Annotated in this window: 55 protein-coding genes (2 of these 55 cut by a window edge); 19 read left to right on the top strand and 36 right to left on the bottom strand. The window is 53.6% G+C overall.

Annotation, left to right across the window (positions count from 1 at the left end):
• From OGV52_RS21940 to OGV52_RS21920, 5 genes are all read right to left on the bottom strand, one after another.
• Positions 1-1,122, bottom strand: partial view of an MFS transporter gene (locus OGV52_RS21940; RefSeq protein ID WP_047359210.1) — the 5' portion only. It extends 168 nt beyond the left edge of the window; the window shows 1,122 of its 1,290 coding nt (coding positions 1-1,122); it begins with the start codon at positions 1,120-1,122; its stop codon lies off the left edge, out of view.
• A gap of 56 nt (positions 1,123-1,178) precedes the next feature.
• Positions 1,179-2,384: an L-rhamnonate dehydratase gene (gene rhmD, locus OGV52_RS21935; RefSeq protein WP_016153809.1), complete on the bottom strand. Its 1,206-nt coding sequence runs from the start codon at positions 2,382-2,384 to the stop codon at positions 1,179-1,181.
• A gap of 13 nt (positions 2,385-2,397) precedes the next feature.
• Complete coding sequence (locus tag OGV52_RS21930) at positions 2,398-3,180, bottom strand: IclR family transcriptional regulator (protein WP_287109147.1); 783 nt, start codon at positions 3,178-3,180, stop codon at positions 2,398-2,400.
• Between the two features lie 218 nt (positions 3,181-3,398).
• On the bottom strand, positions 3,399-4,601 hold the full coding sequence (locus tag OGV52_RS21925) for a nicotinamide mononucleotide deamidase-related protein YfaY (protein WP_080858929.1): 1,203 nt from the start codon (positions 4,599-4,601) through the stop codon (positions 3,399-3,401).
• Positions 4,602-4,680: 79 nt separating this feature from the next.
• Entirely contained in the window at positions 4,681-5,223 is a 543-nt protein-coding gene (locus tag OGV52_RS21920; RefSeq protein WP_016153812.1) for a YfaZ family outer membrane protein, read from the bottom strand.
• Between the two features lie 318 nt (positions 5,224-5,541).
• Here OGV52_RS21920 and nudI point away from each other — a divergent pair, with 318 nt between their 5' ends.
• From nudI to arnF, 8 genes are all read left to right on the top strand, one after another.
• On the top strand, positions 5,542-5,967 hold the full coding sequence (nudI, locus tag OGV52_RS21915; RefSeq protein WP_016153813.1) for a nucleoside triphosphatase NudI: 426 nt from the start codon (positions 5,542-5,544) through the stop codon (positions 5,965-5,967).
• A gap of 290 nt (positions 5,968-6,257) precedes the next feature.
• Entirely contained in the window at positions 6,258-7,397 is a 1,140-nt protein-coding gene (gene arnB / locus OGV52_RS21910) for a UDP-4-amino-4-deoxy-L-arabinose aminotransferase (RefSeq protein ID WP_153690740.1), read from the top strand.
• A 2-nt stretch (positions 7,398-7,399) separates the two neighbouring features.
• Entirely contained in the window at positions 7,400-8,383 is a 984-nt protein-coding gene (gene arnC / locus OGV52_RS21905) for an undecaprenyl-phosphate 4-deoxy-4-formamido-L-arabinose transferase (protein ID WP_141895440.1), read from the top strand.
• Entirely contained in the window at positions 8,380-10,362 is a 1,983-nt protein-coding gene (gene arnA / locus OGV52_RS21900; RefSeq protein WP_287109144.1) for a bifunctional UDP-4-amino-4-deoxy-L-arabinose formyltransferase/UDP-glucuronic acid oxidase ArnA, read from the top strand. The genes arnC and arnA overlap by 4 nt, the downstream gene beginning before the upstream one ends.
• Positions 10,359-11,261 (top strand): 4-deoxy-4-formamido-L-arabinose-phosphoundecaprenol deformylase, encoded by a 903-nt coding sequence (gene arnD, locus OGV52_RS21895; RefSeq protein WP_019077280.1) that lies wholly within the window; start codon positions 10,359-10,361, stop codon positions 11,259-11,261. The genes arnA and arnD overlap by 4 nt, the downstream gene beginning before the upstream one ends.
• The gene (gene arnT / locus OGV52_RS21890) at positions 11,258-12,916 is read left to right on the top strand and encodes a lipid IV(A) 4-amino-4-deoxy-L-arabinosyltransferase (RefSeq protein ID WP_200046881.1); all 1,659 of its coding nucleotides are present in this window, start codon (positions 11,258-11,260) and stop codon (positions 12,914-12,916) included. The genes arnD and arnT overlap by 4 nt, the downstream gene beginning before the upstream one ends.
• Positions 12,913-13,248: a 4-amino-4-deoxy-L-arabinose-phosphoundecaprenol flippase subunit ArnE gene (arnE, locus tag OGV52_RS21885; protein ID WP_016153819.1), complete on the top strand. Its 336-nt coding sequence runs from the start codon at positions 12,913-12,915 to the stop codon at positions 13,246-13,248. The genes arnT and arnE overlap by 4 nt, the downstream gene beginning before the upstream one ends.
• Positions 13,248-13,634, top strand: coding sequence for a 4-amino-4-deoxy-L-arabinose-phosphoundecaprenol flippase subunit ArnF (gene arnF / locus OGV52_RS21880; RefSeq protein WP_016153820.1), 387 nt, complete (start codon positions 13,248-13,250; stop codon positions 13,632-13,634). Before arnE ends, arnF begins: the two co-directional genes overlap by 1 nt.
• Before the next feature lie 2 nt (positions 13,635-13,636).
• On the opposite strand, the gene pmrD is transcribed toward arnF, so the two are convergent.
• From pmrD to OGV52_RS21835, 9 genes are all read right to left on the bottom strand, one after another.
• Positions 13,637-13,900: a signal transduction protein PmrD gene (pmrD, locus tag OGV52_RS21875; protein WP_047416297.1), complete on the bottom strand. Its 264-nt coding sequence runs from the start codon at positions 13,898-13,900 to the stop codon at positions 13,637-13,639.
• A gap of 95 nt (positions 13,901-13,995) precedes the next feature.
• Positions 13,996-15,420, bottom strand: coding sequence for an o-succinylbenzoate--CoA ligase (gene menE, locus OGV52_RS21870; RefSeq protein ID WP_181221398.1), 1,425 nt, complete (start codon positions 15,418-15,420; stop codon positions 13,996-13,998).
• Positions 15,417-16,379: an o-succinylbenzoate synthase gene (gene menC, locus OGV52_RS21865; RefSeq protein ID WP_046275931.1), complete on the bottom strand. Its 963-nt coding sequence runs from the start codon at positions 16,377-16,379 to the stop codon at positions 15,417-15,419. The genes menE and menC overlap by 4 nt, the downstream gene beginning before the upstream one ends.
• Positions 16,379-17,236: a 1,4-dihydroxy-2-naphthoyl-CoA synthase gene (menB, locus tag OGV52_RS21860; RefSeq protein ID WP_003027671.1), complete on the bottom strand. Its 858-nt coding sequence runs from the start codon at positions 17,234-17,236 to the stop codon at positions 16,379-16,381. The genes menC and menB overlap by 1 nt, the downstream gene beginning before the upstream one ends.
• 14 nt (positions 17,237-17,250) lie before the next feature.
• Positions 17,251-18,009: a 2-succinyl-6-hydroxy-2,4-cyclohexadiene-1-carboxylate synthase gene (gene menH / locus OGV52_RS21855; protein ID WP_287109141.1), complete on the bottom strand. Its 759-nt coding sequence runs from the start codon at positions 18,007-18,009 to the stop codon at positions 17,251-17,253.
• Positions 18,006-19,676, bottom strand: coding sequence for a 2-succinyl-5-enolpyruvyl-6-hydroxy-3-cyclohexene-1-carboxylic-acid synthase (menD, locus tag OGV52_RS21850; protein WP_287109139.1), 1,671 nt, complete (start codon positions 19,674-19,676; stop codon positions 18,006-18,008). Before menD ends, menH begins: the two co-directional genes overlap by 4 nt.
• Before the next feature lie 84 nt (positions 19,677-19,760).
• Entirely contained in the window at positions 19,761-21,059 is a 1,299-nt protein-coding gene (menF, locus tag OGV52_RS21845) for an isochorismate synthase MenF (protein WP_141875455.1), read from the bottom strand.
• 104 nt (positions 21,060-21,163) lie between these two features.
• Positions 21,164-21,469 (bottom strand): stress response protein ElaB, encoded by a 306-nt coding sequence (gene elaB / locus OGV52_RS21840; RefSeq protein WP_003027683.1) that lies wholly within the window; start codon positions 21,467-21,469, stop codon positions 21,164-21,166.
• Between the two features lie 63 nt (positions 21,470-21,532).
• Positions 21,533-21,994, bottom strand: coding sequence for a GNAT family N-acetyltransferase (locus OGV52_RS21835; RefSeq protein WP_016153827.1), 462 nt, complete (start codon positions 21,992-21,994; stop codon positions 21,533-21,535).
• 67 nt (positions 21,995-22,061) lie between these two features.
• Here OGV52_RS21835 and rbn point away from each other — a divergent pair, with 67 nt between their 5' ends.
• Positions 22,062-22,979 (top strand): ribonuclease BN, encoded by a 918-nt coding sequence (gene rbn, locus OGV52_RS21830; protein ID WP_016157040.1) that lies wholly within the window; start codon positions 22,062-22,064, stop codon positions 22,977-22,979.
• 64 nt (positions 22,980-23,043) lie between these two features.
• Entirely contained in the window at positions 23,044-24,048 is a 1,005-nt protein-coding gene (locus OGV52_RS21825; RefSeq protein WP_016157041.1) for a chemotaxis protein, read from the top strand.
• 92 nt (positions 24,049-24,140) lie between these two features.
• On the opposite strand, the gene nuoN is transcribed toward OGV52_RS21825, so the two are convergent.
• The 14 genes from nuoN to lrhA form a co-directional block, all read right to left on the bottom strand.
• Entirely contained in the window at positions 24,141-25,598 is a 1,458-nt protein-coding gene (gene nuoN / locus OGV52_RS21820; protein ID WP_016153830.1) for an NADH-quinone oxidoreductase subunit NuoN, read from the bottom strand.
• Positions 25,599-25,604: 6 nt separating this feature from the next.
• Positions 25,605-27,134: an NADH-quinone oxidoreductase subunit M gene (gene nuoM / locus OGV52_RS21815; protein ID WP_016153831.1), complete on the bottom strand. Its 1,530-nt coding sequence runs from the start codon at positions 27,132-27,134 to the stop codon at positions 25,605-25,607.
• 76 nt (positions 27,135-27,210) lie between these two features.
• Positions 27,211-29,052: an NADH-quinone oxidoreductase subunit L gene (gene nuoL / locus OGV52_RS21810; protein ID WP_016153832.1), complete on the bottom strand. Its 1,842-nt coding sequence runs from the start codon at positions 29,050-29,052 to the stop codon at positions 27,211-27,213.
• Entirely contained in the window at positions 29,049-29,351 is a 303-nt protein-coding gene (gene nuoK / locus OGV52_RS21805; protein WP_006683663.1) for an NADH-quinone oxidoreductase subunit NuoK, read from the bottom strand. The genes nuoL and nuoK overlap by 4 nt, the downstream gene beginning before the upstream one ends.
• Positions 29,348-29,902 (bottom strand): NADH-quinone oxidoreductase subunit J, encoded by a 555-nt coding sequence (gene nuoJ / locus OGV52_RS21800; RefSeq protein WP_016153833.1) that lies wholly within the window; start codon positions 29,900-29,902, stop codon positions 29,348-29,350. The genes nuoK and nuoJ overlap by 4 nt, the downstream gene beginning before the upstream one ends.
• An 11-nt stretch (positions 29,903-29,913) precedes the next feature.
• Positions 29,914-30,456, bottom strand: coding sequence for an NADH-quinone oxidoreductase subunit NuoI (gene nuoI, locus OGV52_RS21795; protein WP_003028062.1), 543 nt, complete (start codon positions 30,454-30,456; stop codon positions 29,914-29,916).
• A gap of 14 nt (positions 30,457-30,470) precedes the next feature.
• Positions 30,471-31,448: an NADH-quinone oxidoreductase subunit NuoH gene (nuoH, locus tag OGV52_RS21790; RefSeq protein ID WP_016153834.1), complete on the bottom strand. Its 978-nt coding sequence runs from the start codon at positions 31,446-31,448 to the stop codon at positions 30,471-30,473.
• Complete coding sequence (gene nuoG / locus OGV52_RS21785) at positions 31,445-34,171, bottom strand: NADH-quinone oxidoreductase subunit NuoG (RefSeq protein WP_032931989.1); 2,727 nt, start codon at positions 34,169-34,171, stop codon at positions 31,445-31,447. The genes nuoH and nuoG overlap by 4 nt, the downstream gene beginning before the upstream one ends.
• A gap of 80 nt (positions 34,172-34,251) precedes the next feature.
• Positions 34,252-35,589 (bottom strand): NADH-quinone oxidoreductase subunit NuoF, encoded by a 1,338-nt coding sequence (nuoF, locus tag OGV52_RS21780; RefSeq protein WP_016153836.1) that lies wholly within the window; start codon positions 35,587-35,589, stop codon positions 34,252-34,254.
• A complete protein-coding gene (nuoE, locus tag OGV52_RS21775; protein WP_003028069.1) occupies positions 35,586-36,086 on the bottom strand; it encodes an NADH-quinone oxidoreductase subunit NuoE in 501 nt (166 codons plus the stop codon). Before nuoE ends, nuoF begins: the two co-directional genes overlap by 4 nt.
• 2 nt (positions 36,087-36,088) lie before the next feature.
• The gene (nuoC, locus tag OGV52_RS21770) at positions 36,089-37,891 is read right to left on the bottom strand and encodes an NADH-quinone oxidoreductase subunit C/D (RefSeq protein ID WP_016153837.1); all 1,803 of its coding nucleotides are present in this window, start codon (positions 37,889-37,891) and stop codon (positions 36,089-36,091) included.
• 85 nt (positions 37,892-37,976) lie between these two features.
• Positions 37,977-38,639 carry an NADH-quinone oxidoreductase subunit NuoB gene (gene nuoB / locus OGV52_RS21765; RefSeq protein WP_003028075.1) on the bottom strand — a complete coding sequence of 221 codons (663 nt, stop codon included), beginning with the start codon at positions 38,637-38,639 and terminating at the stop codon, positions 37,977-37,979.
• A gap of 15 nt (positions 38,640-38,654) precedes the next feature.
• Complete coding sequence (gene nuoA, locus OGV52_RS21760; protein WP_003028077.1) at positions 38,655-39,098, bottom strand: NADH-quinone oxidoreductase subunit NuoA; 444 nt, start codon at positions 39,096-39,098, stop codon at positions 38,655-38,657.
• Positions 39,099-39,725: 627 nt separating this feature from the next.
• Positions 39,726-40,664: a transcriptional regulator LrhA gene (lrhA, locus tag OGV52_RS21755; protein WP_016153838.1), complete on the bottom strand. Its 939-nt coding sequence runs from the start codon at positions 40,662-40,664 to the stop codon at positions 39,726-39,728.
• 928 nt (positions 40,665-41,592) lie between these two features.
• On the opposite strand from lrhA, the gene alaA reads away from it, so the two are divergent.
• A complete protein-coding gene (alaA, locus tag OGV52_RS21750) occupies positions 41,593-42,810 on the top strand; it encodes an alanine transaminase AlaA (protein WP_005129483.1) in 1,218 nt (405 codons plus the stop codon).
• A gap of 95 nt (positions 42,811-42,905) precedes the next feature.
• Positions 42,906-43,505 (top strand): 5'-deoxynucleotidase, encoded by a 600-nt coding sequence (gene yfbR / locus OGV52_RS21745; protein WP_003028083.1) that lies wholly within the window; start codon positions 42,906-42,908, stop codon positions 43,503-43,505.
• A gap of 52 nt (positions 43,506-43,557) precedes the next feature.
• On the opposite strand, the gene OGV52_RS21740 is transcribed toward yfbR, so the two are convergent.
• The 4 genes from OGV52_RS21740 to yfbV all read right to left on the bottom strand — a co-directional run bounded on the left by OGV52_RS21740 (position 43,558) and on the right by yfbV (position 47,171).
• Entirely contained in the window at positions 43,558-45,390 is a 1,833-nt protein-coding gene (locus tag OGV52_RS21740; protein WP_016153839.1) for an SLC13 family permease, read from the bottom strand.
• A 77-nt stretch (positions 45,391-45,467) separates the two neighbouring features.
• A complete protein-coding gene (locus OGV52_RS21735; RefSeq protein ID WP_085951065.1) occupies positions 45,468-46,145 on the bottom strand; it encodes a sugar phosphatase in 678 nt (225 codons plus the stop codon).
• Positions 46,138-46,632: a YfbU family protein gene (locus OGV52_RS21730; RefSeq protein WP_016153841.1), complete on the bottom strand. Its 495-nt coding sequence runs from the start codon at positions 46,630-46,632 to the stop codon at positions 46,138-46,140. The genes OGV52_RS21735 and OGV52_RS21730 overlap by 8 nt, the downstream gene beginning before the upstream one ends.
• An 83-nt stretch (positions 46,633-46,715) precedes the next feature.
• Positions 46,716-47,171 carry a terminus macrodomain insulation protein YfbV gene (yfbV, locus tag OGV52_RS21725; RefSeq protein WP_016153842.1) on the bottom strand — a complete coding sequence of 152 codons (456 nt, stop codon included), beginning with the start codon at positions 47,169-47,171 and terminating at the stop codon, positions 46,716-46,718.
• Positions 47,172-47,510: 339 nt separating this feature from the next.
• Here yfbV and ackA point away from each other — a divergent pair, with 339 nt between their 5' ends.
• From ackA to yfcC, 3 genes are all read left to right on the top strand, one after another.
• The gene (ackA, locus tag OGV52_RS21720; protein WP_016153843.1) at positions 47,511-48,713 is read left to right on the top strand and encodes an acetate kinase; all 1,203 of its coding nucleotides are present in this window, start codon (positions 47,511-47,513) and stop codon (positions 48,711-48,713) included.
• A 75-nt stretch (positions 48,714-48,788) separates the two neighbouring features.
• Entirely contained in the window at positions 48,789-50,933 is a 2,145-nt protein-coding gene (gene pta / locus OGV52_RS21715) for a phosphate acetyltransferase (protein WP_016153844.1), read from the top strand.
• A 200-nt stretch (positions 50,934-51,133) separates the two neighbouring features.
• Positions 51,134-52,654: a putative basic amino acid antiporter YfcC gene (yfcC, locus tag OGV52_RS21710; protein WP_016157044.1), complete on the top strand. Its 1,521-nt coding sequence runs from the start codon at positions 51,134-51,136 to the stop codon at positions 52,652-52,654.
• A gap of 56 nt (positions 52,655-52,710) precedes the next feature.
• On the opposite strand, the gene yfcD is transcribed toward yfcC, so the two are convergent.
• From yfcD to yfcF, 3 genes are read right to left on the bottom strand one after another with little or no spacing between them, the layout of a single operon-like run.
• Entirely contained in the window at positions 52,711-53,265 is a 555-nt protein-coding gene (yfcD, locus tag OGV52_RS21705; protein WP_006683645.1) for an NUDIX hydrolase YfcD, read from the bottom strand.
• A gap of 56 nt (positions 53,266-53,321) precedes the next feature.
• The gene (gene yfcE, locus OGV52_RS21700; RefSeq protein WP_287109137.1) at positions 53,322-53,873 is read right to left on the bottom strand and encodes a phosphodiesterase; all 552 of its coding nucleotides are present in this window, start codon (positions 53,871-53,873) and stop codon (positions 53,322-53,324) included.
• A gap of 55 nt (positions 53,874-53,928) precedes the next feature.
• A complete protein-coding gene (yfcF, locus tag OGV52_RS21695; protein WP_016153847.1) occupies positions 53,929-54,573 on the bottom strand; it encodes a glutathione transferase in 645 nt (214 codons plus the stop codon).
• Between the two features lie 134 nt (positions 54,574-54,707).
• Here yfcF and yfcG point away from each other — a divergent pair, with 134 nt between their 5' ends.
• From yfcG to OGV52_RS21675, 4 genes are all read left to right on the top strand, one after another.
• A complete protein-coding gene (yfcG, locus tag OGV52_RS21690) occupies positions 54,708-55,343 on the top strand; it encodes a GSH-dependent disulfide bond oxidoreductase (protein WP_141875537.1) in 636 nt (211 codons plus the stop codon).
• A gap of 54 nt (positions 55,344-55,397) precedes the next feature.
• Positions 55,398-55,760 carry a dihydroneopterin triphosphate 2'-epimerase gene (folX, locus tag OGV52_RS21685; protein ID WP_016153849.1) on the top strand — a complete coding sequence of 121 codons (363 nt, stop codon included), beginning with the start codon at positions 55,398-55,400 and terminating at the stop codon, positions 55,758-55,760.
• A 19-nt stretch (positions 55,761-55,779) separates the two neighbouring features.
• Entirely contained in the window at positions 55,780-56,679 is a 900-nt protein-coding gene (locus OGV52_RS21680) for a TIGR01777 family oxidoreductase (protein ID WP_287109136.1), read from the top strand.
• A 64-nt stretch (positions 56,680-56,743) separates the two neighbouring features.
• Entirely contained in the window at positions 56,744-57,274 is a 531-nt protein-coding gene (locus OGV52_RS21675; RefSeq protein ID WP_016153851.1) for a GNAT family N-acetyltransferase, read from the top strand.
• A gap of 18 nt (positions 57,275-57,292) precedes the next feature.
• Here the strand turns inward: OGV52_RS21675 and hisP are convergent, their stop codons facing one another.
• Positions 57,293-57,393: the final stretch of a histidine ABC transporter ATP-binding protein HisP gene (hisP, locus tag OGV52_RS21670; protein ID WP_043017062.1), read on the bottom strand. The gene runs 673 nt beyond the window's last position; 101 of the gene's 774 nt are visible here — the last part of the coding sequence; the start codon falls outside the window, past its right edge; its stop codon occupies positions 57,293-57,295.

Genomic DNA, 57,393 nt, shown 5'->3' with positions numbered 1-57,393 from the left:
GGCACCAAACAGGTTGACGAAGCCGATCCCCGCCGCCAGAGCAGTCCCGGAAAGAAGTTGCGTTGGCATCGTCCAGAACACCGGCTGTACCGCAATGAAACCGACCGCCGCGACGCAGAGCGCCACAATCGCCAGTACCGGTGAAACCAGCCCGGAAAGGCCAATGCCGATTCCTGCCGCCAGCAGCGTCAGCGCGGCAACATTACGCCGGTCGCCGGTGCGATCGGAGTAGCGGGGAATAAGCCAGGTACCAAACAGCGCCGCCACCCACGGTATTGCCGCCACGACCGAAGCCGTAAAGCCCACTTTTGTCCCTAACAACGCAGCAACCTGAGTTGGCAGGAAGAAGATCAGGCCATACACCGCCACCTGGATCGTCAGATAGATAATCGCCAGTTGCCAGACACGGCCATTACGCAGCGCATCCGACAGGCGTGAAGTGACCTTTTTCTCCTCTTCACTCGCCAGTTGGCTAATAAGTAACGCCTTTTCCTCCGCGCTCAGGAAACGCGCCTGCTGCGGGGTATCATCCAGCCAGAAGAAGGTGAAAATGCCCGCACCTACCGCCAGTAAACCTTCGATAACGAACATCCAGAACCACCCTGGATGCCCCATAAAGCCGTGCATCTCCAACAGCGCACCGGAAAGCGGCGATCCCAAGGTTAACGCCAGCGGCGCCCCCATGTAGAACAGCCCCATGATGCTGGCGCGGTTACGCTGAGGGAACCACTGGGACGTCAGGTAGATCATACCGGGGAAGAAGCCCGCCTCTGCCGCCCCCAGCAGAGTACGGATAATCAGAAATTTCGATTCAGTATCCGCCCATGCCATCGCCGCAGAGAGGAATCCCCACAGCAACGTGGTGGTACCAATCCAGGTTCTGGCACCAAATTTACGCATCAACAGGTTGGCAGGAACCCCCAGAAAGGCGTAAACCACAAAGAAAATCCCCGCGCCCAACGCATAAGCTTCGTTGCTCAGACCGGTATCAATCTGATAGGTCTCTTTGGCAAAACCGATGTTCGAGCGGTCAAGAAACGCCAGTACATACAGCGCTAGCATAAAGGGAATCAAACGGGCGCGGTTTTTCTTCACCACACCATCAAGTAACGTGGTACTCATAGCAAGATCCTCAAAGAAATGAGGGCGTTGCCGTGGCATTGGCAACGCACTGGTCATTAGTGGCTATAAGGGCGCTTCAGATTGCAGTCGCGGTTAAGCTCGACGCCAAATCCTGGTTTGTCGAGCACCGACTTATGAATGCGGCCATTGACGGGTACTGGTTCGTCCAGAAGGATCGGATCAAACTGTGGACGCATCGTTGAACAATCCGGGCTGGTCATCAAAAACTCGCTGAACGGGGTATTGGTGAACGTGATCACCGCATGGTGCGAGTAAACCGAGGAACCATGCGGCACTACCAGCTGTCCGCGCGATTTAGCAATAGCGGCAATTTCCACCAGCGTGGTTAACCCACCGCACCAGCCCACATCAGGCTGCATGATATCGATGCCGGTTTCTGAGAGCGTGCGGAAGGATTGCAGCGTCCCGTGGTGTTCACCGCTGGTGACCATCATCCCCGCCGGGGCGTTACGTTTCAGCTCGCGATAGCCTTCATACTGCTGCGGCGGCAGACACTCTTCGATCCACTTCAGATTAGACGGTGCGCAGGCATGGGCAAGTTTGGTGGCATAGTTCACGTCCTGACTCATCCAGCAGTCGAGCATCAACCAGAAATCCGGACCGCATTTCTCACGCATGTCGGCTACCATTGCCGCATCTTTGCGGATCCCCGCATCCCCGTCGTGCGGCCCCCAGTGGGTCGGCATTTTGCCGCCAATAAAGCCCATTTCTTTCGCCAGATCAGGGCGCGCACCGGTCGCGTAGAATTGAATTTCGTCGCGTACCGCGCCACCCAATAGTTTGTAGACCGGTAAACCCACCACCTTGCCAAACAGATCCCACAGCGCCAGATCCACGCACGAGATAGTGTTCATCACCAGACCGCCGGAGCCGGAGTAGTACATCGTTGCGCCCAGCATCTGGTCGTGAATGAGTTTGATATCACTGACGCATTTCCCTTCAATAAAACGATTGAGATGCTTTTCCACAATAAAGCACCCCATCTCCCCTGCCGTGGAAACAGCAAAACCGGTCTGTCCGTTTTCAGCTTCCACTTCAACAATCAGTGTTCCTAATACGTTGATGCCAAAGGACTGGCGCGATTGCTCATATTCACGATATTTGCTCATTGGCGTGGCGATATGATCGTCAATCCAGTGGTTAGCCCCCTGATCGTGATAATCGCCGCCGCCAGCGCCTTTATCCGCCGTAGCACCACCGGTAAACCAGGCACGAACGTGTTTAATTTTAGGTAGGGTCATGGTGTTCTCCTTTTTATGAAGCGAGTGAGTCGAAGGGACTTTTCCATCCCAACAGGCGTGAAATATCCCTGGCGCAGGCAATCGCTTTACCGGCCAGATAATCACGGTTCTCTTCGTTAATTTGCAGACGAGTGCCGACCACTGAAATCGCGGCGGTCAGTTCATTGTTAGCGTTAAAAACAGGCGCTGCGACGCAGCGAACATCGGGATAATCTTCGCCATTATCAAAGCTCCATCCACGCTGTCGAATACGCTCCAGCTCGTCTTTCAACTGCTGTGGCCTGGTGATAGTGGTAGGCGTTGCCTGTTCCCATATCAGCTGTTCAATAATGGCTTTTCGTGCGGCTGCCGGTTGCCAGGCCAGCAGGCATTTGCCGATACCCGAGCGATAGAGCGAAAGACTTTTCCCTTCGTGGGAGCGCACGCTGATAGTGGATGACGATTCCACTTTCAGAATGTAATACGCGCTTTCGTGGTCGATGATCCCGAGATGGCAAAGTAACCCTGTCTCATCCATCAGTTGTGTCAGCCGGGGACGCGCCAGTTCACGTAAATCCATCTTGCTCAGCGCATGCCCGGACAACTCAACCAGCTTGGTCCACAGGCAGTAATTTTCCTGATGATCAATGCTGATAAAGCGCTGACGCTTCAGTTCATTAAGTAACAGGTACGCGGTGCTTTTTGGAATGCCCAGCGTCTCTATGATGGTGGCAGCGCTACATGGGCCGATACGCGCAATGAGATTGAGTATTTCGATCGCCCTGGTGAGCGCGGGAACTTTGCTTGATTCCAACATACTGGACTCCAGTCTGAGATACTGGAATCAGTGTGGTAGGTTAAGGGGGTTAAAATTGTGAAGCGCATCAAATCCTCTCGTTCTTCCAGCTGGCTGGAGAAAAAACGAGCATAATTGTGAACTAACGCACGGATTTTTTTACAGAGAGTACAACAGGTTGGACTGATAACGGGAAGGCCAGAATGCCTTCCCATAACAAGCGCGTGAGAGAGTGCAAGTCAGGAAGGCAGCGTCAGGGATTCAACCACTTCTATCCAACCGTGTTCGCTGGCAATATCCTGCCCGTTGAGCCAACGGCGCAGCATATTGAGCGCCATCATTGCGCACACTTCCTGACGCACCGACAAACTATAACGATTAGCGTTCAGCCGTACGCGTAAGGCATGCGTTCCATCAGGCGTTGCCAGCGCAAAGTTAATATGTTCGTTTTCGAAAGCCGATACCGCCAGCGCCAGCCCGGCATAATGGTTGCCGCGTCGTTCGGTTATCCAGTGTGCCGTTTGCGCCAGCGTTTCTTCCTGGGGCGGAACCACTTCGCTCGCCAACAGCGGAGCATTCGCGCGCGAAAGCTGCAGCGCCACCAGACCACCGGTGAATTGTTCGCTTAGCGTCAGGCTGTATTGCCGTTCCTGCAACGTGCGGGCGATTTGCGCGGGTAAACCTTCCGTACCTTCGAAAATCATATTCTGCCCGGCAACCCGCTTAACTTCTGGCCACAGCGCCAGCATCGCTTCCCGTTGGGAATCCGGCCCGGTCAGCTTTAGTTCGATAATCGGCATTGACGAGCGGTAGCCCATTGTCACTCCCGGAGGCAATTGCAGCGGATCCAGGCTCTGCGCCAGCTCGCTTTCAGAACGACCAAAGGTGGTTAATCGCAGGCATAGCGGGGGTTGAGACAGCGAAAAACGCTCACGCAAACGCGGCAGGATCTCATGCTCAACCATGACTTTAAATTCTGATGGCACTCCTGGGGTAAAGAACATCAGGCAGCGGTTAAGCTTCAGGGCAAACCCACACGCGGTTCCTACGGGATTATTGATGAATTCCGCGCTGGCAGGTAGCTCAGCCTGTTTGCGGTTACTCGGTGCCATCACGCGTCCACGATCGCGGAAATAACGCGTCATCTCGGCGAGCCATGCTTCATGCAGCACCAGCCCTTCACCTTTTGCCGTGGCCGCCGCCAGCGCGCTCAAATCATCGCTGGTTGGTCCCAGACCGCCGTTAACGATCAGTACATCGGCATGTTCGCTACGCTCACGCAAAACGGCGACCAAATCGTCAAGATTGTCACCTACCGTGTTGCGACGGGTTAGCGGTAACCCCTGATTAAAGAAAAAATCGGCCAGCCAGGCGGCATTCGTGTCGACGATTTGTCCGTGCAACACTTCATCCCCGGTGGATAGCATCTCCACGTTTAACATCGTGTTCTCCTGCTTTTATGATGAAAACACTATAACGCATGGAGGGGGGAAGGCGCGACTGAACGCCGCGCCGGAAAAATCAGAAACTCGCGTTAACCCCAACGTACGGGCCGTCAGCAATCGCGTTATCGCGGTTACCGTCTTTGCCTGCCAGGTTCAGGTAGCGATAACCGGCTTCAATGCTCAGCGGACGCATAATGGTCAGACGCGCACCTGCATTCGCTTCTTCATAGCTGTCGATACCGCTGGAAAGAGAATCGGGAGAGTAATAATACTCGCCAAACAGGCGGAGGCTGTCGCCAATCGGCCACTGCAAACCGCCACCGACCGCCGCCGCGTAACCCTCGTCACCATCATTCGGGTTAGTATAAATGCCTTTCCCACCGACCGTTGCCAGCAGCGGACCGAGAGGAATATTCAGACCCAGTCCCAGACCGGCCGCATCGCCGTCGTCATCGTTATGCATCCAGTTACCGCTGACGGCCAAACCGGTGGTCTCAGTACCCATACCGAACCCCAGGTTGGTGTAGTCTTCGCCAGCCTGGCCGCTGATGCTAATCGCGCTCGCCGACGCGGAAACAAACAGCATTCCGGCAAAACCCAACATTAAACTTTTTTTCATTTTCTATCCTTTCCAGCAAGAATCAAAACATAGCCCCAAAACCGGTGAATTGTACTGTTAGATCACGAGGAATCAATGCACTAAAAAAGCGATGCAATAACATATTGTAAGCAAATACTACTCACAAGATTTAGATAAGGTTAAATTCTTGTAGCAATTACGCCACTGAGGGCAGCAGAACGCCATTTTCAACAAACATCCTGTTTTCCCTGGCAAAGCGGCGTTATTCGTCGATGAAGCGTTTTTTCTACCGTCAGCAAAAGGTAAGATGCGTGCAAGATGGAATTTTCTATACCTCCCCCTACAAGGATTCGACTTATGCGCCAAAGAACAATTGTTTGCCCATTAATTCAAAACGATGGCTGTTATTTACTGTGCAAAATGGCTGACGACCGGGGTGTGTTCCCCGGTCAGTGGGCGCTTTCTGGCGGCGGCGTTGAACCGGGTGAACGTATTGAAGAAGCTTTGCGCCGTGAAGTAAGAGAAGAGCTGGGCGAACAACTGGTGTTATCAGATATTACGCCATGGACCTTCAGTGACGATGTTCGCACCAAAACGTACGCCGATGGCAGTCAGGAAGAGATTTATATGATTTATCTCATCTTCGATTGTGTGGCGGCTAATCGTGAAGTGAAGATTAACGAAGAATTCCAGGCATTCGCCTGGGTTAAAGCGGAAGATCTCGGCTCCTACGATTTAAATATCGCCACGCGTAAAACGTTAACCTTGAAAGGGTTACTGTAAATCATCATTTTAATAACGGCATATAATTAGCATTCTTAATAGCGACATTGCGCTCATCCGTCTGCAGATAACAGCAATGTCGCCCAAACTACTCAAGAAACTACATGATCTTTTTTCATTAAGATAAATAAAAAATACGCTATTCCTCTCTCTTTCCCAAACCTTAAACTCTTAAGGATAAATTAACCTTCCGTCATTACCCTTTGAAGCCTGATGAAATAATTAACGACGCCCCTGTTTATCACTAAAAATAAAATGTCGGTGGCGTTAAATGGCTTGAAGGAATAATGATGTCTGACTTTTTGCCTTTCTCTCGCCCGGCAATGGGGGCTGAAGAACTTGCTGCTGTGAAGACGGTTCTGGACTCTGGATGGATAACCACCGGCCCGAAAAATCAACAGCTGGAAGAAGCCTTCTGCCAGCTCACGGGAAATCAACACGCCGTCGCCGTCTGCTCCGCTACGGCAGGAATGCACATCACGCTGATGGCGCTGGACATCGGTGCAGGCGATGAGATCATTACACCGTCAATGACGTGGGTTTCTACCCTCAACATGATTGTCCTGTTGGGTGCGACGCCAGTCATGATCGACGTCGACCGCGATACGCTCATGGTCACACCGGAGCAAATTGAGGCCGCCATCACCCCGCGAACCAAAGCCATTATTCCGGTACATTACGCAGGCGCCCCCGCCGACCTGGACGCGATTTATGCCATTGGCGAACGCTATGGCATTCCGATTATAGAAGATGCGGCCCACGCCGTAGGGACGTTGTATAAAGGTCGTCATGTCGGCGCGCGCGGCACGGCAATATTCTCGTTTCACGCCATCAAAAATATTACCTGCGCCGAAGGCGGGTTGATCGTTACCGACGACAGCCAGCTTGCCCAACGGCTTCGCAGCCTGAAGTTTCACGGTCTGGGCGTTGATGCCTTTGATCGACAAACCTATGGCCGGGCGCCGCAGGCCGAAGTGCTTGCGCCAGGGTACAAGTACAACCTCACGGATATCAACGCCGCCATTGCGTTGGTACAGCTAAATAAACTGGAACACCTGAACTCACGCCGGGCACAAATTGCCCGCGAGTATCAACAGGCGCTGGCCGATACGCCATTTCAACCACTGAGTCTGCCCCAGTGGGCGCACGTTCACGCCTGGCACCTGTTCATCATTCGCGTTGACGAAGCCCGCTGCGGTCTGAGCAGAGATGCCTTAATGGAGGCGTTAAAGGCCAAAAATATCGGCACCGGTCTGCATTTTCGTGCGGCCCATACGCAAAAATATTACCGCGAACGCTTCACTACCCTTTCGCTCCCCAATACAGAATGGAATAGCGCGCGCATTTGCTCACTGCCGTTATTCCCCGATATGACCGCCGATGACACCCAGCGGGTAATTACGGCACTTCACGAGATTGCAGGACAATAACCATGTTTGAAGCAGCACCGATCAAAAAAGTCTCGGTGGTCATTCCCGTTTTTAATGAACAGGAAAGCTTGCCAGAGTTAATCAGACGTACCAGCGCTGCCTGCGAAAAATTGGGCAAAGACTATGAAATTTTGCTAATTGATGACGGCAGCAACGACCATTCCGCACAGCTGATGATGGATGCTTCCCAGGCACCGAACAGCCACATTGTTTCTATTTTATTGAATCGCAATTACGGGCAACACTCGGCGATTATGGCCGGTTTCAGTCATGTCACCGGCGACGTGATCATCACACTGGATGCCGATTTGCAAAACCCGCCGGAGGAGATCCCACGGCTGGTCGCCACCGCAGATGAAGGCTTCGATGTGGTCGGCACGGTACGTCAGAACCGTCAGGACAGCGTATTTCGTAAGACCGCATCGCGAATGATTAACCACCTGATTCAGCGCACCACCGGTAAAGCGATGGGCGACTACGGTTGCATGTTACGCGCTTATCGCCGCCACATCGTCGATGCCATGCTGCATTGCCAGGAGCGCAGTACCTTTATCCCGATTCTGGCCAACATTTTTGCCCGGCGCGCTACGGAAATCCCGGTACACCATGCAGAGCGAGAATTTGGTGACTCCAAATACAGCTTTATGCGTCTGATCAACCTGATGTATGACCTGGTGACCTGTCTGACCACAACGCCACTTCGTATGTTGAGCCTGTTGGGCAGCGTAATCGCCGCCACTGGCTTTACCTTGTCTATCCTGCTTGTGGTTCTGCGTCTGACGCTCGGTCCACAGTGGGCCGCGGAAGGGGTATTCATGCTGTTTGCCGTCCTGTTTACCTTTATCGGCGCACAGTTTATTGGCATGGGTTTACTCGGCGAATATATCGGTCGCATCTATAACGATGTCCGCGCCCGCCCCCGCTATTTTGTTCAACACGTTATCCGCCCACAAACCACGCAGCCAACCGAGGAAAACCGCGCATGAAAGCCATCGTATTTGCCTATCACGATATGGGATGTCAGGGTGTCCAGGCTTTGTTGGATGCCGGTTATGAAATCGCTGCCATTTTTACGCACACTGATAATCCGGGCGAAAAAGCATTTTTTGGATCGGTTTCCCGCCTTGCCGCCAGCGCCGGAATTCCGGTTTACGCCCCGGACGAGGTCAATCATCCCTTGTGGATTGAACGCATTAGCCAACTGGCGCCGGATGTTATCTTCTCGTTCTACTATCGTCATTTACTGAGTGATGAGATCCTCAGTCTTGCGCCTGCCGGGGCTTTTAATCTGCATGGTTCGTTGCTGCCGAAATACCGTGGTCGCGCGCCGCTGAACTGGGTATTGGTCAATGGCGAAACCGAAACCGGCGTCACGCTTCACCGCATGGTCAAACGCGCGGATGCTGGCGCCATTATTGCCCAGCAGCGCGTCGCTATTTCGCCAGATGACGTGGCGTTAACGCTGCACCATAAATTGTGCCAGGCTGCGCGTCACCTGCTGGAACAGGCACTGCCCGCGATTAAAACCGGGGATTATGCAGAACGCCCCCAACAGGAAGCAGATGCTACCTGTTTTGGTCGCCGTACACCGGAAGATAGCTTCCTCGACTGGAACACACCTGCCGCGGAGTTGCATAACCAGGTCCGCGCCGTCAGCGATCCGTGGCCGGGCGCATATAGCTATGTCGGCACACAAAAGTTCACCGTCTGGTCATCGCGCGTTTGCGTAAATGACTCAGCGGCCCAACCGGGTACCGTCATCTCCGTTTCTCCTTTGCTGATCGCCTGCGGCGATGGCGCCCTGGAAATTATTACCGGACAAGCTGGCGATGGTATTGCAATGCAAGGGTCACAACTGGCGCAGGTTTTGGGCCTGGTACCAGGTTCTCGCCTGAACAGCCAGTCAGTTACCACCACTAAACATCGTACACGCGTGCTGATCCTTGGCGTCAATGGCTTCATTGGTAACCATCTGACCGAACGCCTGCTGCAAGAAAATCATTACGAAGTGTATGGGCTCGATATTGGCAGTGACGCCATTGGACGTTTTCTGCAGCATCCGCGATTCCACTTCGTCGAAGGCGACATCAGCATTCACTCCGAATGGATTGAATACCATGTTAAAAAATGCGACGTCGTGCTGCCGCTGGTGGCGATCGCAACGCCAATCGAATATACCCGCAACCCGTTGCGCGTATTTGAGCTCGATTTTGAAGAGAACCTGAAAATCATTCGCTACTGCGTGAAATACCGTAAGCGCATCATTTTCCCGTCAACGTCCGAAGTCTACGGCATGTGTACCGACAAAGTCTTCGATGAGGACAGCTCGAATCTGATCGTCGGTCCGGTGAATAAACCACGCTGGATCTACTCCGTTTCCAAGCAGTTGTTGGACCGCGTAATCTGGGCTTACGGCGAAAAAGAGGGATTGCGTTTCACCCTGTTCAGGCCATTTAACTGGATGGGGCCGCGTCTGGACAGCCTTAACGCCGCGCGTATCGGCAGCTCACGCGCCATTACGCAACTGATCCTCAATCTGGTGGAGGGTTCACCGATTAAGTTGATTGAAGGCGGCAAGCAAAAACGCTGCTTTACCGACATTCGGGATGGTATCGAAGCCCTATACCGCATTATTGAAAACGAAGGCGGACGCTGCGACGGTGAGATTATCAACATCGGTAATCCGCAGAACGAAGCGAGTATTCAGGAACTGGCAGAAATGCTGCTTACCTGCTTTGAAAAACATCCATTGCGTAACCACTTCCCGCCGTTTGCCGGTTTCCGTGACGTCGAAAGCAGCAGCTACTATGGTAAAGGTTATCAAGACGTTGAACATCGTAAGCCCAACATCCGCAATGCGAAACGCTGCCTGAACTGGGAGCCCACCATTGAGATGCAGGAAACGGTAGAAGAGACGCTGGACTTCTTCTTACGCAGTGTGAATATCACGGAACACACATCATGACCCAAGTCGGCTTGCGCATAGATGTCGATACTTTCAGGGGGACGCGCGAAGGCGTACCCCGCCTGCTGGAGACATTGAACCGACATAACGTGCGTGCAAGTTTTTTCTTTAGCGTTGGACCGGACAACATGGGACGCCATCTCTGGCGTCTTGTGAAACCACAATTTCTGTGGAAGATGCTGCGCTCAAACGCCGCATCACTTTACGGATGGGATATATTGCTGGCGGGAACCGCCTGGCCGGGAAAAGAGATCGGCCAGGCCAACGCGGCGATCATTGCGCAAACCGCCCTGCTTCATGAAACCGGTCTGCATGCCTGGGATCACCATGCCTGGCAGGCGCGAAGCGGAAACTGGAATGACAAACAGCTGATTGATGATATTTCACGAGGCATCACGGCCCTTGAAACTCTTATCGGACAACCCGTCACTTGTTCTGCCGTTGCCGGATGGCGTGCCGACGATCGCGTCGTCCACGCCAAAGAAACGTTCCATCTGCGTTATAACAGCGACTGTCGGGGAACGTCGTTATTCCGTCCGGTGCTGACGTCCGGGAAAACAGGTACGCCGCAAATTCCCGTCACGCTACCCACCTGGGATGAAGTGGTTGGTCAGGAAGTCCAGGCGGTGGACTTCAACGCTTACATTCTCTCCCACATCCAGATGAGCAGAGGAACACCGGTGTATACCATTCATGCGGAAGTTGAAGGCATCGCCTTTCAGCAGAATTTTGACGAGCTGCTTACTCGCGCCGCAGACATGGGGATAACATTTTGCCCGCTCGGCGACCTGTTACCGGACGATGTCAGTTCGCTGCCAACAGGGCAGATCGTGCGTGGCAAAATACCCGGCAGAGAGGGATGGGTCGGCCGCCAACAACCAGTGAGTGTGACAAGATGAAACTTACTGTCCGCTACACCCTGGCATTTATCGCTTTTATTGCGCTGTATTTTATTCTCCCCATCAACAGTCGCCTGCTGTGGCAACCTGATGAAACGCGCTATGCCGAAATCAGTCGGGAAATGCTGACCTCTGGCGACGGGATCGTTCCGCACTTTTTAGGGCTGCGGTATTTTGAAAAACCGATTGCCGGATACTGGTTAAACAGCATCGGGCAATGGCTGTTTGGCGCCAATAATTTCGGCGTCAGAGCAGGAGCCATTTTTGCCACTTTGCTGACGGCGCTAATGGTTGCCTGGCTTGCCATGCGGTTGTGGCGGGATAAGCGCACCGCCGTACTCTCTTCGGTTATCTTTTTAACGTTTTTTTCGGTTTACAGCATCGGCACCTACGCGGTACTTGATCCCATCATTGCGCTCTGGCTAATGGCGGGCATGTGCTGCTTTTGGGAAGGGATGCAAGCCACCAGCAGAACGCGCAAAATTACCGCCTTTCTGCTGTTAGGGTTAACCTGCGGCATGGGCGTGATGACCAAGGGTTTCCTGGCACTCGCCGTTCCTGTACTCAGCGTACTGCCGTGGGTTTTCGTACAAAAGCGCTGGAAAGATCTCATTATCTACGGTCTGCTGGCAGTAGTCGGTTGCATCGTGACTGTGCTGCCTTGGGGAATAGCGATTGCCCGGCGTGAGCCGGATTTCTGGCATTACTTCTTCTGGGTTGAACATATTCAACGCTTCGCGCAGGAGGATGCCCAACATAAGGCCCCCGTCTGGTACTACATTCCGGTATTGGTGGCTGGCGCATTACCGTGGCTCGGGCTGCTCCCCGGCGCGCTGCGTACGGGCTGGCGTGAACGGGATGTTCCGCGCAGCGCACTGTACCTGCTGAGCTGGATTATCATGCCAATCCTGTTTTTCAGCATCGCGAAAGGAAAACTGCCGACCTATATTCTTTCCTGCTTCGCGCCGCTGGCAATATTGACGGCGCGTTTCGGCCTGCAGGCCGCGCAAAAAGGCGCAACCGCGCTGCGCGTGAATGGCTGGATCAACGTTCTGTTCGGCGTGACCGGCATTGTCGCCACGTTTATTGTTTCTACACTGGGTCCATTAAAGACGCCGGTCTGGTCGCATATCGAAACCTATAAGGTGTTTTGTGCGTGGGGCATTTTTATCATCTGGACGCTCTTTGGCTGGTACACGCTAAATAACCGCGAGAAGAACTGGACGTTCGCAGCGCTGTGTCCATTAGGCCTGGCACTGTTGTTTGGCTTCTCCATTCCTGACCGGGTGATGGAATCTAAACAGCCACAATTTTTTGTCGAGATGACCAAAGAGTCGCTGGAGTCGAGCCGTTATATTCTCACCGACAGCGTTGGCGTCGCCGCGGGGCTGGCCTGGAGCCTGAAGCGTGACGACATCATAATGTACGGACAAACGGGCGAGTTAAAATATGGCCTTAACTACCCGGATGCCCAGGGTCGTTTTGTCGGTCGGGGGAACTTTGCCGCGTGGTTAGCGCAACATCGTCAGCAAGGAAACATTACGCTCGTGCTTTCAGTCGATAAGGATGAAGATATTAATCGACTTGCTATCCCTCCCGCTGACTATATCGATAATCAGGGGCGTCTGGTCCTGATTCAGTATCGGCCGAAATGATCTGGATAGCCTTAGTTCTCGCCAGCCTGCTCAGCGTCTGCGGTCAGTTATGTCAGAAGCAGGCGTCGCGACCCGTTCCCGTTCGAGCGCGAAAACGCCACATTACGCTATGGATTGGGCTTGCTCTGGCAAGTCTCGGTCTGGCTATGCTGCTATGGCTGGCGGTGCTGCAGAACATTCCGGTCGGCATCGCCTACCCCATGCTGAGTCTTAATTTTGTATGGGTGACTCTGGCTGCCTGGAAAATCTGGCGCGAACCCGTCACCCCGCGCCACTGGCTGGGAGTGGGGTTAATCATCACCGGCATCTTTATTCTTGGGAGCGCGGTGTAATGGGCATCTTTTGGGGATTATGCAGCGTTATTATCACTTCAGCCGCCCAGTTGAGTCTTGGCTTTGCGATGGATAATCTGCCGCCAATGCTGCAGCCGCAGCAATTCATTTCCGCCGTATTCTCTCTTAGCGTCGGCGCATTTGCTTTGTATGCCGGACTGGCAGGGTATTTACTGTCGGTGATTTGCTGGCATAAAGCGCTGCACCAGCTCGCGCTGAGCAAAGCGTATGCCCTGCTCAGCCTGAGCTATGTACTGGTGTGGGTTGCATCAATGATCCTGCCCGGCTGGCAGGGAATATTTTCAGCGAAAGCGCTCGCCGGAGTGCTGTGCATCATGGCAGGGCTACTGACGATTTTTTTACCTTCACACCAGCGCCAACCCTGAGATTATTTATCTTCAGACAGTCGTAACAGGCGTTCCCATTCCTCGCACGTGTACTGCCTGGCATCAATTATTTTGATTAACCGTGAGGTATCGCGATTAATGCAATACAGTGCATCTTTCAGCGGTGAAAGGAGGTCTCCGGGCTTAACCCACTCGGAAGAGTGCGCCTCAGCCAGCATTTTTAGCGAACCGCCGCCATCACAAAGTACGATATAGAGCCTGCCTGCTTTTTTGTGACAGCAAGACTTCTTCACATGCCATTCCATAGCGCACCTTTTGTTAAAAAATTTCACAACAGGTTACACATTAGCAGATAAACAAAATGACAATAGCGACTCAATAGCGAAAGTGAGAAATGTAATTACTGTTTGCTTAATTTTAAGAATGAAGCACTTACCCAATCTGACAGCGCACGACGAGAGATTTTAATCCCTCCGGATTTTAGTTCGGGTGGCAATGTCAGCCAGCATACCGGTTGCTGAAAGCGGGCCAGCTTATCTTTCACCCACTCTGCCAGATTGGTGTCACCCGCATTGGTGTCATACTCAACGACCGCCACCGGGCGATGACCAAACTCTTTGTCTTCTATCGGCACAATGAAGGCTTGCAGAACATGCGGATGCGCAGCAATCACGCGTTCCACCTCTTCCGGCTGTATGCCTTCCCCGCCGCTAAAGAACAGATTGTCCATCCGACCGACAATGGTTAACTTGCCGTCCTTCAACACCCCGCGATCGCGGGTGGCAAACCAGCCTTCCGCGTTTACTAAAGGAATCAGCTGCCCGTTACGCCAGTAACCTTGCGCCATGCTGGCGGCACGCAGCCAGACTTCACCATCAACGATTCTGACTTCTCTGCCTGCCAGGGGCGACCCCACATCCGCCAGGCCATCCGCTTCTTTCGCACAGACCGTAGAAGCAAACTCCGTTAAACCGTAACCGCACCAGCAGCGAATCCTTTGCTCGCGCGCCTGTTCCGTCAATTCAACAGGAATTGCCGCGCCACCCAGGAGCACTGCTTTGAGCGTTACCGCCGTTTTGTTGACCAGCAGGCGCCACAGCTGCGTGGGCACCAGCGAAGCATGAGTGCATCCAGCCAGCATTTGTTCCAATGGTTGCTTGTCGCGCACGGTCATTCGTGCCCCGGCAAACAACCAACGCCACAAAATACCCTGGCCGGAAACATGAAACAGCGGCAGCGAGAGCAGCCAATCATCTTCAGCGTCAAACGGCATTAATGACAGCACGCCCTGCGCGCTTGCCAGATGAGCCTGACAGGTATGCACCGCCGCCTTTGGCAATCCGGTAGAACCTGAGGTTAACGTCATCGTGCTCAACCGCTGGGGTAACCACGCGGCGGCATGCTTGCCTGGCACGGCCTGCATCTGCAACGGATGGAGTCCCGCGAGAACATTAGCTGCCTCAAGATCCAGCGCAAAACGCAGCGTTAAGTCCGGGACCAGCGCGTCAAGCAGCGATTGAGGCAGCTGCGGGTTCACAGGTAAAACCCGCGCCCCACATTGCAGCAATGCCAGCCAGGCCAGCAAAGCACGCGGATGATTCCAGGCGCGAAGCAGGACGCCATCGCCCTCTTCCACGCCCTGAGCGGCAAAACCGTTGGCCAGATGGTCAACGCGCGTGCAAAGCTCGCTCCAGCTTAATACTTCATCGTTGAGGCGTAGAGCAGGCACCTCTGCACGAACCTGTCGCCAGTGACGCCACGGCCAGTCATCGGGTTGTACCAGGCCCGATATGCTTACGCTATCGGGCATTTCCCGCTGGGTCATAGCAGGCGTTCCAGCGCATCAACATCGATACACGGCAATGCGCTACCCGGCCAGGTGCGTACCTGCTGGCACTGCATCAGGCTCAGGGTATCCAGCCCCGGAATGGTCTGCGGCGTCAGCCAGGCGGCAATTCGCGCCAGTTGGGTTAAGCCCAGGCTCGACTCGATCGACGAACTAATAACAGCGGTGAGACCAAGTGCATGCGCCGCTGCCACCTGTTCGCGCACTTTATCGAGACTGCCCGTCAGCGTAGGTTTGATAACCACTGCCTTGACGCCCTCTTCGGCTTCGAAGAGGAAATCCGCTTCACGCAGGCTTTCATCCCAGGCAATGGCAATGCCGGTTTCACGCGCAAAAGCACGAGAGTCATCGCGGGTTTTGCATGGCTCTTCGAGAAAAGCGATGCGCCCGCGGTACTCTGGATTAACGTACTTCGCGAACTGCTGGGCTTTCAACGGCGTCCAGGCTCGGTTGGCGTCAAGTCGCAAATGCAGCTCCGGGATAGCCTCAAGCAGCAGGTTGGCGACCATACCGTCACGAACCGCTTCATACAGTCCGACCTTGATCTTCGCTACTTTTTCACCCGGCATGTCCGCCAGTTGCAGTACCAGATCATCAGGATCGCCCGTACACAGCGGCGCTGCACGGTAGTCTGCGTCTTCTGGCAATACGCCAGCCAGTTCGGCCAGCGCACAGCTTGCGCCAAAGGCGACCGAAGGCAGCTGCGGTAAGGAAGAATCCCCCTGTAGCCAGCCGTTGACCCAGGCCAGCAGCTCGGTTTGCGCCTCTTCCCAGCTCTCCTGACTGAAGCCCGGCAGCGGGGAGATCTCTCCCCACCCTTCGCGCTCGCCGTCACAAAGGCGAACGTACAGCCCGTCACGCGTTTTTAACCGCCTGTCGCGCAGAATCACCCCCGCGTCCATGGGGATCTGCCAGCGGTATACCTGCGCGCTACGCATTACGGATTCCGTTTAAATTTGCTGAAATCCGGCTGACGTTTCTGGTTAAAGGCGTTACGGCCTTCCTGACCTTCTTCCGTCATGTAGAACAGCATAGTGGCGTTACCCGCCAGCTCTTGCAGACCAGCCTGACCATCGCAGTCGGCGTTCAGTGCAGCTTTCAGGCAGCGCAACGCCATCGGGCTGTTTTGCAGCATTTCACGACACCAGCGTACGGTCTCTTTTTCCAGATCGGCCAGCGGAACCACGGTGTTTACCAGGCCCATATCCAGCGCTTGCTTCGCATCGTACTGACGGCACAGGAACCAGATTTCACGCGCTTTTTTCTGACCGACAATACGCGCCATGTAAGAGGCACCCCAGCCGCCATCGAAGGAACCGACTTTCGGACCGGTCTGGCCGAAGATGGCGTTTTCAGCCGCAATGGTCAGGTCACACATCATGTGCAGCACATGGCCGCCGCCGATGGAAAAGCCTGCAACCATCGCCACTACCGGCTTCGGACAGGTACGAATCTGGCGCTGGAAGTCCAGTACGTTCAGGTGATGCACACCGGAATCATCCTGGTATCCGCCGTAGTCACCGCGCACTTTCTGATCGCCACCTGCGCAGAACGCTTTGTCGCCAGCACCGGTCAGAATAATCACGCCAATGTTGTCATCGTAGCGAGCATCCGCCAGCGCCTGGATCATCTCTTTCACGGTGACCGGACGGAAGGCATTGCGTACCTGCGGACGATTAATGGTGATTTTTGCGATACCGTCGGTGGATTTCTCGTAGAGAATGTCGGTGTAGCCTTCAGAGCAATCGTGCCATTCTACCGGTGCGTAAAGCATTGTTTCATCAGGATAGATCATAAAATGTCCTATAGTCAGCGATGCAGAATCTGAGCCAGACAGTCCACCACGCCAGCGGGATTGTCCCGATGCGCGTTGTGTCCGGCATTACGAATCACATGGCTTGGTACGGATATTTCCGCCGCCAGAGCGCGGAATTTATCGTCACGTTCACCACATAAATAATAAAACGGAAATGTGCGCGTAGTGAGTTGCGCACGTAAATCAGGTTGTACGGCTAGCGAGGTGGCCTCCAGCATCGCTGCCAGCGTATGCCCGTTATTCTGGCTACGCAGTGCGACCAGCGCTTCTCTTTGCGTCGCATTCAGCGAGGAAAAAACCGGCTGTTGATACCAGTCAATAAACACCTCGCACAACGGCTCAGCGCGAAAACGCGCAGCCCAGCGACCATCAGAGAGGCGACGCTGAACGCGCGCCTCCTCACTTTGCAAGCCTGGATGTCCACCTTCAACCACCAGACCGCACAGTCCTGGCATCTCCTGACAAGCCGCCATCATCGCGACTCTGCCGCCAAGAGAGTAACCTACTAACCAGTATTTAAGTATGTTGTAACTAAGCAGCGTGTTACGCAGCAAAGCGCTTACGTCGTCGAATCCGCTCACGCTGATGTCAGCGGAGCCACCGTGTCCCGGCAGGTCGATATACAGCCGCGAATAATTCTTAAACGCTTCGCCAACCCTCTGCCACTCCCGACAATCACCGGAAAAACCGTGCAGGAAAACCAGCCAGGGAAATCCCGTCTGGCCCACTTTCGCCTGCGCGTGCAGGATCATAGATGGCTTACCTGCGCCAGCAGTTGCTGCAGGGTTTGCGCCCCATCAGTTTCGTTTACCACCAGCTCAATCACCGTTGCCGCCGGAGTACGCCAGGCGTTAGTCAGCGCGTTTTCCAGTTGCTCCCAGTTTTCCGGGCGCTGGTATTTAAGGTTAAACATGGCGGCAGCATGCTCAAAATGCACGTTCTGCGGCATCAGGTAGAACCGTTCACGTTCGCTTGCTGGCGTCGGCAACAGGGAAAAAATTTGCCCGCCGTTATTATTGACCACTATCAGGACAAACGGCGCGGAAACCTGGCGCAATAACGCCAGCGCATTGAGGTCATACAGCGCAGATAAATCGCCGACGATAGCCAGCGTCGATTTCGCGCTGGCGCGCTGTACGCCTGCTGCCGTTGACAGCAGGCCGTCAATGCCGCTCGCGCCACGGTTGCTATAGACCGGGTAACCTGCCGGAAGCTGCGACAGCGCATCAATCAGGCGCACCACCAGACTGTTGCCCACGAACAGTTGCCCCTGCTCCGGCAAGTATTCGCGGATACGGTGGGCTAATTGCGCTTCACCAAACGCGTCGCGACGGGCTTCTACCGCCTGCCAGGCCAGTTGCGCCAGGCGTGGGATCTCCACGCACCAGGGCTGACGTTTCTCCGCCGGATGCAACTCCAGCCAGTCGCCAACCGTCGCTACCAGTCTGCGCCCACGATGGTGAGCCGGATCGAGGCGGCCTTCGATATTATCGACAATCCAGTATTCCTGCGGATCACAGCTGGCCTGCCATTGCAGGAGCCGTTTTCCGGTCAGGCTACTGCCAAGCTGCACCACAATCTGCGCCTGCTGTAATTCAGTGACCGCTTTCGCATTCCCCAGCCACAGGTCGGCGCACGGCAAAGGTTGTCCGGTTTGTGACAGAACATCGCCAATCAGCGGCCAGCCTAGCATCTGCGCCCACTGCGCAACCTTTTTGCCCTCTTCCGCGCTCATGCGGCCTGCAACAACAACGCCGCGTTTTTGTCGCCAGAAAAACCAGTCACGCTGTTTGTCGCTTTCCAGCCGACGCGACTCACGCAGCCAGGGTTTATCATCCTGCCACCAGTCGCCAAGGCGCTGCTGCCAGTCAATCCCCGTTTCGTCCATGTCGCCATACAGCGGTTCTGCAAATGGGCAATTGATATGAACCGCCCCGCTATGCAGCGCAGCTAAGGCGTTATCAATGGTGGATACCAGCCAACTAGCCGGAATGTTCTGGGTCGGGCGCGGTAAAGAGAGCGTTTGCGATGGATGCGAGGCAAACATTCCGGCCTGACGAATCGCCTGGTTAGCGCCGCAGTCGATAAGCTCAGGAGGTCTGTCAGCCGTGAGTAGAATCAGCTTTTCACCGGTCAGGCCCGCTTCAATCAACGCGGGATACAAATTTGCCACCGCCGTACCGGACGTCACAATCACAGCGACAGGCTGCCGGCTGACTTTTGCCAGACCTAAGGCCAGATGCCCAAGGCCACGCTCATCAAAATGAGTATGGTGAATAAAAGCCGGGTTTTCCGCAGCCGCCAGAGTCAACGGTGTAGAACGAGAGCCAGGGGCAATGCAGACATGCCTGACGCCGTGGCGAGTGAGTGCTTCCAGAATGACCGCCGCCCAGCGTCGGTTAAATGCGCTTACTGACATGAGATTGTCCGGTATCAATATTGCGACACAGTATAAAGAATCGAATAAATGGATTTTTGATATGAGTCGGTAATATACAACTCATTACCCTTCCATCTGTAATAAAGTGCGCAGTCCTGCCGCTTTATTGTCTATTTCTTGCCATTCCTGTTCAGGATCTGAACCACGCACGATCCCTGCCCCGGCATACAGGCGTACCACGTTTTCACTAATTTTCGCCGACCGTAATGACACGCAAAACTCGCTTTGGCGCAGAGAAAGGTAACCCGCAGAACCGGCATACCACTCGCGTTCAAACGGTTCATTTTGTTGGATAAATTCACGCGCCAGCTCACGCGGAATACCTGCGACTGCCGCCGTGGGCTGGAGTTGCATCAGACAAAGCGTATCATCAGCCTGATTCAGTTCCGTCCAGATACAGCGGCGCAGGTGCTGCACTTTGCGCAGTCTGAGCACCTGCGGCGGCAGCACATCAAGAGTTTGCGTACAGCCTTGCAGACGCTGGCAAATATCTTCGACCACCAGCATATTCTCGCGCTGGTTTTTATCATCTTTCATTAGCCATTCCCCCAACTGCCAGGCCCGATGATCCTCAGGGTGGTTGGCAACAGTTCCCGCCAGCGCCTCGGTGCGCAGCGCCGTGTCACGCCGCCGATACAGCCGTTCAGGGGAAGAACCAAGAAACGCACACTTTGCGGAGAACGCCATAAAGAAATGGTAGCAGTTCAGGTTTAGACGACGACTGGAAGCCATCACGGCCGCGGCGTTAACCGACTGAGAAAACTGTAAATCGGTCGCCCGCGCCAGCACGACCTTATCGAGCTGTTCCCTATTGATCGTTTGCGTGGCGAGCTTTATCAGATCTGTCCAGCCAGTTTTATCCGGCCAGTTCTGTTCTCCCGTCAAACGCAGACGCAATGCGGGCAGCGGCTTTACGTTGGCGAGCGATGAGATAAACACCACCGCCTGCGCGGCGTCTTCACGCAGCGACACGTCGCTATAGAGATGTAAGCGTAAGCTCGCCACCCCCGCGCAACGTCGCCACTCCAGCCGTGGCAATAACAAATGGCCGCGCTGAGGCTCAAAGGCATTCAGGCCCCAGATACGCAGGTCAGGATTATCATCATGCTGGTGTAAAAAATGCTGGGCTAATTCGAGCGAGGAAAATGTGGCAACAGCGCCCAGTACGGCGGCTTCTTCATCGCCATTACGCTGTTGCCAGTAAAACTGGGGCCAGACAGGTTGACTGGCCAGCCATCCTAAAGCGTCAAACGCATCATTCAGTGGGAAAGGGATATCGTAAATACGAATTCCAGGTGCTGCTGGTATCTCTTGCGACAAATGACGCATCAGACTTTCCAGCGCAGTAGTGATTGAATGCACGCGGACCTCTCCCTGTTAAAAACCTCACATTATACGGGGTACTGAGCAGAAAAAGCAGTACCCCCAGTTAGGGAGTACGTACAAATGCGCTGACGGAATGGAATTTATCGCCGTGCTAACAATAATCCCATCACTAAACCGACCGTGGCACCAACGCCGATTCCGCGCCAGGGTTTTTCATGCACATAATCATCCGCCCGGCAAACGGCTTTCTTCGCGCGGTAATAGTAGCTGTCAGAGGCGTGGCTGACGCGATTTCTCACCTCTTCTAACGCCCGCTCTGCCCGCGCTTTTAACTCAAGGTATTTTTGATCGGCTGGATCGCCGGAAGAACGCAGCACCTCCTCCAGCGTTTCACTCAATAATTCCAGATCGTCATCGATACGTGATTCATAAGAATGAAAAGACATTTTATTCTCCCTTTCTATTGACGTACCCGCTAACTATAGACAATCAGGCGTGTTTGCGCCTGTTTACGCCTGATGTGCTTCCCGCGCCATTCCGACGTGTGGAATACCGTCTTCGTCATAGATATCCGTGACCGGCACAAAGCCAAAGCGCGCATAGAATGATTGCAAATGTGCCTGCGCCCCTAGATACAGCGCCTTGTGCGGCCAATGCTGCGTACAGGAGGCCAGCGTCTGAGTCATTAGCTGTTGCCCCAATTTTTCCCCCCGCAGCGCTTCGCTTACAATCACCCGCCCAATGACGACCGGCTCAAGTTCATCATCGCTTTTCAGAATCCTCGCATACGCCACCAGTTCATCGTTATGCCAACCCAGAATGTGCCGGTTTTCACCACTGAGGTCATCACCATCCACATCCTGATACGGACACCGTTGCTCAACAACAAATACCGCACAGCGAAGCTCAAGAATGGCGTACAACTGCTGTGTATTGAGCTTTGCATGGTGGAGATCTTGCCAGTGAATCATAGTCTGCCCCTTTGTTGTGATAACCTGAACACCCTGCCTTATTGATGGCGAAAAGTGTAACGCGAAGATGGAATTACTATTTTTAGGCACGTCTGCGGGAGTCCCCACGCGCTCACGCAATGTAACGGCTATTTTACTGAATCTGCAACACCCGACTCAGGCGGGGCTGTGGCTTTTCGATTGTGGTGAAGGAACGCAGCATCAGATGCTGACCACGCCATTTAACCCTGGAAAACTCGAGCGTATTTTTATCAGCCATCTACACGGCGATCACCTGTTTGGTTTACCGGGGCTGCTGTGCAGTCGCTCAATGGCCGGGAACGTCCAGCCACTGACGCTTTACGGACCAAAGGGATTGCGAGAGTTTACCGAAACGGCTTTGCGTTTGAGCGGCTCCTGGACCGATTATCCGCTGGATATTGTCGAAATCACCGCGGGTGAAATTGTTGATGACGGCCTGCGTAAAGTAACGGCGTACCCGCTGGAGCATCCGCTGGAGTGCTACGGTTTTCGTGTTGAAGAGCACGACAAACCGGGGGCACTTGACGCCAGCGCCTTGAAGGCGGCTGGTGTTAAAGCGGGCCCGTGGTTCCAGGATTTGAAAGCCGGGAAAACCATCGTGCTGGAGGATGGTCGAGCGATTAACGGCGCCGATTTTCTCGGCCCTGCCACCAGAGGAAAATCTGTGGCTATTTTCGGCGACACAGGACCTTGCGCGTCCGCCATTGAACTGGCACGCGGTGTGGATGTGATGGTACATGAAACCACACTGGACTCCTCAATGGAGGAAAAAGCCAACAGCCGCGGTCACAGCTCGACCCGACAAGCCGCCCAGCTGGCGCTTGAGGCCGGAGTGGGACGCCTGATCATGACCCACGTTAGCTCTCGCTACGATGAAAAAGGCTGTCAGCGGTTACTCGAAGAGTGCAAAGCGATATTTCCAGACACTGAACTGGCTCACGATTTCGCCATTTTCACCGTTTAATGCTCCATTTTTCCGCCTCAGTGCCGATAACAGTGGAAAGGCTGGCTTTCACACTGAGGACAGGATGAACAATTTCCAGAAAGATATTGATGACAGGACAAACCTAACCCTGTCTAACCGTTTTGAACTGCTGCTGTTTCGCCTTGGCAAATCCGTCGAGGAGCAGAAATCAGAACTGTTTGGCATCAACGTATTCAAACTGCGTGAAATCGTACCGATGCCGACCTTTACGCGTCCCGCAGGTATGAAAGCCCCGTTGCTGGGTATGGTTAACATTCGCGATCAGGTGATCCCGGTGATTGATCTGCCTGCCGTCGCGGGCTGTAAGCCAGAGACCGGACTCAACATCCTGTTGATCACGGAATATGCCCGCAGCGTTCAGGCGTTTGCGGTGGAGTCGGTAGAAAACATTATGCGTCTGGACTGGCAACAGGTGCATACCGCCGAAAAAGCCGTCAATGGTCGCTACATTACCAGTATCGCCTGTCTGGACGACAACAAAGAGACTAACAATCTGGCGCTGGTGCTCGATGTCGAACAGATCCTGTACGATATTGTACCGTCGAACCACGACCTGCGCGCAACAGAGCTGAAAACCAATAAGTTCAACATTACGCCGGGTGCGGTGGCGATTGTGGCTGATGATTCCAAAGTGGCTCGCGCGATGCTGGAAAAAGGGCTTAACGCCATGGAGATCCCACACTTGATGCATGTGACGGGCCAGGATGCATGGGAAAAGATACAACAGCTATCTGAAGAAGCAGAAGCGGAAGGTAAACCAATCAGCGAGAAGATTGCGCTGGTGCTCACCGATCTGGAAATGCCGGAGATGGACGGTTTTACGCTTACCCGTAAGATAAAAACCGACGAACGCCTGAAGAAGATCCCGGTCGTTATCCACTCCTCACTTTCCGGTAGCGCCAATGAAGATCACGTACGCCGAGTGAAAGCAGATGGTTACGTGGCCAAATTCGAAGTCAATGAGCTGTCTTCAGTAATTCAGGAAGTGATGGATCGCACAGCGAAAGGCATCAGCGGCCCGCTGGTGAGCCGTCAACTTTCGGCCTGACGCCCCAGCAACTTGAAGTATGATGAGTATAGACAGGTAAAAAAAAGAGTCTGGACATTGTCCAGACTCTTTTTCGATCACAGCATGATGAATTACATCAGCGGAGCCGCTAACTGCACGATGCTGATCAACGGTTGCGGGTAGATACCCAGCACCAGTACCAGCAGGGCAGAAATCAGCACCACGATACCGCCCGCGCTGTACTGCCAGTTGGACGGCGCATCGCGATTCAGCTGCTGCGGTGCGCTCAGGTACAGGCTCACGGCAACGCGCAGGTAGTAGTACAAACCAATCGCGGAACCCACCACCACGGCGGCAACCAGCCACCACAGATTAGCCTGCACACCCACCGCCAGTACGTAGAACTTACCGATAAAGCCCAGCGTCATCGGAATACCCGCCAGAGACAGCATCATCACCGTCATCACCGCCGCGAGGATTGGACGATGCCAGAACAGACCACGGTAGGAGAACAGAGAGTCTGCATCCGGACCGCGGTACGGGCTGGACATCAGGCTGACCACACCGAATGCGCCGAGGCTGCTGAACAGATAACCGGCCAGGTAAACGCCAACCGCTTCCATCGACATCTCGCCGCTCTGCAGGGCAATCAGCGCCACCAGCAGGTAACCGAGGTGAGAGATAGAAGAGTAACCAAGCAGACGTTTGATGTTGGTCTGGCTCAGCGCCATCAGGTTACCGAAGATAATGGAAGCAAAGGCAATCACACCCAGCACGATCCGTACCGCTTCGCTATCACCTACCGGTGCGTACAGGAACAGACGCATCACCACGCCGAAGATAGCGATTTTGCTCGCCGTCGCCAGGAAGGTGGAAACCGGAGCCGGAGCGCCCTGGTATACGTCTGGCGTCCACAGGTGGAATGGAACCAGCGAGAGTTTAAAGCCGAGGCCAACAATCATCAGACCGAAGCCCGCCAGCAGCAGCGGTTCTTGCAGCATACCGTCGCCGAGGCTCTTACCGAGCGCGACAAACGACAGGTTGCCAGACTGCGCGTATACCAGCGCCATACCAAACAGCAGGAAGGAAGACGCTGCGGCAGACAGAATGGTGTATTTGATACTGGCTTCCAGCGAACGTTTCTGACGGAACGCATAGCCAACCAGACCAAACAGCGGCAGAGAGATAAGCTCAATACCAAGGAACAGCGCCGCCAGATGGTTAGCGTTAGCCAGCAGAATACCGCCGAGCGCGGCAATCAGCACCAGCAGATAGAACTCTTCCCGGTTGTCGTCGTAGCCTTCCAGCCACGGGTAAGCGAAGGTACAGGTGGCAAGACTTGCCAGCAGCACCAGCCCGGTGTAGAGCATGGCGAAACCGTCAACCCGCATCAGCGGGGTGACGTCCATAGCGCCCGCCTGGCCAACAAACCAGAGCGAAACCAGTGCGGCGTTAAGCCCAATGACCGACAGCGTGGCATTGAGGAAGTGATTGCGTCGCCACGCAATGGAGAGCATCACAACCACCACCGTCAAGCCGACGATCAGCAGCGGTAGCAGCGCAATCAGGTGTTGTGGAGTTATTGTCATGGCGATTTACGGCCTTGTAGTAGTAACGGAATTAACAAACCACTGCTGGATGTTGCTCATCGCAGAATGCGAGGTATCCAGAATCGGCTGCGGATAGAAGCCAAGCAGTACCAGAAGCACGACCAGCAACAGGATGATAAACAGCTCACGCAGCGACATCCCTGGCAGTTCAACACTGGCAATCTGGCTCTTCGCCTTACCAAAGTAAGCGCGATGCAGCATCGCCAGCGAGTAAACAGAAGCAAACACCAGACCAAATGTCGAGATCACGGTAATAACCGGAACCACCTGGTAGCTGCCGAACAGAATCATAAATTCGCCAACGAAGTTACCTGTACCCGGCATACCCAGCGTACATACTGCGAAGAACATTGACAGCGCAGGCAACCATTTCATTTTGCCCCACAGGCCGCCCATCATACGCATATCACGCGTGTGCAGACGTTCGTACAGCTGACCACACAGGATGAAAAGACCGGCTGCGGACAGGCCGTGCGCGATCATCTGAATCACCGCACCCTGGTATGCCAGCTGGCTGCCGGTGTAGATAGCAATCAGTACGAAGCCCATGTGGGATACGGAGGTGTAAGCAATCAGACGTTTGATGTCGTACTGATTAAAGGCCATCCACGCGCCGTAGAAGATGCCGATGACGCCAAGCCACATTGCGATAGGTGCAAACTCCGCTGACGCATTCGGGAACAGCGGCAGGGAGAAGCGCAGCAGACCGTAGGCTGCGGTTTTCAGCAAGATACCTGCCAGGTCAACGGAACCTGCGGTCGGTGCCTGGGAGTGAGCATCCGGCAACCAGCCGTGCAGCGGAACCACCGGCATTTTCACCGCGAAAGCGATGAAGAAGCCCAGCATCAGCAGGTATTCCACGCCGTGGGACATCGGAGTATTCAGCAATTCTTCATAGTTGAAAGTCCACACGCCGGTCGCTTTGTAGTGCACAAACACCAGCGCCAGGATGGCAATCAACATCACCAGACCACTCGCCTGGGTATAAATGAAGAACTTGGTTGCTGCCGTGATACGCGTTTTACCGTCAGAGGCTTTATGCCCCCAAAGCGCGATCAGGAAGTACATCGGCACCAGCATCATTTCCCAGAAGAAGAAGAACAGGAACATGTCGATGGCAAGGAACACGCCGATTACGCCGCCTAAGATCCACATCAGGTTCAGGTGGAAAAAGCCCTGGTATTTTTCGATTTCATTCCAGGAGCAAAGTACCGCCAGAACACCGAGCAGGCCGGTCAGCACCACCATCAGCAGCGACAGACCGTCGATAGCAAGATGAATCGAGATGCCAAAGCGTGGGATCCACGGCAGGACAAACTCAGACTGCCACTGCGGAATGCCAGTGGATTGCGTCAGTGAATAGCCGCCCTGCAACCAAAGTTGCAGGCCAAGCGCCAGCGTCAGTCCCATGGTAATCAGCGCGATCCAACGCGGCACCTTCACGCCAAAGCGTTCGGTCTGCCAGCACAGGAAGCCACCGATAAAGGGAATCAATATTAGCCAGGGTAGTAACATGGCGATTTTTATTCCTTTTTAAGGCCCCTAATAGAGGCCTGATTTTCAACGAATTTGGATAAAATTCACTTTACGATCAACGCAGTACCATCAACAGAGCCAGCACAACGACGGCACCGATGCTCATTGATGCTACATACCAACGCAGATAGCCGTTCTCGCTTAACAACAGGCCTTTACCTGCAAATCGGGAAAGGATCGCCGGAATGTTCATCATTGCGTTCAGCGGATCGCGTTTCAGCAGCCATGCAACGCCCAGGAACGGCTTGACGAACACTTTGTCGTACAGCCAGTCGAAGCCCCAGGCGTTATACCACCAGGTACCCAGCAGACGGCCTGGCGCACTGTTGGCAATCGATGTCACCAGAGTACGTTTACCCAGCCACAGCCATGCAGCGATCAGAATGCCTGCAATCGCGACGATACCGGAGGTAATTTCCAGGGTCATCACGCGACCATGCTCAAGCTCGGTCGTCGCAGGCAGTACACCCTGCAGCGGTGGCACAATCAGTGCGCCAACGAAGGTGGACAGGATCATCAGCACAATCAGCGGCAGATGATGTGTAATCCCCTTCCCTGCGTGAGCGTGAATTTGCTCTTTACCGTGGAACACGATGAAAATCATACGGAAGGTGTACAGAGAGGTCATGAACGCACCGACCAGACCTGCAACCATCAGGTTGATATGACCGTTCGCCATCGCACCGGCCAGAATCTCATCCTTACTGAAGAAGCCTGCGGTAATCAGCGGCAGAGCCGACAGCGCCGCGCCACCGATCAGGAAGCAGAGATACACCAGCGGAATAGACTTACGCAGACCGCCCATCTTGAAGATGTTCTGTTCGTGGTGACAGGCCAGGATAACCGAGCCGGATGCCAGGAACAGCAGCGCTTTAAAGAAGGCGTGCGTCATCAGGTGGAAAATCGCCGCGTCCCACGCCTGAACCCCGAGAGCCAGGAACATATAACCAATCTGGCTCATGGTGGAGTATGCGAGAACGCGTTTGATGTCGGTCTGTACCAGCGCGGCGAAACCAGCCAGTACCAGAGTGATAGCCCCGATAATCCCCACCAGATGCAGGATTTCCGGCGTCATCAGGAACAGGCCGTGAGTACGTGCAATCAGGTAGACACCGGCGGTAACCATCGTCGCGGCGTGGATCAGCGCGGAGACAGGCGTCGGACCTGCCATCGCGTCAGCAAGCCATGTCTGCAACGGCAGCTGCGCGGATTTACCCACCGCACCGCCCAGCAGCATCAGGGTTGCCCACATCAGCATGTTGTTACCATCTGCAAAGTGAGCAGGTGCCAGTTCCACCATTTCGCGGAAGTTCAGCGTGCCCAGCTCGTTGTAGAGGATAAACAATGCGAAGGCGAGGAACACGTCACCCACACGGGTCACGACGAAGGCTTTCATTGCCGCAGCGCCATTCTTCGGATCGGTGTAATAGAAACCGATCAGCAGGTAGGAGCACAGGCCCACGCCTTCCCAGCCGAGGTACATCAGCAGCAGGTTATCCGCCAGTACCAGAACCACCATGCTGGCGATAAACAGGTTGGTGTAGGCGAAGAAACGGGAGTATCCCTCTTCACCGCGCATATACCAGGAGGCGAACATGTGGATCAGGAAACCCACACCGGTCACCACACTGAGCATGGTCAGCGACAGGCCGTCCAGCACCAGATTAAAACCGATATTGAAGTCACCGACAGACATCCACGTCCACAGCGGCTGGCTGTAGGCCTGTTGACCATTAGCAAAGAAGTCAACGCCAACAAACGCGGTCACCAGCGCCGCCAGGCCAATCGACCCGACGCCCACGGTCGCGGACAGATTTTCTGACCAACGACCGCGAGAGAACGCCAGTAATACAAAGCCAATAAATGGCAGAATAATGGTTAAGGCAAGCATGTTCATCCACGCATCTCACTTACTGAATCGATGTTCAGGTTCTGGCGACGGCGATGAAGTTGCAGCAACAGCGCAAGTCCAATGCTCGCTTCCGCAGCCGCAAGGCTGATGGCGAGAATATACATCACCTGACCATCGGTCTGGCCCCAGTAGCTTCCGGCGACCACGAAGGCCAGCGCGGAGGCGTTAATCATGATTTCCAGCCCGATCAGCATAAACAGCAGATTGCGGCGGATAACCAGACCGGTTAAGCCCAGTACGAATAAGACAGCCGCGAGGATCAGTCCATGTTGTAAGGGGATCATGCGTGCTCCTCCGTTTTTCTTTTCGCGCGGTCATCGGTGCGATTGCTCAGCACTTCACCAGAACGCTCTTCGCGCCCTACGTGGAAGGCCACAACCAGACCTGCCAGCAGCAGCATCGAAGCCAGCTCGACCGCCAGTACATACGGTCCGAACAGGGAAATACCGACAGCTTTCGCGCTAATTGGCGTCCCGTCGATGCCCTGATCGTTAACACCCAGAATGGCATAAACAATAACCGCCAGCATGATGGCCGACAGAATCGCCGGTCCAATCCACACCTGCGGTTTCAGCCACTGGCGTTCCTGTTCAATTTCAGAACCACCGAGGTTGAGCATCATGACCACGAACACGAACAACACCATGATGGCGCCCGCGTAGACGATTATTTCCAGCGCCCCCGCGAAGTAAGCACCTAACGAGAAGAACACCCCGGAAATCGCCAGCAGCGAAATAATCAGGTACAGCAGTGCGTGTACCGGATTGGTGTGGGTGATCACCCGCAAGGTTGCGAGAATGGCTATCAGGCCACAGATATAAAAAGCGAACTCCATTGCCCCTCTCCTTACGGTAACAGGCTCTTGACGTCGATAGGCTTGGCTTCGTTCTCTGCTTCGCCCTTATCTTTGCCGTCGATTGCCATACCTGCCATCCGGTAGAAGTTATATTCCGGGTATTTACCCGGACCGGAGATCAGCAGATCCTCTTTCTCGTAAACCAGGTCCTGGCGCTTGTACTCACCCAGCTCGAAATCTGGAGTCAGCTGAATAGCCGTTGTCGGACAGGCTTCTTCGCACAGGCCGCAGAAAATGCAGCGTGAGAAGTTAATGCGGAAAAACTCCGGATACCAGCGGCCGTCTTTGGTCTCTGCTTTTTGCAAAGAGATACAGCCTACCGGACACGCTACCGCACACAGGTTACAGGCAACGCAGCGCTCTTCGCCGTCTGGGTCACGGGTCAGAACGATACGACCACGAAAACGGGGCGGTAGATAGACCGGCTCTTCCGGGTACATCTGCGTTTCGCGTTTCGCGAACGCATGCAGGCCGATCATCCAGATACTGCGTACCTGGGTGCCGAAACCTACGAACAATTCTTTTAAGGTCATGGTCTTTGTGTCCCTTATTGCGCCTGCCAGAGAATGACAGCCGCCGTTACCAGCAAGTTGACGAGCGTCAGCGGCAGACAGACTTTCCAGCCGAAGGACATTACCTGGTCATAACGAGGACGCGGTAACGACGCACGAATCAAAATGAACATCATCATGAAGAACGCGGTTTTCAGCGCGAACCAGACGAATGGCGGTAAGAACGGACCATGCCAGCCACCGAAGAACAGGGTAACCATCAGTGCAGAAATGGTGACGATGCCGATGTACTCACCCACGAAGAACAGACCGAATTTCATACCGGAGTATTCAATGTGGTAACCGTCGGCCAGTTCCTGCTCGGCTTCTGGCTGGTCAAACGGGTGACGGTGACACACCGCCACGCCCGCGATGGCAAAGGTGACAAAACCAAAGAACTGCGGAATAACGTTCCAGATATCAGCCTGGTTGTTGACGATGTCGGTCATGTTAAATGAACCGGCCTGCGCCACCACGCCCATCAGGGAAAGTCCGAGGAACACTTCGTAGCTCAGCGTCTGCGCAGACGCACGCATCGCACCGAGCAGCGAGTATTTGTTGTTACTGGACCAGCCTGCGAACAACACCGCGTATACCGCGAGGCCTGCCATCATCAGGAAGAACAGGATCCCGATATTCAGGTCAGCAACCACCCAGTTCGGGCTCACCGGCACGATGGCGAAAGCCAGCAGCAGCGAGGTAAAGGCGATCATCGGTGCCAGGGTAAAGATGACGCGATCCGAGAATTTCGGGATCCAGTCTTCTTTAAAGAACATCTTGATCATGTCCGCAACCAGCTGGAGCGAACCGCCCCAGCCAACACGGTTCGGTCCGTAACGGTTCTGGAACAGACCGAGCAGACGACGTTCGCCAAAGCTCATGAATGCCCCGCAGGTGACCACCACCAGCAGAATCACGACCGCTTTGAGAACGCTCAGCAGGATCTCAATCAGATCGGGTGTAATCCAACTCATTGTTGTGCCTCCTGCAGATCCTCAAGACGTGCACCAGCCAGAACCGGCGCGATGCCAGGCATACCCATTGGCAAACCAACCTGCCCTGCCGTTAATCCTTCAGCGATTTCAACCGGCAGCGTAACCGTGTTGCCATCGTAGCTGAAAGAAACGCGCGTACCGGCATTCACACCCAACTTCGCGGCATCAGCCGGGTTGAGTTTGATGTACGGCTGCGGCATACGGGTCTGGAAGACAGGCGCACGCTGGGACATTTCGTCACTACCAAACAGATGATAGTAAGGCGCGACACGCCACTGACCATCCTGAGCCTGGAAGCTCGCCGGAACGGTTGTGAAGTAATCCAGACCATCTGCCGAAGCTTCGATCAGACGCACGCCCGGATCGCCATGACGCAGTTTACCGCCCACTTCATCCTGGAACTTGTTCCACGCCTGTGGGGAGTTCCAGCCCGGAGCCCAGGCAAACGGAATTTGCGAACGCGGCGCAGACGGTTGGTTGTTCCCTTCCATAGAGAAAGCGAACATGGTGTCTTTGTCCTGCGGCTGGCGTGGTTCGTGAACGCTGATGTTGGCGCGCATTGCGGTACGACCACTGTAGCGGTGCGGTTCACGTGCCAGTTTCTGTCCACGGATACGGAAGCTTGCATCCGGCGCGGCATCTTTAATACCCGCCAACTGCGGTAACTTCTCAACGACCGCGTCGATAACATGGTCGAGCTGCGTCCAGTCCACTTCACGACTCTGCACGGTACTGTGCAGCGAGTGCAGCCAGCGCCAGCTTTCCAGCATTACGGTGTTGCTGTCGTAGTAGGATGGGTCATAGACCTGGAAGAAACGCTGGGCGCGACCTTCGTTGTTAATTACCGTACCATCGCTTTCGGCGAAGCTAGCGGCGGAAAGCACCAGATGGGCGTTTTCCATAATAGCCGTGCGCTGATGGTCAACAACCAGTACCAGCGGCGCTTTCGCCAGCGCGGCGTTCACACGCGTTGCTGAAGCATGGCGATGCAGGTCATTTTCCAACACCACAACGGCGTCAGCACGACCGGTTTCCAGCTCGGTCAGCGCGTCGTCGAGGGAACCACCGCCAATCATACCCAGCCCCATGCTGTTAACAGAGCGAGCAATCATGGTGATTCCGACGTCTGCGCCACGGCCTTTCAGCGCCTTCGCCACGTTGGCAGCAGCCTGAATCACGTCGGCGCTACCGGCGTTGGTACCGGAAATAATCAGTGGTTTCTTCGCCCCGGCCAGAGCCTGAACGATGACGTCAATTTTGTTCTGCAGGTCACGGTCGATACCGTCAACCGCCGGGGCGTTGTTATCCAGCGCATGGGCGATCGCGAAACCTAAACGCGCCTGATCTTCAACCGGCGCACGGTAGGTCCATGCCGCGATATCATCCAGACGGGTGTTATCGACGTTGGTAACGAACAGCGGGTGCTTGGCGCGCTGGCCGATGTTGAGGATTGCCGCAATCTGCCAGTCGGCCACTTTCTGCGCCGCCGCCATTTCACGCGCTTTACCTTTCACCGCCTGACGCACTGCCAGCGCAACGCGCGCGCCGGTTTGGGTGACATCTTCGCCCAGGACCAGAACCGCATCGTATGACTCGATTTCGCGCAGTGCCGGGGTATGAATACCGCCGTCACGCAGCACGCTCAGAGCCAGTTGCAGACGTTCCTGCTCGCCCTGGGCAATACCGGTATAGAAGTTATCCGCACCGACCAGTTCACGCAGCGCGAAGTTACTTTCAACGCTGGCACGCGGGGAGCCGATACCAATCACTTTCTTCGACTGACGCAGAATATCTGCCGCGCCCTGCATCGCCTGTTCGGCGTTCAGCGTGATCAGGTCATCGCCACGACGCTGTACCGGCTGGCGTGGACGGTCTTTCAGGTTCACGTAACCATAGCCAAAACGACCACGGTCGCAGAGGAAGTAGTGGTTAACGGTACCGTTGTAGCGGTTTTCGATACGACGCAGTTCACCGTAGCGCTCGCCCGGGCTGATGTTACAGCCGATAGAACACTGCTGGCAGATGCTCGGCGCAAACTGCATGTCCCATTTACGGTTATAACGCTCGGAGTGCGTTTTATCGGTGAAGACGCCGGTCGGGCAAATTTCCACCAGGTTACCGGAGAATTCGCTTTCGAGCGTACCGTCTTCCGGACGACCAAAGTAGACGTTGTCATGTGCGCCATAGACGCCCAGATCCGCGCCATCGGCGTAATCTTTGTAGTAACGTACGCAGCGATAGCAGGCGATGCAGCGGTTCATTTCGTGAGAGATGAACGGCCCCAGGTCCTGGTTGCGGTGAGTACGCTTCGTGAAGCGGTAGCGACGGAAGCTATGACCGGTCATGACGGTCATATCCTGAAGGTGGCAGTTACCGCCCTCTTCACAGACCGGACAGTCGTGCGGGTGGTTAGTCATCAACCACTCCACTACGCTTTCGCGAAACTGCTTCGCTTCTTCGTCATCAATTGAAATAAAGGTGCCTTCGGTGGCCGGTGTCATACAAGACATCACCAGGCGACCACGCGTGTCTTCCGCGTTTTGATATTGCTTCACCGCACACTGGCGGCAAGCACCGACGCTTCCCAGCGCCGGGTGCCAGCAAAAGTACGGAATATCAAGGCCGAGAGACAGACAAGCTTCCAGCAGGTTGTCCGCTCCGTTGACCTCATATTCTTTGCCGTCTACATGAATCGTAGCCATAGTCAGCATGCTTCCAGTTGGCTCGGTCTAAAACCGAGCGTTAATCGAATTTCTGATCGCGATTCAGGGTTACCCTGCTATTACCAGCGCTCTTTCAGCAGGTTCGGCTGAATACCACCAATCTGATGGGTATTGCTGAAGGACTGCTTGATGCCAGCTTCGAATTCTTCGCGGAAATATTTAATGGCGCTCTGCAGCGGCTCCACCGCACCCGGGGCGTGTGCACAGAAGGTTTTACCCGGGCCGAGGAAACGACACAGTTGCTCAAGCGTCTCGATATCCCCAGGCTGGCCTTCGCCACGCTCCAGCGCGCGCAGAATTTTCACACTCCACGGCAGACCGTCACGGCACGGCGTACACCAGCCGCAGGACTCGCGGGCAAAGAACTCTTCGAGGTTACGCACCAGAGGAACCATGCCAATCTCGTGATCGACGGCCATTGCCAGCGCGGTGCCCAAACGGCTACCGGCTTTACCAATGCTTTCGAATTCCATCGGCAGATCGAGGTGCGCTTCAGTCAGGAAGTCAGTACCCGCGCCGCCCGGCTGCCAGGCTTTGAACTTCAGGCCATCACGCATGCCGCCCGCGTAATCTTCGAGGATCTCGCGCGCGGTAGTACCGAAAGGCAGTTCCCACAGGCCAGGGTTCTTCACGCGACCTGAGAAGCCCATCAGCTTGGTGCCCGCGTCTTTGCTCTGCGAAATGTTCTGGTACCACTCCACGCCGTTCGCGAGGATAGCTGGTACGTTACACAGGGTTTCGACGTTGTTAACGCAGGTCGGCTTACCCCAAGCGCCAGAGCTTGCCGGGAACGGCGGCTTAGAGCGTGGGTTAGCACGACGACCTTCAAGGGAGTTAATCAGCGCCGTCTCTTCACCGCAGATATAGCGCCCTGCCCCGGTGTGGACAAACAGTTCGAAGTCGAAACCGGTGCCCATGATGTTTTTGCCAAGCAAGCCGGCTTCGGTTGCTTCGGCAATCGCGCGACGCAGATGCACAGCCGCTTCGATATATTCACCACGCAGGAAGATGTAACCACGGTACGCTTTCAGCGCAAACGCGGAGATCAGCATGCCTTCCACCAGCAGGTGCGGCAGCTGTTCCATCAGCAGACGGTCTTTATAGGTACCCGGCTCCATTTCATCGGCGTTACACAGCAGGTAACGGATGTTCATGGATTCGTCTTTCGGCATCAGGCTCCACTTCAGACCGGTGGAAAAGCCCGCACCGCCGCGCCCTTTCAGGCCAGCGTCTTTTACCTGATTAACGATTTCGTCCGGTGACAGCCCGGTCAGGGCCTTACGCGCACCTTCGTAGCCGTTCTTGCTACGGTATTCGTCCAGCCAGACCGGCTGTTTGTCATCACGCAGACGCCAGGTCAGCGGATGCGTTTCGGGAGTACGGATAATGTCTTTCATTTATACCGCTCCAGCAGTTCGGGAATGCCTTCCGGGGTCAGGTGAGCATGAGTATCCTCATCGATCATCATGTTCGGCCCTTTATCGCAGTTCCCCAGGCAACAGGTCGGGAGCAGCGTAAAACGACCGTCAAAGGTCGTCTGCCCCGGCTTGATGTTGAGTTTTTTCTCAAGCGCAGCCTGGATCCCCTGATAGCCGTTGATATGGCACACCACGCTGTCGCAATAGCGGATCACGTGGCGACCTACCGGCTGGCGGAAGATCTGGCTATAGAACGTGGCAACACCTTCTACGTCGCTTGCCGGGATCCCCAGCACATCAGCGATCGCATAGATCGCCCCATCCGGCACCCAGCCACGCTGTTTCTGAACGATTTTCAGCGCTTCAATGGACGCCGCACGCGGGTCTTCGTAGTGGTGCTTCTCGTGCTCAATCGCTTCACGCTCAGCCGCACTCAGCTCAAAAGCCTCGGTTTGTGGTTGTTGATTCTCGTGCATAATTAGCGGTCCACATCTGACATAACAAAATCGATACTACCCAGGTGGACGATAAGGTCGGACACCAGGCTGCCACGTACCGCTACCGGGATCTGCTGCAGGTGCGCATAGCTCGGGGTACGGATACGGGTACGGTAACTCATGGTGCTGCCATCGCTGGTCAGGTAGTAACTGTTAATACCCTTGGTCGCTTCCACCATCTGGAAGGACTCATTTGCCGGCATAACCGGTCCCCACGAAACTTGCAGGAAGTGGGTGATCAGGGTTTCGATATGTTGCAACGTGCGCTCTTTCGGCGGCGGCGTAGTCAGCGGGTGATCCGCTTTGAACGGGCCTTCCGGCATGTTGTTGAGGCACTGCTCAAGGATGCGCAGACTCTGGCGCAGCTCTTCAACTTTCAGCATCACTCGGGTATAGCAGTCGGACACGCCGCCGCCAACCGGGACTTCAAAGTCAAAGTTTTCGTAGCCAGAGTATGGACGCGCTTTACGCACGTCAAAATCAATACCGGTCGCACGCAGCGCAGCACCGGTACAACCCCAGTCCAGCGCTTCTTTCTTACCGTAAGCGGCAACGCCCTGCGAACGGCCTTTCAGGATGGTGTTACGCAGTGCGGCTTTCTCGTAGGAATCCAGACGTTTTGGCATCCAGTCGAGGAAGTCACGCAGCAGTTTGTCCCAACCGCGCGGCAGATCGTGTGCCACACCGCCGATACGGAACCAGGCCGGGTGCATACGGAAACCGGTGATCGCTTCCACTACGTCATAGATTTTCTGACGGTCGGTAAAGGCGAAGAAGACCGGCGTCATCGCACCGACGTCCTGGATGAACGTGGAGATGTACAGCAAGTGGCTGTTGATACGGAACAGTTCAGACAACATAACGCGAATCACGTTGACGCGATCCGGCGTGGTGATGCCAGCCAGTTTCTCAACGGCCAGTACGTAAGGCATTTCGTTAACACAGCCGCCGAGGTACTCGATACGGTCGGTGTACGGAATGTAGCTGTGCCAGGACTGACGTTCACCCATCTTTTCAGCGCCACGGTGGTGGTAGCCGATGTCAGGCACGCAGTCGACGATTTCTTCGCCATCAAGCTGCAGCACAATACGGAACGCACCGTGAGAAGACGGGTGGTTAGGACCGAGGTTGAGGAACATGAAGTCCTCGTTTTCGGAACTACGCTTCATGCCCCATTCTTCTGGTTTGAAGGTCAGTGATTCCATTTCCAGATCCTGTTTGGCTTTGGTCAGCTCAAACGGATCGAATTCAGTCGCACGCGCCGGGTAGTCTTTACGCAGCGGATGACCTTCCCAGGTATGCGGCATCAGCAGACGCGTCAGGTGCGGGTGACCTTCGATGTCGATGCCAAACATTTCCCAGGTTTCACGCTCATACCAGTTGGCGTTCGGGAACAGTTTGGTGAACGTCGGTACGCGCAGGTCGTTTTCAGACAATGCCACCTTGAGCATGATATCGCGATTGCGTTCAATGGAGATCAGGTGATAGAAAACGGAAAAATCCGCGGCAGGTAACCCTTCGCGGTGCGTACGCAGACGTTCGTCCATGCCGTGTAAGTCAAACAGCATGACGTAAGGTTTCGGCAGTCTCTTTAAGAAATCGCCAACTTCCAGTAATTGTTCACGCTTGACCCAAACAACAGGTACCCCGGTGCGAGTCGCCTGAACGGTAAAGGCATCCGGCCCAAAACGGTTGCGCAGTTCGCCAATGACCGGGTCATCAAGGTGATCCCGTGTTTGCCATACAGCGTCTTGCGCGGTTAAGTCGGTCATATTGTTCACCATTGCAAATGGTCCGTGGTGGTCGGCAGTGCTTCGCGCTATTTATGTAGTGATAAGCGAAGGAAGTGCTGCTGCCGACAGGCGCAAATTAAATCTCGTCTGGTGTACGAAGATTCGTTACAGCAATACGTTCGCCGCGTTTACGCTCGCGTTCTGACTGCATATTGGCGCGATAAACGCCCTGATCGCCAACCACCCAGGAGAGCGGACGGCGTTCTTTGCCAATGGAATCTTGCAGCAGCATCAGAGCCTGCATATACGCTTCCGGACGCGGCGGGCATCCCGGGATGTACACATCGACCGGAATAAATTTATCAACGCCCTGCACCACAGAATAGATGTCGTACATACCGCCGGAGTTGGCGCATGCGCCCATGGAAATAACCCATTTCGGTTCCAGCATCTGATCGTAGAGGCGCTGAATAACCGGCGCCATTTTGGTAAAGCAGGTTCCGGCGACGACCATCAGGTCAGCCTGACGCGGCGATGCACGCAGTACTTCCGCACCAAAACGGGCCACATCGTGCACGGCGGTAAACGAGGTCACCATCTCAACGTAGCAGCAGGAAAGGCCAAAGTTATATGGCCAAATTGAGTTTTTACGGCCCCAGTTAACCATGTCATGCAGCTTACCCATGAACACGTTTTTGTTAACTTCTTGCTCCAGGGGGTCGGTTACGATCTCCTGTTTTTGCAGGGGGTAACGGTCGTTCTCACCGTTAGGATCTATGCGGGTGAGCGTATAATCCATCTTAATGCCTCGCGGTTAGCGTTGACGATTAGCGATACTGTTCGTTTCCGGGTTCATACGCTCGCGGCGTGAACGCGCGGGCGTCCAGTCCAGCGCGCCAATACGCACCAGATAAACCAGACCTGCCAGTAACACAAAAATAAAAATTGCAGCTTCCACAAAGCCAATCCAGCCGCTTTCACGGATAGAAGTTGACCATGCGAACAGATACAGCGCTTCAACGTCGAAGATAACGAAGAACATGGCTACCAGATAAAACTTGGCAGACAGGCGCAAGCGGGCGGTGCCGACCGAGTCGATACCTGATTCAAACGGCACGTTTTTAGATCTCGCGCGCGCGCGACCACCTAAAAACCAGCCGCCGACGAGCATCAGGCAGCACAGGCCAATGGCAACAATAAGAAAGATAGCGAATGCCCAGTGATGAGCGATGATTTCAGTGGATGTTGACATACTCATTGCTTACTCATCAAAAGTAGCGCCAAATTCTCTGCTCTTTTCGGCAGATGAACGCCACATCGATTCATGGGGAGGAATAAAAAAAACCTTACAATCACTGTGAAAAACCATTTTATACAGCTAATTGATGGGGTTTTTTACTCCTTTCTATAACCTTTTGTCAACTTTAACAAAAGTTTCCTCACATTATTTTACACCGTTCCAACTTCATTAACATAAAGTGCTATTTAGACCAATTTCGATCGCATCATCGGTCATTTTTAATGTTGTTGAATCGTGTCCGTAGTGAAGTAAAAAAGATAATACTCACCTATTTTGACAGGAATTCACCCAGATGCCTCCCCCTAAATGGGAGTATTTTCTTGATCTGTGACACGCTTTTGTTAATTCACCATAAAAAACAGCAACAATTTCTCTAGTTTTTTAACATGGAAACAATTAGTAACGCGGCTGCTTATTTTTCAACCAGATGTCAGGCCGTTTTTTTACCTTCTGATTTTGTTAAGTTTTAGTATAGCAAATGACATAAAGCGGCAATATTTGCATAAAAAAAGAGCCGCTGGATGTTTTTTCATCACCAGTGGCTCTTTTTTACACTAACATTTTAAAACGATTTTTTGTGACGGATTACTCAAAGTCGCCTTCAACAATCAGCGAGTCATCTCCCCCTTCAGGGGTAAACTGATTGTATTGCCAAGGATTTTGATACGTTTGCATCGACTTAAAGATAACTTCTGCCAACTCATTTTGCGTGGACGGATCGCAGCACAACAGATACTCAGTATCAGGCAATGGCGGTAATCCGTCGGCGGCACCCAGTACGCGTAAATCCGGACTCATCATTTCAACAGGTCGCGCAGTGACGCCGAGCCCTGCTTTTACCGCCGCGCGAACCGCAGGTAATGTTGAAGCGACATAAGCCAGACGCCACGGGATCTGAGCAGCATTTAATGTCGCCAGCACGATATCGCGAAACGGGCTCGGATCGTCCAGCAGAACCAACGGTACCGGCTCACCTTTTTGCAGAATATATTCGGCAGCACAGTACCAATGCGTTGGCGAGGTACGCAGATTCAGACATTCAAAATCGCCAGGACGGTTGGTAGTCACAACCAAGTCCACTTCTTGCGACTTCAGCATATCCACCATGTAGGCGTTACGCTTGACCCTCACATCCAGCGCAAGCTTCGGATAAACCGAACTTATCCGGTTGAGCAGGAAAGGCAGTATGGTATCGGCAGATTCATCAGAAGCACCGATAGTTAACACTCCCTGAAGATTATTAAACATTAATGATGAGCATGCCTCATCATTAAAGCGCAGTATTTTTCTGGCGTAACCCAACAGTTGTATACCATGTTCGGTCAGTAGTTTGTTGCGTCCATGGCGCGCGAACAACTCTTTCCCCACGAGTTGCTCAAGACGCTGCATTTGCTGACTCACCGCAGACTGAGTTCGACATACCGCAGCTGCCGCAGCCGCAAAGGTATTCAGGTCGGCAACAGCAACGAAGGTTCTCAGCAGATCGAGGTCGAGGTTAATTATCGGACGATTTGCATTTATCATAGTTTTTCACTTACTCGCGGGTCATACCGGGTTAATGCTGTGCATTTGGAATCAAACAACTCCATTTGTAATGTGCCTCCCTCGCAGTTTCGCTTAGTGTAACCAAGTGAAAATAAGGATGTATTTGGTTTAACAAACGAAACAATTCTCTTTCCTGGCTATTTTAATTCCCGTGATATTCATCGGAATATAGCAACGAGAAAGAGTCGAATTTTTAGCTGCTGGATGATTCTGACTTAGGGAAAACATGTAAATTTTGTAAATTTAAAAAAAAGTTAACGAACAATAATTTACACATTAAAAACTAACTTTTCAGTGTGTTAGGAACAACCAACAAACATTTGAATTATCTTAAAATTCAGACTACTTACCATTTCATGAGACTTATCTTAACCTAAAACCACTATATTTATAAGTGTTATCGTGAATAATTCCAGGCTACCAGGTGTTATGTCAGAGCAGCGGTTTTGCTATTATTGGCCCATCCAATTTAATGTCGTTTAAATATTAAATAATAATTAATTAAGAATTCTTCAATTCATTAATTATGCTTAACAATGAATTCACACCGTATCACGTACGGATCAGGCCGATAACAGACCCCGCAGATAAAACCTCAGTATTTTCGAATTACCTCATCCAGCTTAGACGCCCGTGACATTTCGCTTTACAGGCTTAACTTTTTTTGACCAAACAAATCACCACAACCAAACCAATAAAGCAAAACATACTACCAACAAAATACATATAGATAGATTATTATCTCATAATATTTACATTATTTAGTTGTTAACAGTTAATTATCACTTCATAGCTTTTCAAAATCTTCTACTAAAGACCCTTCAAAACTCACCGCCGTGGGAGTACATTGTGCTGGGCTGACTTCCATGGCAGGGAGTGGCATTCACAGCTAAAAAGGTCAACGTTCATGTCCCCCATTGAAAAATCCAGCAAATTAGAAAACGTCTGTTATGACATTCGCGGCCCGGTTCTGAAGGAAGCAAAGCGCCTGGAAGAAGAAGGCAATAAAGTTCTGAAACTGAACATCGGCAACCCGGCGCCATTCGGGTTTGAAGCGCCAGATGAAATACTGGTGGATGTGATCCGCAATTTGCCAACAGCGCAAGGATATTGCGACTCCAAAGGCCTTTATTCCGCCCGTAAAGCGATTATGCAGCATTACCAGGCCCGTGGTATGCGCGACGTAACCGTGGAAGATATTTATATCGGCAACGGCGTTTCTGAATTAATTGTGCAGGCTATGCAGGCATTGCTGAACAGTGGGGACGAAATGCTGGTTCCTGCTCCTGATTATCCGCTGTGGACGGCGGCGGTATCGCTCTCCGGCGGTAATGCCGTGCACTACCTGTGTGACGAATCATCAGACTGGTTCCCGGACCTGGATGATATCCGCGCCAAAATCACGCCGCGTACGCGTGGGATCGTCATCATCAACCCAAACAACCCAACCGGCGCTGTTTACTCTAAAGAGCTGCTGATGGAGATTGTTGAGATTGCTCGCCAGAACAACCTCATCATCTTTGCGGATGAGATTTACGACAAAATTCTCTACGACGACGCTGAACACCACTCCATCGCTGCAATGGCGCCGGACCTGCTGACCATCACCTTCAATGGCCTGTCAAAAACCTATCGCGTTGCCGGTTTCCGTCAGGGCTGGATGGTGCTGAACGGGCCGAAGAAACATGCTAAAGGGTATATTGAAGGTCTTGAGATGCTGGCCTCTATGCGCCTGTGTGCCAACGTTCCGGCGCAACATGCCATTCAGACCGCGCTGGGCGGATACCAGAGCATCAGCGAATTTATCATGCCTGGTGGGCGTCTGTATGAACAACGCAACCGCGCCTGGGAACTGCTCAATGACATTCCTGGTGTCTCCTGCGTAAAACCGCGCGGCGCGCTGTATATGTTCCCGAAAATTGATGCTAAACGCTTCAACATTCATGACGACCAGAAGATGGTGCTCGACTTCCTGCTGCAGGAAAAAGTACTGCTGGTTCAGGGAACAGCGTTCAACTGGCCGTGGCCGGATCATTTCCGCATCGTCACGCTGCCGCGTATTGACGATATTGAAATGTCGCTGAGTAAATTTGAGCGTTTCCTGTCAGGGTATCACCAGCTGTAATTAAACAAAGGCTGTCGGATGGATGACGAGTATTTGCATCTGACAGCCTTCTCTGCGCAAAATGACTCTTAGGTTGCCATCATATAAGGGTCGTTATGAAGCAGAGCCATTTTTTTGCCCACCTCTCCCGTCTGAAGCTCATTAATCGCTGGCCGCTGATGCGCAACGTGCGCACCGAAAACGTGTCTGAACACAGTCTGCAGGTTGCCATGGTTGCCCATGCGCTGGCCGCGATCAAAAACCGCAAATTTGGTGGTCAGGTTAATGCTGAGCGTATTGCTCTGTTGGCGATGTATCACGATGCGTCAGAAGTGCTGACCGGTGATCTCCCTACCCCGGTGAAATATTTCAACTCGCAGATTGCGCAGGAATATAAAGCGATAGAGAAAATTGCTCAGCAAAAGCTGGTCGATATGGTACCTGATGAACTGCGCGATATTTTTGCGCCGCTCATTGATGAACATGCCTTAAGTGAAGAAGAGAGATCGATTGTTAAACAGGCCGATGCCCTGTGCGCGTATCTGAAGTGTCTGGAGGAACTCTCTGCCGGTAACAACGAATTTCTGCTTGCCAAGACGCGTCTGGAAAAAACGCTCGAGTCGCGACGCAGCGAAGAGATGGACTACTTTATGGACGTGTTTGTCCCGAGTTTTCACCTCTCATTAGATGAAATCAGCCAGGATTCTCCGCTATAAACGCATGACCCAGTGGCGGCGAAGATATCTCCGTCGCCATCCGCCAACAAAATCAAAACGGAAACAGCATCGGGATCATCACCACGCACACCGCCATCACAATGATGGTAAACGGTACGCCAATCTTCACGAAATCGCTAAAGCTGTAGTTGCCAGGTCCGAGCACCAGAGTGTTTACCGGCGAAGAGACCGGTGTCATAAAGGCTGCGGATGCCGCCATCGCAATCCCCATCGCAAAAGGATACGGTGAAACGCCCATCGACTTTGCAGCCGCCAGCGCGATTGGCGCCATCAGCACCGCCGTCGCGGTGTTGGAGATAAATAACCCGATAGTCGCACACAGCACGAACAGGCAGCCCAACATCATATACGGGCCATACCCGCCGCCGACATCCATCAGCCCTTTCACCACCAAATCGACACCGCCGGTTTTTTGTAAAGCCAGCGCGAAGGGCATCATCCCGACAATCAAAATAATGCTTGGCCAGTGAATCGCTTTATAGGCACTTTCGGCATCAATACAGCGAAATTTCCCCATCAGCAGACAGGCGATGATCGCAGCCACCGTATTGGGAATTTCATCAGTGAGCATCAGAGCAACCATCAGCACCAGACAGAAAATCGCATGCGGTGCCTGGCTGTGCGCCGGAGAAGCTTCACTGACTTCCTCGGGCATATTCAGCACGACAAAATCACGCCCTTTTTGTCCCAACAGTGTGATGAGCTTCCAGTTGCCCACCACTAATATGATATCGCCCATCAGCAATGGCTCATCCACCACCGCTCCAGCCAGAGCCGCGCCATCGCGCTTCAGCCCAACGACATTCAGCCCGTAACGGGTACGAAAAGCGATTTCCCGTACCGTTTTGCCGATCAATTCCGATTCAGGGATCAGAGAGATCTCGGCCATCCCCACATCAAGCGCCTGCTCCGAGAAGTATTCGCCGCGCAGTACCATCGGTTCCAGAAACTGTTCACTGCAAAATTCACGCAGGTCGACATCGGCCGCGGACATATCAATCAGCAATACATCACGGGCGCGAAACTCAGAAACCCCGTTAACGTCGACTATTACGCGACGAAAGCGACGCCAGCGTTCCACGCCAATCACGTTTGCCCCGTAGCGCTCACGCAGCTTCAGATCATCCAGACGCTGGCCAATCATAGGAGAACCGGGACGAATCGCCAGGCGACGCGCGCGCCCGGTCAGACGATATTCTTTAATCAGATCGCGAAAGGTCCGGCGTTTCCAGCCGTCTCCCGGCTGCCTGGAATCTTCTCCCTTGAGCATAAAGCGCATCAGCAGCATATAAATTATGCCGAGAACCAGAACCACCAGCCCCAGCGGGGTAACGCTAAAAAAGCTGAACCCGTTAAGTCCTTCACGTAACAGTTCACTGTTGACGACCAGGTTCGGCGGCGTCGCCACCAGCGTCATCATGCCGCTTATCAAGCCGGCAAAGCTCAGCGGCATCATCAGGCGTGAAGGGGAAATTTCCATGCGCATGGAAACGCTTAAGACCACCGGGATAAAGATGGCGACCACGCCGGTCGAACTCATAAACGCCCCGAGTCCGGCAACGGTAATCATCAGCAACACCAGCATTTTGACTTCACTGCTGCCAGCCACCTTCACCAGCCAGGCACCCATTACTGTCGCCACCCCGGTACGCACCAGGCCGTCGCCGATAATGAATAATGCCGCTATCAAAATAACGTTAGGATCGCTGAATCCGGAAAAGGCTTCTGTGATGCTCAATGTTCCGCTCAGAACAAAGGCAATGATGACCAGCAAAGCGACCGCGTCCATACGCACTCTGCCAGTGACAAACAAGACGACGGCAATCGCCAGCAATGAGAGAACCCATATCAATTCACCGTTCACAACATATCCTTGTTAAATGAGAGGGATGGATCGATTCTGCCATAAAAAAGCCCCAACAATCTGGGGCTAAATCATGTTCAGGTATTTCTTACCACGACCACATTTCCGTTAGGCTGTTTGGTCACAGAAATATGTTCCAGACTGGTCAGCGAAAAATCGACCTCATCCAGACGCGGCGTGTCCACAGGCGCGTTGACCGCTATCACATGACACCCTGCCGCCAGTCCTGAAAGCACCCCAGCGGGCGCATCTTCCACCACCGCGCATTCCTGTGGCGCAAGGCCCAGAAGCTGGGCGCCTAACAGATAGGCGTCAGGCTCGGGTTTGCCTCTTTTTACCCGCTCGGCGGTGACAAACACTTCAGGAGCAGGCAGCCCCGCGACACGATGACGCGCTCGTGCGACCGGCATGGATCCGGAGGTCACAATCGCCCATGGAATACCCGCTTTATTGAGGTGGTTGAGTAAATCAACCGCTCCCGGCAGCGCAGTGATCCCAGCGGTTTCCGTCGCTTCGATCTGCTCCAGGCGGGTGAATTCCGCGGCGATCTCAGCCTCAGATTTGCCCACCATAAAGTGTCGCAGGGAGGTAATGGCCTGCTTGCCATGAATAAAGCCGAGCACCTCGGCGTGATCGAGGCCAAAACGATCGGCCCAGTTGCACCACGCGCGTTCTACTGCGGGTAAGGAATCGACCAGCGTTCCATCCAGATCAAACAGAAAACCTTTGCACTGCACGCTCGCCCCCTCAGGCATTAATGATTTGGTTAATTTCATTCGCACTCAGGTGATACTGGCGCGGGCAAGAGTGCCAGACATTTAGCATACGCTGATATTTTTCCCACATTGGGGTCTGGGCGTTGAAGCCATGCGTACCCGCATCAAAGTGGGTATAACGACCTTCCACATTAACCATAAAACGTACGTATCCGAGGTAACGGGCTTCCGTTGCGGCGTCAAAGCCAAGGAAGGTTACGCGACGCTCATCAATAGCCTGCGCGTCCTTAAGATTAGTCCAGGACACATGTAATGCGTGATACATCTCCATAATATCGATAATCGTACGACAGGTTTCTTCCGTCAGCTCACCAAACTCACGATCCAGCTCGCGCATCTGCAAGCCGTAACCGCGTTCAATAATCGTCTGCAAACGACGATAACGCTCGGCGTTAGTGGGATCGAGCATAGTCATCATTTTGTACTGATTAGACAAAATCAGACGTTGAGCGTTGGTCATTTCCATTTGGGACTCCTGTATCACTACTACTGCGATGAAAAAAAAGAAGGCATCTTGTGCCTTCTTTTATATGCGTAATCAGGGGTCAATTACAAATCATCAAGGAAAGTTTTATCCAGTTGTTTGAAGGCGCGCTTAAGCGTGTCAGCCAGCGCCTGATAATCAGGCTTTCCTTCTACCGGAGTGAGCGCCTGCCCGGCTTCTTGCAATTTACCCCGAACTTCGTAGAACCAGTTGAGTATTGAAGGCGGCAGCGGCGTTACAGAACGTTTACCCAGCCACCACATGCCCTGCATCGGCAGGCTGAGCGCAAACAGCGCAGTCGCCACGGCCGGTCCCAACTGCCCCCCTAACGCAATTTGCCAGCATAAGGTGAAGACGGCGATAGGCGGCATAAAACGGATCGCGTAACGCGTCATGCGGATCACGCGGTTCTCTACAAACACTGGCGCGAGGCGCTTTTCCATTGGCCACGTCTTCGCATAGTGCTGCCCCCGGCGAAACAAGCTAAAAAAATTGACGGAACGATTATCCGGTGTCGACATGGCGGTTACCTCAACTTCACATATAAAAATTAAAAAATTTGTGCAAAACAACAACTACAAAGGACATCGTTCAAAACATTTTGTCTTTAATACCCACATTCAGGTATCCTGTGCCGGCCTGTAAGGCCTTTAGTCCAAAATCATTGAGTCGTCAAATTGACACATAGTATGCCATTGGCTGAAAAATACGCAAAATGACATAGACTCAAAGGTATTTATTCCATCGTGCCCAAAAAGACTATGGCGCATGATGTTAATCATAAACGTCGGTGTCATCATGCGCTACGCTCTATGACTTCCTGACGTTTTTTTAGCCACGTATCATAAATAGGTACTTCCATGTCGAGTAAGTTAGTACTGGTTCTGAACTGCGGTAGCTCCTCACTGAAATTTGCCATCATCGATGCAGTAAACGGTGAAGAATACCTCTCTGGTTTAGCCGAATGTTTCCATCTCCCAGAAGCACGTATCAAGTGGAAAATGGACGGCGGTAAACAAGAAGCGGCTTTAGGTGCAGGCGCCGCTCACAGTGAAGCGCTGAATTTTATCGTTAATACTATTCTGGCACAAAAACCAGAACTGTCTGCTCAGCTGACTGCGATTGGTCACCGTGTTGTTCACGGCGGCGAGAAATACACCGGCTCTGTGGTTATCGACGATTCTGTTATTCAGGGTATCAAAGACGCAGCCTCTTTTGCACCGCTGCATAACCCTGCACACCTGATCGGTATCGCAGAAGCGCTGAAATCCTTCCCGAATCTGAAAGACAAAAACGTGGCTGTGTTCGACACCGCGTTCCATCAGACCATGCCGGAAGAGTCTTACCTCTATGCTCTGCCATACAGCCTGTACAAAGAACACGGTGTTCGTCGTTACGGCGCGCACGGCACCAGCCACTTCTTCGTGACTCAGGAAGCGGCAAAAATTCTGAACAAACCGGTTGATGAGCTGAACATCATCACTTGCCACCTGGGCAACGGCGGTTCTGTTTCTGCTATCCGTAACGGTAAATGTGTTGATACCTCCATGGGTCTGACCCCGCTGGAAGGTCTGGTGATGGGTACGCGTTCCGGTGACATCGACCCGGCGATCATCTTCCACCTGCACGACACCCTGGGCATGAGCGTTGACCAGATCAACAAAATGCTGACCAAAGAGTCCGGCCTGCTGGGTCTGACCGAAGTCACCAGCGACTGCCGTTATGTTGAAGATAACTACGCGACTAAAGAAGACGCTAAACGTGCAATGGACGTTTACTGTCACCGTCTGGCGAAATACATCGGTTCTTACACTGCGCTGATGGATGGTCGTCTGGATGCAGTTGTCTTCACCGGTGGTATCGGTGAAAACGCAGCGATGGTTCGTGAACTGTCTCTGGGCAAACTGGGCGTTCTGGGCTTTGAAGTTGACCACGAACGTAACCTGGCCGCACGTTTCGGCAAATCTGGTTTCATCAACAAAGAAGGTACCCGTCCTGCGGTGGTTATCCCAACCAACGAAGAACTGGTTATCGCGCAAGACGCGAGCCGTCTGACTGCCTGATTTCACACCGCCAGCCTAGCTGGCGGTGCTGTTTTGTAACCCGTCTACATCGACGGTAACGAAAGAGGATAAACCGTGTCCCGTATTATTATGCTGATCCCTACCGGAACCAGCGTCGGTCTGACCAGCGTCAGCCTTGGCGTGATCCGCGCAATGGAACGCAAAGGCGTTCGTCTGAGCGTCTTCAAGCCGATCTCTCAACCGCGTGCCGGTGGCGATGCGCCAGACCAGACTACCAGCATCGTCCGTGCTAACTCTTCTCTGCCAGCCGCTGAGCCGCTGAAGATGAGCCACGTTGAATCTCTGTTGTCCAGCAATCAGAAAGATGTGCTGATGGAAGAGATCATCGCGAACTACCACGCGAACACTAAAGACGCTGAAGTTGTACTGGTTGAAGGCCTGGTCCCAACCCGCAAACATCAGTTCGCGCAGTCTCTGAACTACGAAATCGCGAAAACGCTGAACGCAGAAATCGTCTTCGTAATGTCTCAGGGTACCGATACCCCGGAACAGCTGAACGAGCGTATTGAACTGACTCGCAGCAGCTTCGGCGGCGCGAAAAACACCAACATCACCGGCGTAATCGTTAACAAACTGAACGCACCGGTTGATGAGCAGGGCCGTACTCGCCCGGATCTGTCCGAGATTTTCGACGACTCTTCCAAAGCAAAAGTGATCAAAGTTGATCCGGCTAAACTGCAAGAATCCAGCCCACTGCCGGTTCTGGGCGCGGTGCCATGGAGCTTCGATCTGATCGCAACGCGTGCAATCGATATGGCGCGTCATCTGAACGCCACTATCGTTAACGAAGGTGATATCAACACCCGTCGCGTGAAGTCTGTGACTTTCTGCGCACGCAGCATTCCGCACATGCTGGAGCACTTCCGTGCAGGTTCTCTGCTGGTGACTTCCGCCGATCGTCCTGACGTGCTGGTTGCAGCATGCCTGGCAGCCATGAACGGCGTGGAAATCGGTGCCCTGCTGCTGACTGGCGGCTACGAAATGGACGCGCGTATCACTAAACTGTGCGAACGTGCATTTGAAACCGGCCTGCCGGTATTCATGGTGAACACCAACACCTGGCAGACCTCTCTGAGCCTGCAGAGCTTCAACCTGGAAGTTCCGGTTGACGATCACGAACGTATTGAGAAAGTTCAGGAATACGTTGCTAACTACATCAATGCTGACTGGATTGAATCCCTGACCGCGACCTCTGAGCGCAGCCGTCGTCTGTCTCCGCCAGCGTTCCGTTATCAGCTGACCGAGCTGGCACGTAAAGCCGGCAAGCGTGTTGTTCTGCCGGAAGGTGACGAGCCGCGTACCGTTAAAGCAGCGGCTATCTGTGCTGAACGCGGTATCGCAACCTGCGTACTGCTGGGCAACCCGGATGAGATCACCCGCGTTGCGGCCTCTCAGGGCGTTGAGCTGGGCGCTGGCGTAGAAATCGTTGATCCAGATGTGGTTCGCGAAAGCTACGTTGCTCGCCTGGTCGAACTGCGTAAAAACAAAGGTATGACCGAAACCGTTGCCCGCGAACAGCTGGAAGACAACGTGGTTCTCGGTACCCTAATGCTGGAACAGGACGACGTTGACGGTCTGGTTTCTGGTGCAGTTCATACCACCGCGAACACCATCCGTCCGCCGCTGCAGCTGATCAAAACTGCACCGGGTAGTTCCCTGGTGTCTTCCGTGTTCTTCATGCTGCTGCCGGATCAGGTTTACGTATACGGCGACTGCGCGATCAACCCGGATCCGACTGCAGAGCAACTGGCAGAAATCGCGATTCAGTCCGCTGAATCCGCCATTGCTTTCGGTATCGAACCGCGCGTAGCAATGCTCTCCTACTCCACCGGTACTTCTGGTGCAGGTAGCGACGTAGAAAAAGTTCGTGAAGCCACGCGTCTGGCGCAGGAAAAACGTCCTGACCTGATGATCGACGGTCCGCTGCAGTATGACGCCGCCGTTATGGCTGACGTAGCAAAATCCAAAGCGCCGAACTCTCCGGTTGCAGGTCGTGCTACCGTGTTCATCTTCCCGGATCTGAACACCGGTAACACCACCTACAAAGCGGTACAGCGTTCTGCCGACCTGATCTCCATCGGGCCGATGCTGCAGGGTATGCGCAAGCCTGTGAACGACCTGTCTCGTGGCGCGCTGGTTGACGACATCGTCTACACCATCGCTCTGACCGCGATCCAGTCTTCCCAACAGCAGCAGTAATCTGTCGAGTGTGCCGGATGTCTTATCCGGCAACACTTCTGCTTATTAAACCGGAAATAGCTTATATTTCCGGTTTTTTTATACCTGTTTTTCTCGTTGGCATATTCTGAAACATTTGCCAGGATGCGCTGCATCAATGAATAACTATTCTCCTGTTTGCATACTTACCCTCTTTTGCATTGCAACAGGGATAGTCTTTCATGTCAGCAGTAACAGAAACACAGCCAGCTAAAAAATGGGCGATGCCCGATACGTTGGTGATTATTTTTTTCGTTGCCATTTTAACCAGTCTGGCGACATGGGTTGTTCCCGTCGGGATGTTCGACAGTCAGGAAGTGCAGTATCAGGTTGATGGACAAACCAAAACCCGTAAGGTGGTCGACCCCCATTCTTTTCGAATTCTGACCAACGACGCGGGCGAAGAGCAGTATCACCGGGTGCAGTTTTTCACCACCGGTGATGAGCGCCCTGGCCTGATGAATTTTCCGTTTGAAGGGTTAACCTCCGGCTCTAAATTCGGCACTGCCGTCGGCATTATTATGTTTATGCTGGTGATTGGCGGTGCATTCGGCATCGTTATGCGTACCGGAACCATCGATAACGGCATCCTGGCGCTCATCCGCCATACGCGAGGAAACGAAGTCCTGTTTATCCCGGTGCTGTTTGTTCTCTTCTCATTAGGCGGCGCGGTGTTTGGCATGGGGGAAGAGGCGGTCGCCTTTGCCATTATTATCGCACCGTTAATGGTACGGTTAGGTTACGACAGTATCACCACCGTTCTGGTCACCTATATTGCGACTCAAATTGGATTCGCCAGCTCATGGATGAACCCGTTTTGCGTGGTCGTCGCGCAGGGGATTGCGGGCGTGCCGGTGCTCTCTGGTTCCGGTCTGCGTATCATTGTGTGGGTGGTTGCGACCCTGATAGGTCTGACCTTCACGCTGGCCTATGCGGCGCGCATCAAAAAGAATCCGCTTTTGTCCCGGGTACATGAATCCGACCGTTTCTTTCGCGAACAGCAGGACGACGTTGTGGAACGACGCTTCACGCTGGGCGACTGGCTGGTGCTGCTGGTGCTGACCGCGGTAATGATTTGGGTTGTCTGGGGCGTGATTGTCAACGCGTGGTTTATTCCTGAGATCGCCAGTCAGTTCTTCACCATGGGCCTGGTAATTGGCATCATCGGCGTGGTCTTTCGTCTCAACGGCATGACGGTCAACATCATGGCCTCCTCATTCACTGAAGGCGCGCGAATGATGATTGCCCCTGCCCTGCTGGTCGGTTTTGCCAAGGGCATATTACTGCTGGTCGGTAATGGAGAGGCGGGTGAAGCCAGCGTGTTGAACACGCTGCTGCACAGCATTGCCAACGGCATCAGCGGGCTGGATAACGCCATCGCGGCGTGGTTTATGCTGCTGTTCCAGGCGGTGTTTAATTTCTTCGTTACTTCCGGCTCTGGTCAGGCTGCATTGACCATGCCGTTATTAGCACCCTTAGGCGATCTGGTTGGCGTAAACCGTCAGGTCACCGTACTGGCCTTCCAGTTTGGCGACGGATTCAGCCATATTATCTATCCTACGTCGGCATCGCTGATGGCAACGTTAGGCGTGTGTCGGGTGGATTTTCGTAACTGGCTGAAGGTAGGCGCCACGCTGTTGGGACTGCTGTTTATTATGTCCAGCGTGGTGGTGATTGGCGCGCAGATAATGGGTTACCATTAAAAAACGATTGCCCGGCCTACACGACTTCTCGACGCTGTAGGCCGGATGAGCAGATTTTACTCAGCTTCTTCCTGCTTTTCGGCTTTCGCCCCTTCATTCTTAGCGTTGCGGGTCATCCACAGCGCCAGGGCTTTCAGTGAGTCCGGCGTAAATTCGTCGCAGCGCGCGGTAATTTCTTCCGGCGTCAGCCAGCAAACTTCACTAACCTCTTCTTCCTGAAGCGCAAACGGTCCGTGGGAAACACAGCTAAACAGCCCGCCCCATACGCGACAGTTCTGGTCTTCAAAATAAAACTGCCCATGCTCGGCAAACGGCACGCCCGCAATCCCCAGTTCCTCTTCCGCTTCACGGCGCGCTGAATCCAGTAGTTGCTCGTCAGCCTGCACAACACCGCCAGCGGTGGCATCCAGCATGCCGGGCAAAAAATCTTTTGTCTCAGTACGGCGCTGAACCAGAATTTTGCCCATACCATCATGCACGACGATATACGTTGCACGATGGCGTAAGCGTTGCGCCCGCATTTGTTCCCGGCTGGATTGTGCAATGACTTCATTGTCTTCATTCACAATATCCACCCATTCCGTACTTGCCAAACGACGCTGTTCCACCATCAGGAAACCTTCTTTTTTCTTGCGCTCTTACGGCGCGTTTATGTTTGTGGGGTAAATTACGGATTAATCTCGACCTGTGCAATAACACTTTGATCATTGAGTGCCATTACGCTGAGAACATTATCATCCAGAATCCCGTAACTTGCCGCAAAGCCCCCTTTCGGGATGCTTACCGAGCCGGGATTGAAGTGGTAAACATCCCCTTGACGCTCAGCGACGGGCAAATGTGTATGCCCATAAACCAGCACATCTCCCACGTTGAGCGCCGGCATATTTTGCGGGCCAAAAAGATGCCCGTGCGTCAAAAAGAGTCGCTGGTTTTCTGTCAGAATTTGCTGCCACGGCGCGGTCATCGGAAAATGCAGAAGCATCTGATCCACTTCGCTGTCACAATTGCCACGCACAGCGATAACCCGCGCTGCCAGCGCATTCAACCGCTCAGCAACCTGCGCAGGCGCATAGCCTTCCGGGAGCGCATTACGCGGTCCGTGGTTTAAAACATCACCCAATATCACCAGCCATTGCGCACCGCTTGCGGCAAACCGTTCAAGTACGCGTTCCGTGGCTGGCAACGAACCATGAATGTCCGATGCGAACATCAGTTTCATCACTCACTCCTCGTTGAAAAGTACCCTGTAATGATACTGGATTACGCCCCGTTTTTCAGCAGGAACGCTTCGCTGAAAGCGCGATAAAACGCTGGACTGAAGCGCGCTGCCACTGGAAGGCGGCATATTCTGCAAGCGCTTCGGGAACCTCATCGCCGTTAAGGACCAGACGATTCAGCATTAGCGCTAAATCGCAGTCGGCAATACACCATTCGCCAAATAAATTCTGCTTCCCGTGGCTCAATAAATGGCTCGCAGTGGCGAACAATTTCTCCGCACTGACTTTTCCCGCTTCGCTTAACGGACCTTTCTTCACGCCAGCAAAAACTACGTCCGTTGAGCGTTCTTCACGGATAGGCATCAGATCGCTGCGGATCCACGCCTGAACCTGGCGCGCCCGCGCGCGCTTTTGCACATCGTGTGGGTAGATTCGCTCCCACTGCGGCGGCGCAAAACTCTCTTCCAGGAACTCAGTAATCGCTGATGATTCGCTCAGCTCGAAACCGTCGATTTCAAGCACCGGCACGCGCCGCGTTAACGCATACCCTTGCCATGAAGGTTGCAAGTGTTCGCCGCTGTTGAGATCAACGGTTTTCAGCGTAAAAGGCAGTCCTTTCTCTTGCAGAGCGACATAAACAGACAGCACGTAAGGGGAGAAAAAATTGGCATCTGACCACAGCGTAATTGCAGATTTGCTCATAATGTCCTCTGAAATGTATTGGCTTGCCTTCAAAATATAGAGTCTTTCTCTCACTGTCACTTGATGAAAACTCACGCACGCCAACAGGCTCTATACTTGTTATGACCCGGTTCATGACAAAACGGACGCTGAAAATGATCGATCTCTATTACACTCCATCGCCAAACGGTCACAAAATAACGCTGTTTCTTGAAGAGGCGCAGCTGCAATACCGTCTGATTCATGTCGATATCAGCAAAGGTAGCCAGTTTCACCCTGATTTTCTGCAAATCTCACCAAACAATAAAATCCCGGCCATTATCGACAGTGTCCCGGTAGACGGCGGAAAGCCCATCAGCCTGTTTGAGTCCGGAGAAATTTTACTCTATCTGGCAGAAAAGAGCGGTAAGCTGCTGAGCGGTGAGTTACGTGAACGCCACACTACGCTGCAGTGGTTGTTCTGGCAGGTCAGCGGCCTCGGACCCATGCTGGGTCAGAATCATCATTTTAGCCACTACGCCCCACAAACGATTCCCTACGCCATTGAAAGATACCAGGTTGAAACCCAGCGCCTGTACAACGTGATGAATAAACGTCTGGAAACGTCCCCCTGGCTGGGAGGCGATCACTACAGCATTGCCGACATTGCCTGCTGGCCGTGGATCCACGCCCATCAGCGTCAGCGCATCGACCTCGACAACTACCCGGCGGTCAATAACTGGCATGAACGCATCCGTACGCGTCCCGCAACGGAACGCGCCATGCAACAAGCACAAAGTGAGAAGCGGTGACGCGATTCGGTTCTCGTGTATCATGCAAAGGTTCATACATGGAGGAAACCTGCAATGTCACAACCTGACGCAATTATTCGTATAAAAAACCTTCGTCTGCGCACTTTTATCGGCATCAAAGAAGAGGAGATCCTTAACCGCCAGGATATCGTCATCAACATTGCCATTCACTATCCGGCAGACAAAGCCCGTACCAGCGAAGATATCAACGACGCGCTGAATTATCGCACTATCACCAAGAGCATCATTGCCCACGTGGAGGGTAACCGCTTCTCATTGTTAGAAAAATTAACTCAAGATGTGCTCGATATCGCACGCGAACATCACTGGGTCACTTATGCTCAAGTAGAGATAGATAAACTTCACGCATTACGTTACGCCGACTCAGTCTCTATGACGCTGAGCTGGCAGCGCTAAACATAACCCGGGAGGCGACATGCAGATTCTGATTACCGGCGGTACTGGCCTGATTGGACGTCATCTGATCCCCCGCTTGCTGGAACTGGGGCATCAGATAACCGTAGTGACCCGTTCTCCTGATAAGGCCCGTCAGATTCTCGACTCCCGGGTTACGCTGTCCAAAGGGCTGGAAGAGCGGCAAAATCTCAATGACATTGATGCCGTCATTAACCTTGCCGGAGAGCCGATTGCGGACAAGCGCTGGAGTGCCCAGCAAAAGGAACGCCTGTGTCAGAGCCGCTGGGTCATCACGCAGAAGCTGGTCGATTTAATCAATGCCAGCGAGACACCGCCCGCAGTGCTAATTTCCGGTTCCGCTACCGGTTACTACGGCGATTTAGGCGAAGTGGTGGTCACAGAAGAAGAGCCGCCGCATAACGAATTTACCCATAAGCTGTGCGCACGCTGGGAGCAAATTGCCAGCACCGCGCAAAGCGACAAAACCCGCGTGTGTATGCTGCGCACCGGCGTGGTACTGGCCTCTGCTGGCGGCATTCTGGCGAAAATGGTCCCGCCGTTTCGTCTTGGCTTAGGCGGACCAATTGGCAACGGACGCCAGTATATGGCCTGGATCCATATTGATGATATGGTCAACGGAATTCTCTGGCTGCTGGATAACGATCTGCGCGGTCCCTTCAATATGGTTTCACCGTACCCGGTGCACAATGAGCAGTTTGCCCACGCACTGGGCCACGCTCTGAACCGCCCTGCCATTCTGCGCGTTCCCGCCACCGCAATGCGGTTGCTGATGGGCGAATCTTCAGTGCTGGTTCTCGGCGGGCAGCGAGCGTTGCCAAAACGCCTGGAAGCGTCCGGTTTCGCGTTTCGCTGGTACGATTTAGAAGAAGCGCTGGCGGATGTCATCCGAAAACCCTAAGCGCTATTCACGGTCGCCGTTGTGGTGGTAAGGTTATAGGCCAGATTTCTGCAATGGCGACGTTATGGCGATAATTTCGACTCCCCGACTTACCCTCTCTTTGTTTCAGTTTTCTGACTGGTCATTTTTCCAGAAACTACGTGAATGTCCTGAAGTCATGCGCTATATGGGCAACATCGCCCCGGCGAAAGATACGCGTCTGTTATTCGCCAGACGCCTTGCCGCACAGCACACTTTTGTCATCCGCGAGCACAACAACCCGACGCCGCTCGGCGATATTGGTCTGCAAATCAGCCATCTCTACCCGCATGAAGCCGACCTCGGCTACGCCATCTTGCCACAGGCGCAGGGGAAAGGTATTGCCAGCGAAGCCGTACGCGCGGTGTGCCAGTACGCCTTCGAGCACGCGGCGGTCACGGCGATAAATGCTTACGCACTGGCGGATAATAAGGGCTCAATACGGATTCTGGAAAAAACGGGGTTCGTGCGTACGCAGGTGCTGGAAAAGGCGTATGAGATTGATGGTATCGCCTACGACGACTGGGTTTATCGTCTGGAGTGCGACGCGCTAAAATCCCAGGCCCGGAAAGCGTAGCGCCTCCGGGCAGGTGACTTACTTCAACGAACCTTTGAGGAACTGCTGCAAACGCGGGCTTTGCGGATTACCAAATACCTGCTCCGGATCGCCCTCTTCTTCAATCTTCCCCTGATGCA

This window comes from Citrobacter sp. Cb041 (assembly GCF_030336655.1).
Lineage (GTDB): Bacteria > Pseudomonadota > Gammaproteobacteria > Enterobacterales > Enterobacteriaceae > Citrobacter > Citrobacter braakii.
Note: the sequence above shows the minus strand (reverse complement) of the source record. Positions and strands in the feature narration are given on the sequence as shown.

Excerpts from the sequence above, each read along its gene's own strand:
- rhmD (WP_016153809.1), bottom strand. The coding sequence starts at position 2,384 with ATGACCCTACCTAAAATTAAACACGTTCGTGCCTGGTTTACCGGTGGT.
- OGV52_RS21930 (WP_287109147.1), bottom strand. The coding sequence starts at position 3,180 with ATGTTGGAATCAAGCAAAGTTCCCGCGCTCACCAGGGCGATCGAAATA.
- OGV52_RS21925 (WP_080858929.1), bottom strand. The coding sequence starts at position 4,601 with ATGTTAAACGTGGAGATGCTATCCACCGGGGATGAAGTGTTGCACGGA.
- OGV52_RS21920 (WP_016153812.1), bottom strand. The coding sequence starts at position 5,223 with ATGAAAAAAAGTTTAATGTTGGGTTTTGCCGGAATGCTGTTTGTTTCC.
- nudI (WP_016153813.1), top strand. The coding sequence starts at position 5,542 with ATGCGCCAAAGAACAATTGTTTGCCCATTAATTCAAAACGATGGCTGT.
- arnB (WP_153690740.1), top strand. The coding sequence starts at position 6,258 with ATGTCTGACTTTTTGCCTTTCTCTCGCCCGGCAATGGGGGCTGAAGAA.
- arnC (WP_141895440.1), top strand. The coding sequence starts at position 7,400 with ATGTTTGAAGCAGCACCGATCAAAAAAGTCTCGGTGGTCATTCCCGTT.
- arnA (WP_287109144.1), top strand. The coding sequence starts at position 8,380 with ATGAAAGCCATCGTATTTGCCTATCACGATATGGGATGTCAGGGTGTC.
- arnD (WP_019077280.1), top strand. The coding sequence starts at position 10,359 with ATGACCCAAGTCGGCTTGCGCATAGATGTCGATACTTTCAGGGGGACG.
- arnT (WP_200046881.1), top strand. The coding sequence starts at position 11,258 with ATGAAACTTACTGTCCGCTACACCCTGGCATTTATCGCTTTTATTGCG.
- arnE (WP_016153819.1), top strand. The coding sequence starts at position 12,913 with ATGATCTGGATAGCCTTAGTTCTCGCCAGCCTGCTCAGCGTCTGCGGT.
- arnF (WP_016153820.1), top strand. The coding sequence starts at position 13,248 with ATGGGCATCTTTTGGGGATTATGCAGCGTTATTATCACTTCAGCCGCC.
- pmrD (WP_047416297.1), bottom strand. The coding sequence starts at position 13,900 with ATGGAATGGCATGTGAAGAAGTCTTGCTGTCACAAAAAAGCAGGCAGG.
- menE (WP_181221398.1), bottom strand. The coding sequence starts at position 15,420 with ATGACCCAGCGGGAAATGCCCGATAGCGTAAGCATATCGGGCCTGGTA.
- menC (WP_046275931.1), bottom strand. The coding sequence starts at position 16,379 with ATGCGTAGCGCGCAGGTATACCGCTGGCAGATCCCCATGGACGCGGGG.
- menB (WP_003027671.1), bottom strand. The coding sequence starts at position 17,236 with ATGATCTATCCTGATGAAACAATGCTTTACGCACCGGTAGAATGGCAC.
- menH (WP_287109141.1), bottom strand. The coding sequence starts at position 18,009 with ATGATCCTGCACGCGCAGGCGAAAGTGGGCCAGACGGGATTTCCCTGG.
- menD (WP_287109139.1), bottom strand. The coding sequence starts at position 19,676 with ATGTCAGTAAGCGCATTTAACCGACGCTGGGCGGCGGTCATTCTGGAA.
- elaB (WP_003027683.1), bottom strand. The coding sequence starts at position 21,469 with ATGTCTTTTCATTCTTATGAATCACGTATCGATGACGATCTGGAATTA.
- OGV52_RS21835 (WP_016153827.1), bottom strand. The coding sequence starts at position 21,994 with ATGATTCACTGGCAAGATCTCCACCATGCAAAGCTCAATACACAGCAG.
- rbn (WP_016157040.1), top strand. The coding sequence starts at position 22,062 with ATGGAATTACTATTTTTAGGCACGTCTGCGGGAGTCCCCACGCGCTCA.
- OGV52_RS21825 (WP_016157041.1), top strand. The coding sequence starts at position 23,044 with ATGAACAATTTCCAGAAAGATATTGATGACAGGACAAACCTAACCCTG.
- nuoN (WP_016153830.1), bottom strand. The coding sequence starts at position 25,598 with ATGACAATAACTCCACAACACCTGATTGCGCTGCTACCGCTGCTGATC.
- nuoM (WP_016153831.1), bottom strand. The coding sequence starts at position 27,134 with ATGTTACTACCCTGGCTAATATTGATTCCCTTTATCGGTGGCTTCCTG.
- nuoL (WP_016153832.1), bottom strand. The coding sequence starts at position 29,052 with ATGAACATGCTTGCCTTAACCATTATTCTGCCATTTATTGGCTTTGTA.
- nuoK (WP_006683663.1), bottom strand. The coding sequence starts at position 29,351 with ATGATCCCCTTACAACATGGACTGATCCTCGCGGCTGTCTTATTCGTA.
- nuoJ (WP_016153833.1), bottom strand. The coding sequence starts at position 29,902 with ATGGAGTTCGCTTTTTATATCTGTGGCCTGATAGCCATTCTCGCAACC.
- nuoI (WP_003028062.1), bottom strand. The coding sequence starts at position 30,456 with ATGACCTTAAAAGAATTGTTCGTAGGTTTCGGCACCCAGGTACGCAGT.
- nuoH (WP_016153834.1), bottom strand. The coding sequence starts at position 31,448 with ATGAGTTGGATTACACCCGATCTGATTGAGATCCTGCTGAGCGTTCTC.
- nuoG (WP_032931989.1), bottom strand. The coding sequence starts at position 34,171 with ATGGCTACGATTCATGTAGACGGCAAAGAATATGAGGTCAACGGAGCG.
- nuoF (WP_016153836.1), bottom strand. The coding sequence starts at position 35,589 with ATGAAAGACATTATCCGTACTCCCGAAACGCATCCGCTGACCTGGCGT.
- nuoE (WP_003028069.1), bottom strand. The coding sequence starts at position 36,086 with ATGCACGAGAATCAACAACCACAAACCGAGGCTTTTGAGCTGAGTGCG.
- nuoC (WP_016153837.1), bottom strand. The coding sequence starts at position 37,891 with ATGGTGAACAATATGACCGACTTAACCGCGCAAGACGCTGTATGGCAA.
- nuoB (WP_003028075.1), bottom strand. The coding sequence starts at position 38,639 with ATGGATTATACGCTCACCCGCATAGATCCTAACGGTGAGAACGACCGT.
- nuoA (WP_003028077.1), bottom strand. The coding sequence starts at position 39,098 with ATGAGTATGTCAACATCCACTGAAATCATCGCTCATCACTGGGCATTC.
- lrhA (WP_016153838.1), bottom strand. The coding sequence starts at position 40,664 with ATGATAAATGCAAATCGTCCGATAATTAACCTCGACCTCGATCTGCTG.
- alaA (WP_005129483.1), top strand. The coding sequence starts at position 41,593 with ATGTCCCCCATTGAAAAATCCAGCAAATTAGAAAACGTCTGTTATGAC.
- yfbR (WP_003028083.1), top strand. The coding sequence starts at position 42,906 with ATGAAGCAGAGCCATTTTTTTGCCCACCTCTCCCGTCTGAAGCTCATT.
- OGV52_RS21735 (WP_085951065.1), bottom strand. The coding sequence starts at position 46,145 with ATGCCTGAGGGGGCGAGCGTGCAGTGCAAAGGTTTTCTGTTTGATCTG.
- OGV52_RS21730 (WP_016153841.1), bottom strand. The coding sequence starts at position 46,632 with ATGGAAATGACCAACGCTCAACGTCTGATTTTGTCTAATCAGTACAAA.
- yfbV (WP_016153842.1), bottom strand. The coding sequence starts at position 47,171 with ATGTCGACACCGGATAATCGTTCCGTCAATTTTTTTAGCTTGTTTCGC.
- ackA (WP_016153843.1), top strand. The coding sequence starts at position 47,511 with ATGTCGAGTAAGTTAGTACTGGTTCTGAACTGCGGTAGCTCCTCACTG.
- yfcC (WP_016157044.1), top strand. The coding sequence starts at position 51,134 with ATGTCAGCAGTAACAGAAACACAGCCAGCTAAAAAATGGGCGATGCCC.
- yfcD (WP_006683645.1), bottom strand. The coding sequence starts at position 53,265 with ATGGTGGAACAGCGTCGTTTGGCAAGTACGGAATGGGTGGATATTGTG.
- yfcE (WP_287109137.1), bottom strand. The coding sequence starts at position 53,873 with ATGAAACTGATGTTCGCATCGGACATTCATGGTTCGTTGCCAGCCACG.
- yfcF (WP_016153847.1), bottom strand. The coding sequence starts at position 54,573 with ATGAGCAAATCTGCAATTACGCTGTGGTCAGATGCCAATTTTTTCTCC.
- yfcG (WP_141875537.1), top strand. The coding sequence starts at position 54,708 with ATGATCGATCTCTATTACACTCCATCGCCAAACGGTCACAAAATAACG.
- folX (WP_016153849.1), top strand. The coding sequence starts at position 55,398 with ATGTCACAACCTGACGCAATTATTCGTATAAAAAACCTTCGTCTGCGC.
- OGV52_RS21680 (WP_287109136.1), top strand. The coding sequence starts at position 55,780 with ATGCAGATTCTGATTACCGGCGGTACTGGCCTGATTGGACGTCATCTG.
- OGV52_RS21675 (WP_016153851.1), top strand. The coding sequence starts at position 56,744 with ATGGCGATAATTTCGACTCCCCGACTTACCCTCTCTTTGTTTCAGTTT.